The organism is Rossellomorea yichunensis (genome assembly GCF_032337515.1).
Lineage (GTDB): Bacteria > Bacillota > Bacilli > Bacillales > Bacillaceae_B > Rossellomorea > Rossellomorea yichunensis.
In genome coordinates this window covers 450,083-507,753 of sequence record NZ_JAVYAD010000001.1, presented here as the reverse complement: position 1 = coordinate 507,753, position 57,671 = coordinate 450,083, and the positions used below count along the sequence as shown (strand labels likewise).

The window sequence follows — 57,671 nt, the reverse complement described above, 5'->3', positions numbered from 1 at the left end:
TATTTTAAACACCAATTTCCACATAATGAAGGTATGTCATTGAATTGTAAAAGATTTGGTTAACAAAAGTAATAAACTCTCCTATATTTTGAAAAGGTCTGATCATAATGCATTACGTATATGTAATTAATTGTAACATCTCACCAATGAATATCCTATTGTTATTTCAATAAAAACAAGGAATTTCAGCGTTTTTTTCTTTAACTCAAAAAGAGACTGACCATAAAAACAGAGGAGGACATGAATGATGAGTTCCTGACTATCAGGCTTTTATCATTCACTTCTTCCGAGCTGTTTCACAGTCAATCTCTTTGTTAAGTCATTACCGTCTCGTATAGCGGCTAATATTCAACAGCACTCCTACAGCCATTAGCATGAGGGTCAATGATGATCCCCCGTAGCTGAGAAAGGGGAGTGTGATGCCCGTGACCGGCATGAGGCCGGTTACGACCCCAACGTTGATCATCACTTGGATCGCAATCATTGAAACGATCCCTAATGCCAGAAAGCTTCCGAATAGGTCAGGAGCCCCCAGAGCAATTCTGATTCCTCTCCATAATATCAAAGAAAACAGAAGCAGGACTAGAGTTCCCCCGATAAAACCGAGCTCTTCTGCTAAAATCGCAAAAATAAAATCATTTTGAGGTTCGGGCAAATAGAAGAATTTCTGCCTGCTTTGTCCCAGTCCCAATCCAAACAAGCCTCCCGGACCGATTGCATATAGGGACTGAATGATTTGGAAGCCACTATTCAATGGATCCTGCCATGGGTCTAAAAAGGACGTTATCCGTGCAATGCGATAAGGTGCAGATATAACAAGTCCAATGAATCCAACTAATCCAATCATCCCAAGACCGACAAAATGCATGACCCTCGCCCCTGCAATAAAGATCATCACTACTGAAGTACCGACCATCACAGTACCGGTACCCAGATCCGGTTGTAGCATTATCATCCCAAAAGCAGAGAACACTAAGAGAAGCGCCGGCAGGACTCCTTTTCTAAAGGAAGTAATATACTTTTGGTTTTCCGATAAATACTTTGAGAGAAACGCAATCATGGCAAGTTTCATAAATTCTGAAGGCTGAATGGAAAAAGCCCCTACTCCTATCCAGCTCCTGGAACCATTTCTTAGGACACCGATACCCGGGATTAACACCAGTACAAGAAGGACGAAGCAAATGATGATGATGATTTTCGCCCAATTTTTCCAGGTCCAATACTCAACATTCATGATGAAAAACATAGCGAATAACCCTACGCCCGCAAAGAGCACTTGCCTTTTGGCAAAGAAAAAGGAGTCATCGAATTTGTAGTCAGCCCATACAGCGCTTGCGCTGTATACCATAATCAGTCCAATCGCAAGTAAAGTGAGTGTAACCATAATGAGGATAAAATCGGGAGTCGATTTTTTTAAAGGCAATCTTAAACACCTCGAATAGACAAATTTTGAGCCGTTCGAGCAAAAAAACTACTTATCTTGGATTGGTATACTGGTTGTAAAAGTACGGATGCTCTTCATGGACAAGCCCTTATTAAAGCTTATGCACCGCTTCAATAAAAATGTCACCACGTTCTTCAAAAGTTCGATATTGATCCCAACTTGCACATGCCGGGGATAGTAAAACAACATCTCCTTCTTCGGCATGTTCAAAAGCAACAGGAACTGCCTTTTCAACATTATCGACAGGAATGATGGATTGTATCCCTGCCTTTTCCCCTGTTTTCATAAACTTCTCAGACGTTTCCCCAAAGGTGATCAACGTTTTTACATTCTTCAAGTATGGAATCAGGTCGTCGAAATCATTTCCACGGTCCAAGCCTCCAGCAAGCAGGATCGTAGGACCCTCAAACGCATGAAGAGCACTTTTCGTTGCCAGGCTATTCGTTGCTTTCGAATCATTATAAAACTTTACACCCTTCACTTCGCGGACAAATTGCGTTCTATGCTTTACTCCTGTAAAGGTGCCAAGGACTTTCTTAATACTTTCATTTGGCACCCCATAGAGTTTACACGCTGCAATCGCACAAAGGATATTTTCCAGGTTATGTGCACCCGGTAATACAATTGAATCAACTTCGACGATCAACTCATCTTTGAAATAGACCGCCCCGTTTTTAATATAGGCCCCTTCCGCTACTTCTTTCTTCGTTGAAAATGGAATCAATTGCGCTTTTGTAAAGGAGACTGAATCTATAACATGCTCTTGATCAGCATTTAAGATGAGATAATCATGTTTTGTTTGATTTTTAGTAATATTGGATTTCGCCTTCCAATATTCATCCAGGTTTCCATGGTAATCCAGATGTGCATCATATAAATTCGTAATGATGGCAATATGAGGAGCGAATTCTTCAATACCCATCAGCTGGAAAGAGGAGAGCTCAACTACCATTTTTTCATTTTCTTTCGCTTCCTGGGCTACTTCAGAAGCGACCGTTCCGATATTTCCTGCAATAAGAGGCTTTTGGCCGGCCTCTTCAAGCATTTCAAACAGAAGTGTCGTCGTCGTGGTTTTTCCATTTGTTCCTGTAATCCCAATCAATTCTGCCTCAGAAATTAAATATGCAAGCTCAACTTCTGTCAAAACGGGTATGTTCTTTTCAATTGCTTTCTTAATTAATGGGTTGTGATAGGGTATTCCAGGATTCTTTATCACATACTGAAAACCTTCATCAAGTAGTTCGATGGGATGACTTCCGCATATCACTTTTATACCTTCCTGAAGAAGCCCCTGAGCTTCCGGGTTTTCAGCCAATGGCTTTTGATCGTTCACTGTTACAAATGCTTCTAACTTATGTAGAAGAGAGGCAGCACTTACCCCACTTTTTGCTAAACCTAATACTAGAACTTTTTTATGTTTGAACTTCGTTATCTTCTTCAATTATAACCACACCTCAATATAGATTCCTAAAACGGCAAATAGCAAACCGACGGTCCAAAAGGTTACAACAACACGCCACTCAGACCAACCGACTAACTCATAATGGTGGTGCAATGGGCTCATTTTAAATATTCGCTTCCCTGTCGTCTTAAATGATGCGACCTGCAGAATGACGGATAGTGTCTCGATGACAAATACCCCACCAATAAGAATTAAGATGATTTCCAATTTGGTTAAAATGGCAATCGTCGCGATCGCTCCACCTAATGCTAATGACCCTGTATCTCCCATAAATACTTTAGCCGGATGGGCATTGAATACTAAGAATCCGAGTACCGCCCCGACTACTGCCACTCCGAAGATCGCGACATCATACTGGGATTGATTCCAGGCTAATACAGCTAGTGCACCAAAAGCAATGGCGCTCGTTCCTGATACCAATCCATCCAAACCATCCGTTAAATTGACAGCATTTGAAAATCCTACAAGCCAAAAAATAATGAATAAACAATAAAACCAACCTAATTCAAATGAAAAATCCGTTAACGGGATCGATACTGTAGTCGGAAAGTCATTTTGCTTAAAGATGAGATAAAAAATGACTGAAATGACAATCTGACCTAATAGCTTTTGCTTGGATGTGAGTCCCAAGTTCCTCTTCATTACGACTTTGATAAAGTCATCAAGGAAGCCTAGCAACCCAAAACCGACCGTCACAAGGATCATTAAATAGGTTTCAGGACCAGGCTCTGAATATTTACCAGTCATTACAAATGTAGTAATCACGATGGAGAGTAGGAACACAATCCCACCCATTGTAGGTGTGCCTGTCTTTTTTTGGTGAGACTGAGGGCCTTCATCACGAATACTCTGCCCAAACTTCAATCTTCTCAGGAAAGGGATAAAAACAGGGGCAAGCAATACTGTTATGAGAAATGCCATAATGATTGTAAAAAAGATCACCTGTTCCATCATCATTATTCCCCTCCCTTTCCGTTATTGGGATCGTTCAATGTTACGTCTGTTGTTTGATTTCGTTCAGATTCGCTGTTAAAAATAAACTTCGTCATAATTTCCCACTTTTCTTGATTGTAATTTTGTGTGTAATCCTCTAGTAAGTCAATGTAAGCTTTATAAACATCTTCAACCATAAATAATGGAAAGTGGTTTGGAACAAATGAAGGTACTTCTTTATTCTTAGGCCAAAGTGATGCAATCGCCCCTAAATCAATACTTTCTAAAAGGTTTATTTCACCACCAAAAGGGACATATAGTCCCTTCTCCATTCCCATACTAGTTGAATTTGAAACTACTAGAAACGCCAAGCCTGGTAGATGTATTCCAGATGTTTCAGGAAATAATTTCTTTACATCATCATAAAAGAGCATTCTTACATCCCCTTTATGATTTGTCTGGCCACTTGGCGGTCATCGAAATCGTATACGTTGTTTCCTATAATTTGATAGGTTTCATGACCTTTCCCCGCGATCAGGACAAAATCGTCAGGTTTGGCAAGGCTCAAAGCCTTTTTAATTGCTTCTTTCCTATCAACTATCAGATGATATTGTTTGCCGACCACCCCAGATTCCATATCCTTGAGAATACTATCAGGATCCTCCGTTCTTGGGTTATCAGAGGTGAAGATAGCAAAGTCCCCATATTCACAGGCAATCTCTGCCATTATTGGCCGTTTAATCTTATCACGGTCTCCTCCACACCCGACCACCACAATAACTTTCCCCTTGGTAATCGACTGTATGGTTTCTAATACATTTTTCAGACCATCTGGAGTGTGTGCATAATCAACGATGACCGAGAAGGGCTGGCCTTCAGAGATTGTTTCAAACCGTCCCCTTACTCCATGTGCCCTCTCCAGGCTTCTTGCACTGTCCTCGATGGGTATACCTGCTGCACTAGCTGTTGCAATCGCAGCCAAAGCGTTATATACATTAAATTGCCCAGCAAATTTTAATACCACCTCTCGTTCTCCAAATGGTGAAACGAGAGTAAAAGCGGACTCTGTTGCTTTCAGGACAATATCTCTGGCATAGAAGTCAGCAGAAGGAGACAGACCATATGTAAATACATGTGCGGCCGTTGCTCTGATAAAAAAATCAGCTGCTTCATCGTCTTTATTAATGATGGCGTATTTAGGAGATTTCTTAAAATAAGTATTCCCTAATTGGGAAAACAATAAGCCTTTTGCATTTCGGTAATTGTCCATGGACTTATGATAATCCAGATGATCCTGAGTCAGGTTTGTGAACACGGCAATATCATAGTCACAGCCGTGAACCCGGCCCTGATGTAACGCATGTGAAGAGACTTCCATGATCGCACTTCGTACCCCTTTATCACAAAACTGTTTAAACGTTTGTTGGAGCGTTAAGCTGTCAGGAGTCGTATTATGACTTACTTGTAACTCATCCCCCACTTTTATGTGCATTGTACCGATTAAACCGGTTTTCATTCCACATTGTGTAAGCACCTGGTCAATCAGATGGGTGGTCGTGGTTTTCCCATTAGTGCCTGTCACACCTATCAACAAAAGCTGATGGGATGGCTGCTTATAAAAGTAATCGGCAAGAATGGCCATTGCTTTCTTCGTATCCGGAACGATAATAACCGGCACGTTTGCTTCTATGCTCCTCTCAGCGAGGATCGCAGCTGCACCGTTCTTCTCTGCCAGTGGGGCGAGTGAATGGCTATCAACCTCTAATCCGTTAATACAGATGAATAGATCACCATTTTTAACTTTCTTATGGTGATTAGCGATGTTTGAAATAGCTGGATTCCCTTCACCCTCTACTGAGAAAAACGGCAGTACTTCCAGCAAAGTGTGCAATCTCATCTTTTCAACTCCTCACAGGTAGAAAGCAACCTTTTTATATTTTACAAAAAAATGCGTATGAAAGCTATAAACCTTTTAACTTAGTTCGTTATGATTATGAAAAAATGGCAGACTGCCACACTATTTAAAGAAAAACGGGGCTTCTCCTTACGGATATAAAGCCCCCGGCATAAATAAAAAGTATATCACAAATACACAATCATGTTGACTTCTTCCCTTAAATCATTCCGAAAGATAGACCCTCACCTTTGAACCTTGCTTGATCTTCACGCCCGGATCGGGAGATTGACTAACCACTTTGTCTCCACTTCCGCTTACATCCAGATCAAGATTTACTAACTGTTCTTGTAACTCTTTTTTCGATAATCCAACCAAGTCAGGGGTTTCAATCAATGGGATATCGGTCCACGTCATCTCTTTCTCAATTTGACCTTTACGTTTTGGCACTCCCATTGCTTCTAAACTATCGCCTATGATACTACCTCCAATAGGGGCTGCTACGACTCCACCGAATTGAATGGTGCCTTTCGGGTTATCAACAGCCACGTACACGACAATTTCAGGGTCATCCGCAGGTGCAATTCCCATAAAGGATACGATGTGATTGTTTTCTAAGTATTTACCATCCTTTGCTTTTTGAGCGGTTCCCGTTTTCCCGCCTACCCGATAACCATCTACAAAAGCTTTCTTACCGCTCCCTTTCGCTACAACACTTTCCAATGCTTCACGAATCTGTTTTGATGTTTCTTCTGAAATGACCCTCTTCTTCATTTGAGGTGTCTTTCTCATCACTACTTCTCCAGTTGAAGGGTCAATCAACTCCTTAGCTATATACGGTTGATACAGTATTCCTCCATTTACCGCTGCTGATACAGCCGCTACCTGTTGAATCGGCGTGACCGCAACTCCCTGGCCAAAGGCTGTCGTAGCTTGTTCTACAGGACCGACCCGGTCAATATTAAAGAGAATCCCCTTCCCCTCTCCTTGAAGATCAATACCGGTCTTTTGTCCAAAACCAAAATCATTAATATAGCTGAATAGTTTTTCTTTCCCTAATCTCTCACCTAACTCGACAAACCCCGGATTACATGAATTTTGGACCACTTCCAAAAATGTTTGGGTTCCATGTCCTCCCCTCTTCCAACAATGAAGGGTGGATCCGGCAACTTCAACATGACCGGGATCATGGAATTTTTCTTTATAAAGATCCACCTTATTTTCCTCCAACGCTGCAGCAAGAGTAATGATCTTAAACGTGGAACCGGGTTCATAGGTGCTCCAAATCGGTAAATTCCGGTTATAGATTTCCTGTGGTACATTCCGGAAATTCGCCGGGTCAAAAGTCGGCCTGCTTGACATCGCCAATATCTCCCCATTCTTAGGATTCATGGCAATGGCGATGATTCCATCAGGGTTGTATGTCGCTTGAGCAATATCCAATTCACGCTCCACGATGGTCTGGACTTTCGTATCAATCGTAAGCTTTAAATCAAGGCCGTTTTCCGGTTTTTCAAAATCATCTGCCATATCAGGCATTCGCTTCCCTTTTGCGTCGGAGAAAAATTTCACATATCCTTTATCCCCACTAAGCTCCTCATCATATGAAAGTTCAAGTCCCATAAGGCCCTGATTATCAATTCCCGCGAAGCCAAGAACATGGGATAAATAACTGCCGTATGGATAATAACGTTTAGAATCTTCGCCTAAGTAAACCCCTTTTAGATTCAGGTCCCTGACCTCTTTCGCTTTTTCATACGAAAGCTTTCTCGCTTCTTTAATCAACACCATACTGTCTCTCTGTGTAACATATTTATATGCAGATTCTACTGAAATATTAAGAACAGCTGCCAGTTTATCCGCCGTCCCTTTAGGATCAGTGATTTGTCTCGGAACAACAAATATCGTCGGGGCACTTTGATTTCCAGCTAGTTCCACCCCATTACGGTCTACTATTTTCCCTCTCTCCGGTTGAAATGGGATATTTCGACTCCAGGAGTCCTTTGCTAAACCTGTAAGCCAGTCCCCTTTAAAAAACTGAACATACCCCAGCCTTATATCAATAATGGAGAAAATCAGGACTCCTACTACAAGCGCTACTGCTAACCTTTTCCTTACCGTTACATTGGATACTCTTTTCACTAATGGAACCTCCCCTTCTATGGCTCGTTCCATTATATGCTTGGACTTATTTGGGTATGTTCGAAATCCATGAAAGGATGAGGAAGGTGTTATCATTTACGTCAATTTAATCGGTTGGTTCCATAAGAAAAGGGCGACTTCGATGTGAATGGCACTCATACCTAAATCGGTTCAAAGAAATCGATCCAGGTGCTCTCGAGTGAGTCACATACATAAGTCAGCCCTGTTTATTTAATTCAATGGTGGTTCTTCCGTATTCTCATCTTCACCTTGCTGTACTTGTTCTTCCGGAGTACTAAAGTTAACCACTAGAGGCTCTCCTTTTACCACAGGAACCCCCGGTTGAATATTTTGACTGACAGCATAGCCATTTCCAACCATATTGATCTTCAGACCTGCAAGATTTGCAACCTTAAAGACATCCCTTACAGACCATCCCTTCATATCCGGAATCGTGATGTCTCCATCGGTTTTGATTACAACTCTTTCCCCTTCAAGAATCCTACTTCCAGCTTGGGGCAGTTGCTTGATAACGCTCGAGCCATTTCCAACAACAACGGGTGAAGCCCCTGCTTTTTCGAGCTCTTTTTTAGCTTCTTCCACACTCATTTCTTTCGTATCAGGAAGAGAATGTTTTTTCAAACTCACTTTTTCCTGAGGTTTAATATTTAAGTATTTCAAGCTATTTTGCATGACAGGATTGAAAACAGCTGCTACAGGATCCGAACCTATTTCAGTCGGTTCTAATTCGGGTTGTTGAATACCCACATAGACGATTAACTGAGGGTCATCAGCCGGAGCCATACCCATGAAGGAAAATAGATAATTTTCTTTACCGTACATATACCTTCCTGTTTCAGGATCAGGGATTTGCGCAGTGCCTGATTTACCTGCAACGCTATAACCCTCAATGGCAAAACGGGTCCCTGTGCCTTCCTCGGAAGTTACAGTTGATTCTAAGTATTCCCGTACCTTTTCGGCCGACTCTTTCGTAATCGGATTTCCAGCAACTTTTGGTTTTGTTTCCTCAACCACTTTCTTTGTAATTGGATCTACAATCTTTGAGATAACATAGGGCTGCATCATTTTTCCGTCGTTCGCAATTGCCGACTCGGCTTGAATCATTTGAAGCGGGGTAACGGTTGTACCTTGCCCAAAAATCGTGGTGTATTTTTCAATTGGGTAATGATAAAGAATAGATCCAGAAGCTTCATGTGGTAATCCCACACCTGTTGGTTCACCAAATCCAAAACTATTTAAATATCCTTCGAACTTTTTAAAACCTATTTTGTCCAATAAATTCGCAAATGCCACATTGGAAGATCTTTGGACGCCTTCTAAATAAGAAATCGTTCCCCAGCCTTCTCCACCATTATGGTCCCTGATAGGATTAGGAACATTATCAACATAATATTTACCAGATTCATAGGCTTCATTCGGGTTAAACTTCCCTTCATTTACAGCGGCAGCCAATGAAAAAGCTTTCATAGTCGAACCAGGCTCAATCGTTTCCTCCACTATGAAGTTTGTCCAATTGTCAAGTAAACCTTCTCTCGTATCAGGGTGAAAAGTTGGTCTTTGTGACATCGCTAGTATCTTTCCAGTTTTCGGGTCTGATACGATCGCAAACATTTTCTTTGGTTTATATTTCTTTTGCACTTCATTCATGGCTTCTTCTAAGAATGTTTGAACTTTCTTGTCGATTGTTAGGTAAATATCATTTCCATCTTGTGGTGATGTTACATGCTCATCTGCATTTGGCAATAAATATCCCCAAACATCACTCTTATATTCCACCGAGCCGTCCTTGCCGCTTAACACATCATCAAAGCTTGCTTCCACACCCATTTTCCCTACTGTTTTGGAATCACCATTATCCCCAGTGGTTTTTTGTGCAAAACCAATAAGGTGAGGTGCGAATGAGCCATTAGGATAAAATCGCTTTGCTTCCTTCCTGAATGTGATTCCAGGTATGTTCTCTTCTTTAATCTCGAGCATCATTTGATGAGACAGGTCTCTACCAGCAGATCCAAATTCCACCTGATACGCCCCATCCTGATTGAGACGGTCATATATTTCGCTTTCTTTCAACTCAAGATATGGAGCCAGGGCCTTTGCCGTTTTCTCAGGATCTGTCACATGCTTGGGCTTCTTCGGATCACTCGTGATGCTCGGATCTAAAATGGCCACGAGTGTATAAGCCGAAGTATCCTCGGCAATGACTTCACCTTTCCCGTCAAAAATTGTACCCCTGTGAGCTTCTAAAATGTGACTTTTTATATATTTTTTTGCCGCTTGTGATGACAGGACCTTACCTTCAGCTTCCCCAGTGACCTGAATCGTGACAAAGCGAACCATTAATACAAAAAAGAGCAAGCCGAAAATCCCGAAAAGGATGGCTGCCCCTATGTTCATGCTTGGTCTTTTTTTCATTATTGTTCAACAACCTTAACGTTCTTTTCTTTCAAGTTAAGTCCAAGCTCTTTTGCTTTTTCAAGAATACGCTCATACGTACTAAGCTCACTAACTTGAAGTTTAAGATCATTATTTGACTTTTCCTGTTTTTCAATGGTTGATTCAACGTGCTGGACTTCTTTATTCACATCATAGATGGCAGCTTGTGTTGTCACAATCTGAACCGCCAAGAAGCAAAATACAGCTGCGAAAATGGCAACAAGGATTTTTTCCCCCGGTGTGATGACGGATCTTCTCTCATCACTAAGGCGCTTGGGCTTGGCATGAACGGATTGATTGGTTTTCTCAACTTTTTGCTGCTCGTACTTTCTGGCTAAGTTACTCAATATTCTCCCTCCTGTTTCCTTCTATTTATATATTTTTTTCTGCGATTCTTAATTTAGCTGACCTAGCGCGATTATTTTCTTCTAATTCGTCATCACTAGGCAGGATCGGTTTTCTTGTTACAAGCTTCAGTTCTGCTTCATACCCTTCAGGAATAATCGGTAATCCTGGAGGCAGGTCAGGTCCTGATGCCTTCTCCTTGAACATCGTTTTGCAAATGCGGTCTTCCAGGGAATGGAAAGTAATCACGCTCACCCTTCCCCCCTTATGAAGAAGCCCTATCGCTTGTTCAAGTGAATCTTCAAAGGCTCCCAATTCATCATTCACGGCAATCCGTATGGCTTGGAAGACTCTCTTAGCAGGATGACCGCCTTTTCGTCTTGCAGGTGCAGGGATACCATCCTTGATGAGCTCGACAAGTTCACCCGTTGTTTCAATCGCCTTCAATTCACGTGCCGCTTCAATTTTTCTCGCTATTTGCTTAGAGAACTTTTCTTCTCCATATCGATAAAAAATCCGAACTAAATCTTCAAACGACCAATGATTAACCACATCATGAGCAGTAACTTCACCTTGCAAGTCCATTCTCATGTCGAGTGGGGCATCATGGTGATAACTGAACCCTCTTTCCGGAGTATCCAGTTGAGGCGATGACACACCCAGGTCGTATAAAATCCCATCCACACTATGTACTCCAAGTTGTTCAAGTTCTTCCTTTAGATTTCGGAAATTAGATTGAACGAATGTAACTCTATCCTGATAGGATGAAAGCTTTTCTTTTGCGTGGTTGATGGCTGTTTCATCCTGGTCGAAGCAATACAGATGACCCTCCGGTGATAACTTTCTCACAAGATACTCGCTGTGCCCTGCTCCACCGAGAGTACAATCTACATAGACTCCATCTTCTTTAATATTCAGGCCATCCACCGTTTCTTTTAATAATACGGTTGTATGTTTAAACATGTTGAATTCACCTTTCCAATCGAACGTATTGTGGAGGGTTAAATATCAAACCCTACCATATTCTCTGCAAGCTCAGCAAATGAATCTTCAGACTGTGTGAAATAGTCTTCCCATAATGATTTACTCCAAATCTCAATTCGATTGGAAACTCCTAAAATAATGCATTCTTTATCTAATTGTGCATAATTCACAAGTGTAGCAGGAATATTCACCCTGCCTGTCTTATCTAATTCGCTCTCAGTTGCTCCAGAGAAGAAGAATCGAGTGAAGGCACGGGCATCTTTCTTTGTCAGTGGTAGGGCTTTGAGCTTGTCTTCAAGAGCTCGCCACTCATCCATGGGATAACCAAATAAACATTGATCCAACCCTCGGGTAATGACAAATGAATCTCCGAGGTGATCACGGAACTTGGCAGGTACGATTAAACGGCCTTTATTATCAATGTTATGTTGATATTCGCCCATGAACATATGCACTGCCCCCACTTTCTAACACAAATGTACCACATCCCCCCACTTTTCTCCACTCTTTTCTAAATTCTTTACTTGCAAAATATTTCCTCTATTTTTCATTAGTGTTTTTCTCTCTTTTCCAGACAATTTTTCACAGGTGAAATTTGTCTTTATACAACGTAAAAAGGACCTAATTCGCAATATAAAGCGAATTAAGTCCTTTTATTTTTTTACTTGTCGAGACCATTAATGCTATACGAGCCTTCAATTAGATATATATCACTTTGTGAGTCCCATCGAATGTGAATTCAAGAAGTGTCAGGTCTTTTACAAAATCAGGTCCGTATTTGTTTAAGAAATAAAGGACATTCCACGTTCTTTCCTGCGGCCCTTCATTTGGTCTGATGCTGTTTTCCACCTTCATGAATTGATTAAAGGTTAATGAATTCTTATCCTTCAAGGCTTTGTCCACTTTGTTGCGCAGATAATCGAATTGACTCAGATGGAATTCAAGATTCTTATCAATGATCGGATGTAATCCTTGATCAATACTGACTGCCTTTTCGCGAATCTTTTCATATTTACGCTGCAGTTCTTCCTGGATTTCCTTCATTTCAAACTCTAAATCCGGGCGCTCGAGGGATTTCCAAAATGCATTACGAGACGTAGAAACTCCTTCTGTAATCACTCCATGCAGAGTCAATTGAAGATCTTGGATTCTCTTCTCTATTTCTCGTTCCACTATTGTTATATTTAACCTCGGGACAACCGGAGGCATCTTCAAGTCCACATATTCAAAGGCTTTTTTCAATTCACCCCAATAGGCAATTTCGCCAGGGCCGGCCACAAATGCGAGTGTTGGAAATAACCATTCTTGCATCATGGGTCTGGTGACAACATTATTACTGAATGATTCCGGACTTTCATCCAGTATGGATAGCAATTCAAGACTGGAATATGCTTTACCGCTATTCTTCTCAAAGAACTTATTCCCTTCTCTTTCTAACAAAGCACGTTCATCCTGAAGTTGGATAAAGAGATTGGCGGCTATAGGGGAAATATCCAATTGAGTTCCATACCCATTGTTCCGGATTTCTTCTTGTTGCTCAAGCACCTTATCTGTGATGGACTGACTGTTTTCTATCAAATGGTGAAAATGTCTTGATTCTAGTTTCCTCAATAGTGGATATGCAGAATCGATGACCAATAATCCGAAATCTTTGAATAAGCTCATTACAATATGGGCAAAGAAGCGAACAATATCCTCTTCTTCTTCAATCATTTTAGTAAGATCAGATGACAACTGATTTGTATGTTCTGTTTCTCCCAGCATCACTAATATGTCATGGAGCCATTTCTTCATTACTGTTTTATTATACGTAATATGAGAGGTCATTTTCTTTTCTACTACTCTCTCCGGATATCCGACCTTTTCAAGCTTTGATCCTTTTTCTACGTATATATGATTCACTTCTTGATAATCGTGATCTTCACCCGCAATCCAAAAAACAGGTACAACAGGATGCTTTAGTTCGGCTTCCTGTTGCCTGGCTAGTTGAATGACCGAAATGATTTTATGTATCGTGTAGAGTGGACCAGTCATTAGACCGGCCTGTTGCCCAGCGATGACAGTTACGGCATCGTTTCTCAATTTCCCCAACGATTCTTCTACCTTTTCAGATGACGGCAGTGACTCCATATATGAAGATATACATTCTGCAAGATCCTCTCTCTCAAACTGACGAGAAGCTAAATCTTTCATCCGATCAGAATAGACGGAAGAACTGTTTACGTTATAGTGAAAAAAAGAAGTGACTGGCTCTTCTTGTTTTAAATATTGAGAGGCGAACTTATTTATTGCTGGAATGTTTAAGCTTTCCACTTCCATTTGAATGACTCCTTTTCTAGCTCTTTATATCCTAACGATGAGTATATCATTCTACATTAAGAAAAGGAAAAAACTTGCCTGTTGTTTTTACTAATACAAATCAAGAATGCGGAGGATCAGTCCAGTGATCATTAATGTTATGTAAGCCGTAAAGAATAAGAGAAAGTTCAGTCGCCAGAAACCTCTCAGCACCTTAGGGTAGTGAATTTCCCCCTTTGCTTTCCAATACATGATGGCAAATAGGACTCCAATGGAGCAAATGATAAGGAAGATCAGCCATAGGTAAGAGGTTTGCCAAATGGCGATGACAATGAAGTGAACCGAGACGATTAATAGAAAGGTTGTTACATCTATGGCCAGATGGACGGCTTTCCTATGGTTCTTCATGATCTCTTTCGCTAGAATGAAACTGATGAAATACCCCAAAAATGGGATTAATACAAATATGGCAATGATGGTCGAAAAAATCGAAGCCATTTTATCCCCCCAGACCTTCTCTTTCAATTCCTTTAACTAATCTGTATACTACATTCATGGTGGGTACAAAATGGTGTTCTTTTTGTGCTTTTTCCAGAAGAACGCCTAATATAGACTCTATTTCTGTTTTCCTTACAGCTTCTATGTCTTTTAGCATGGAAGACCTATTTTGGTATGTATTTTTGCAAACTTCCTCCACCCCTTCAAAGGAAACAATCCTTTCCATATGAGGAAATAGGAGAAGCAGTTCTTGGAATAAGTCCCTCTGTAATTGATGCAGATGCGGGTTTTCAACCAGCTTTCCGTTCCTTACCCGTGCCAAAGCCGTCAGGGGGTTAATGAGTACATTGACGAATAACTTAGTTAGGAGCATTTCCTCAAATTCTTGTTTTAATAAAAATGGAAAAGAAGGAATACTCTGTGATACTAATTCTTCTACAACTCCCCATTCTCCTTTAATTAATGCAAGATTTGTCTTTGCTTCTCCCAAATGATGGAGTTCGTGGTCGTTTTCTTTCAGAGCGCCATGCTCTACGGAACCCGCCAGTATATTGTGGTGGGGCAAGGATTTCACCCAATCCAAATGCCCAATCCCATTCTGAAGAAATAATAGGGGTTGGTTCATATCCATCAGTACCAACACATTTTCAAGAGGTTTCAAATCATATTCCTTCACTGCCACAATGACGAAGTCAAACTTGATGGGAACTTCTGTAAGAAGATCTGAGTGGACTCGCGTTGTGAATGAAGAACCTCCTTTATGTACAGTTATTCCGTTCATTAACAGGCTCTGAACCTGCGCCTCTCTCCTTACAATAAGTGTGACATCAAACTTTTGGCCCAAATAACCCGCAAATAATAGCCCAACTGCTCCTCCTCCAACGATTCCTATTTTCATATTGACTCCTTACCCGTACATGTTTTTAAGAATAGTTTACCAAATTTTCGGCAACTAGAAAACCATAGGCTAAAAGAAGCATCCTTTACTCGAAAGAAAAGACCCGTCCCAAAGGAACGAGCCATACCTAACATTTATTTAAACAGGGTATACGGGATGTTTTCTTTCACTAAATTGAACTTCTTTGGTTTCATAAAGTTTATAACGTTGAATTAATACAGAACGCAACTCATTTGGTGCTGTAATTTCATCTACAATTAATTCCGATGCCAATTTATAAATATCGATATGTTCTTTATATTCCTTCTGTTTTTCTTGAACATATTGAATTCTCTCTTTTGGATCTTCGATAGCTTGTATCTTATTTGAATAAACCGCATTTACGGCTGCTTCAGGTCCCATTACAGCAATTTGGGCTGTAGGAAGGGCAATACAAACATCCGGATCAAAAGCTGGACCTGCCATTGCATATAGACCGGCACCGTATGCTTTTCTTACAATGACAGATATCTTCGTAACCGTTGCAGAACTCATGGCAGCTATCAACTTTGCTCCATGTCGAATGATCCCGGCTCTCTCCACTTTTGTCCCTATCATAAACCCGGGCACATCAGCCAGGAATAACAACGGAATATGGAAGGCATCACATAACTGTATGAATTTCGCTCCCTTGTCCGCAGAATCATGGAAAAGGACTCCTCCCTTTACCTTAGGCTGATTGGCAATGATCCCGACCACTTTACCATCCATGCGCCCGAAGCCAGTGATTAATTCAGGAGCGAAAAGTTTTTTCAATTCAAAGAAACTTCCTTCATCAATTAATGTATCGATGCAATCGTACATATTAAAAGGTGCATTTTGATGTTCCGGGATAATGTCTTCTAACAGCTTCTCATGCTTAGGAGCGAGACCTTCCTTAACGGCAGGCTTGTGCTGATAATTCGCCGGGAAATAGCTTAAATATCTCTTCGCTTCTTCAATCGCTTCCTCTTCAGATGCCGCAAGAAGATCTCCACATCCACTGACAGTGCAGTGCATTCTTGCACCACCCATTTCTTCAAGCGTTACTTTTTCACCGATCACTTTCTCTGCCATTCGAGGAGAACCAAGATACATAGATGCATTTCCATCAACCATGATCACTATGTCACAGAAAGCAGGGATATACGCTCCACCAGCTGCTGAAGGACCAAAAAGAACACAAATTTGCGGAACCATTCCTGACATTTTCACTTGATTGTGAAAGATCTTACCTGCCCCACGTCGATTAGGGAACATATCCAACTGATCGGTAATACGAGCTCCGGCTGAATCTACTAAATAATAGATTGGCACTTTTAAATTCAGCGCGGTTTCTTGTATCCGAATGATTTTCTCTACCGTTCTCGCTCCCCATGATCCTGCTTTAACTGTGGAATCATTGGCCATAACACAAACAGTCTGGCCTCCAACCTTTCCAATTGCCGTTACGACTCCGTCCGCAGGCAGATCTTCAGCCTTATTGTTTGCAAACATACCATCTTCTTGATAATCCCCATTATCAAATAATTGTTGAAGTCGATCACGAACAAACATCTTTTTCTGTTCTTTCAATTTCTCATGATATTTAGGCTGTCCACCCGAAGTAATCCTTTCTCTCGTTTGTTCGAGAGTGTTGATGATCGTTTTAGATGTCGACATAATATCCCCTCCGTCGTTTTATGTAAATGCGTAAACAAGTCAGAGATGAACACACCATCTCTGACTTAATGTCTGCATACTCGAGTTAACCTTCAATAACGAGTAATACATCCCCTTCATTGACAAAATCTCCTACATTCACTTTAATTTCAGAAACCTTACCTCCCGTTTCAGCTTCAACAGGAATTTCCATTTTCATCGATTCAAGCATTAAGACAGTATCTCCAACAGACACTTCCCCACCTTGTTCTACCAGTACATTTAAAACCGTTCCTGCCATTGATGATGTAATTTCCTTCATGATTGATTCCTCCAGTTTGTTCTCTTTTAGTTGAATTCTATATAGATACTAGCATGATGTCCTGCATTTATTGTTCTTACGTTTGGTTGGCCTTTAAAAAGTCCTGAAGCCATTTCGTTGTATAAGTTCCTTCAATAAAGCCTCTAACTTCAATGATATCCTTGAAGAGAGTGACATTTGTTTTAACTCCTTCAATGGTTACCCCTTCAAAGAAGACCTTGGCTTTATGTATCGCGTCCTCACGGTCATCTCCTTTGATGATGCATTTAGAAATCATCGGATCATAGAAAGGAGTGACTTTATTCCCTTCTTCATAACCGCTATCTATTCGAACATCATCCCCTTTACCCCATCGTAAGGTCGTTAGCTGACCTGGAGAAGGATAAAAAGTCTTTGGATCCTCAGCATATACCCTGAACTCAATTGCGTGACCGCTTACATGGATTTCCTCCTGTTTGCATAGAGGAAGAGGCTCACCAGAAGCTACCAAAAGCTGCCACTTCACTAAATCCAATCCTGTGATGGTTTCAGTGACCGGATGTTCCACTTGAAGTCTTGTATTCATTTCCAGAAAATAAAAATTCTCCTCATCATCAACGATGAACTCCACCGTTCCAGCATTCGTATAGTTAACTGCTTTACCAGCTTGGATGGCAGATGCGAACATTTTCTCTTTCGTTTCTTGAGAAAGGCCTGGGGAAGGTGATTCTTCTATCACTTTTTGGTTTCTTCTTTGCACTGAGCAATTACGTTCAAAAAGATGCACCAAATTTCCATGATGATCTCCAAAGATTTGTACTTCAACGTGTCTCGCATTTTCAATACATTTCTCGAGAAAGACTTCCTCTTTCCCAAAATAGGCTTTAGCCCGGTTTTTAGTAGAATCGAAGCTTTGAACGAGCGCTTGCTCATTTTCACAGCGAATCATACCGATCCCTCCGCCGCCACCGCTGGCTTTCAACATAACAGGATAACCGATTTCATTTGCTACACTCTTGGCAGCATCAAGGGATTCCACTCCTCCATCACTTCCAGGCACGACTGGTACGGACGCATCTTGCATAACCCTTCTAGCCTCTACCTTGTCACCCATCTTTTCGATGATATCATGAGCAGGTCCAATAAAGGTGATACCTTCTTCTGCAACTCTTCTGGCAAAGTCCGCATTTTCTGATAGGAGACCGTATCCGGGATGGATCCCATCCACTTTTTCCTTTTTCGCAACTTCGAGTATATTGTCCACTACCAGGTATGAGCGGTTCACTTGTGATTCACCTATGCGGTGAGCAATATCCGCTTCTTTAACAAAGGGCATATCCTGATCTGCATCGGAATAAACCGCGACTGTTTGAATGTTTAATTGTTTACAGGTTTTAATTATTCTTGAAGCAATTTCTCCCCTATTTGCAATTAGAATCTTCTGCACAATCTCTCCCCTTTCTTTATAGAACACATCTGTTCATATTACGAATTCTACAAAAATCGTCGAATTCCTTCTTCTTTATTGTAAACGTTTTCTTAATTAAGTGCAGAATTTTTTGTTTATTTGTTATATAATGATAATAAATACTTGCTTGATCACACGATCAACTGCAAACGGATACATGATTATCATGTTTTCCAGATTTATTTTTCAGCATTTTAGGAGGTCATACGATGGCAGTGAAAGTGGAGAAATTAAAAGTAAACTATAAAACTCTCGAAGAGTTTAAGAAATTTAAAGAATATGGTGTACAGGAATTATCCATGCTAGAAGACTTACAAGCAAACATCATTGAAAACGATAGTGAATCACCATTTTATGGAATTTACTTTGGCGATACGCTGGTTGCCAGAATGAGTTTGTACCAGCGCAATGCCCGATTTGATCAGTACTTCGATCCTCCCCAAAATTACTTGGAGCTATGGAAGCTTGAAGTATTACCAAAATATCAATACAAAAGCTATGGAAAAATGCTGGTAGAATTCGCAAAAAGCTTTGGTTTACCTATTAAAACAAATTCCCGTATCAAATCACAGGGATTCTGGGAGAAAATGGGCTTCGAAGCCGTAACATACGAAGTGGAAAGAGATTTAGGCGAAAATCCATACGTATGGTTCCCTGAAGGGGTTAAAGAACAGAAAATTAGTTAATGACTAAAGCGGAGGCGGCTCGACCAGAGGCGACAAGCATAAGACGAACCAGCCGGAAAGGCGTTCTTTGCCTTTTTGGCTGGTTTGACTTATGACCTCGAGCCTCTAGCCGCCGTAGCTGGATGAAAACTAAAGCGGAGGCGGCTCGACCAGAGGCGACAAGCATAAGGCGAACCAGCCGGAAAGGCGTTCTTTGCCTTTTTGGATGGTTCGACTTATGACCTCGAGCCTCTAGCCGCCGGAGCTGGATGAAAACTAAAGCGGAGGCGGCTCGTCCAGAGGCGACAAGCATACTAACCACCCTAATCACAAGTAATTAAAATAGGCTGGCTAAAGATATTCTTTAGTCAGCCCTTTTTCTCTTCATTTATTTAACCGCTGAAGGTTTCCGTTTTTATCCATTTGAAACTTAACCTTGTCTTCATTTCCTTGCAATAGAGCCATTTTCCTTGCTTTTTCAAAAATAGCTAATAATGATTTATGATCTTCTTCGAGGAGATTAAATTTTGCTTCGTATTCTTTCAACTCCTCTTCAACCTCTTGAAGCTTCTCTTTCAATAGAGAGATTTGTCCATGCAGCTGAGTATTTTCATTCCTTACTTTTTCTCCATTCCGAACAGCTTCCTCTGCTTTTTGAAGATAATTTATCATGCTTCCCATTGAAAACGCTTCCGGGGATTCAAGCTCCGAGGAACTCTCAACCTGCAGTTTCGGCACTTCCTGCTTTTCCTCGTTTACCTTAACGATAGGAGAATATTTCTTAGACTGCTTTCTTTGTTTTTTAGCCAGTTCGATTCCAGATTTATATTGTTTACGAACAAATGAGTTCCAGCGAAAGCCACAAGCTGCTGATGTTCTTGATAGTTTTCTTCCTACCTCTTCAAATGCCTGAAGCTGGGTACCGCCCTCTCGTATATGACGTAATACCACTTCCGCTAACAACACATCTTCATCTTGACTCCATGCATCCTGTCTATTCGAAGACATTTCCATCCCCCCTGTAAGATCCAGTTTATCCATACATATGCTCTTACTAGAGAAGATAGAATCTGCACCACTGTTTTTTTAAGCACACAAAAAGAAACAGGGAGTTCCCTGTTCCTTTTTGTTATGTTCCGCCTATTTCTTTAGAAATTCGTCCACAGCTTCGTGGTGTTCATCACTCGCCCAGAGCTTAGCACATTGTCTTATTTCCTTCATGATATTCTCTTCTACTCTTTTTTTATCCCATCTCTCAAGCAGCTGCTGCTTATATGCCTTCAATACCCCTTCTGATTTTAATGAGATCATTTTAATGAGGGGTATTTCATGGGTCGGCATAATGTCATCAACTAACTCATCTACGAACCCTATATCATGAAGGAATTCTGCTTCTTCTACCCTGGCTGTCATCAGGAGTGAAAGCGCATTTGACACTGAAATCCTCTCAAGAAGCAAGGTTCCCCCTCCCCAGCCAGTGGTGATGGCAAGATTCCCTTGAACGAACCCCATTTTCGCAGTTCTTTTAGCAATTCTAAAGTCACATGCCGTTGCGATTTCACATCCGCCGCCAATTGCCGTCCCATTGATGAAGGCGATCGTGGGCTTTGGGAGAAAGGCAAGCCTCGTGAGGAGTCCCCCCATTTTACTGAGCATTTCATAACTTTCACTCTCTGTCTTAAGATTATGAAATTGAGTTAAATCCCCTCCGGCACAAAATGCACGATCACCACTTCCCGTTATTAGGAGCGCTTTCACGTGATCATTATACATACACTCGTTCAAAGCTTTTTCAAGCCCCTCCATAATTTCATAACTAACTGCATTCCGTTTCTCGGGGCGGTTGATGATAAATTGCAGTATTCCTTCTTTGTTCATATGTATGATGTAGTCTCCCACTTTCAGACCCCTCCTGTCTTACTTATAGTGTATGGTTTTATGTATGGGATGAACAGATATTTTTTAAAAATGACAATAAAAAAAGCGTGAAGAGCCATGGCCTCTTTCACGCTTTTTTCGGGTGTAAACAATATTATTTGTTTACAACTTCTTTACCTTTATACGTTCCGCACTCTTTACAAACACGGTGTGCTAGTTTCATTTCACCACAGTTTGGGCATGCTACCATACCAGGTACACGTAGTTTGAAGTGTGTACGACGTTGTCTTTTTGCTGTTTTAGATGTTCTTCTAAAAGGTACTGCCATTCTTCCCACCTCCTTAAAAGAGATTAATACTCATTATGAAGCCAGTCGAACTGGTACTTCGCTTTTAAGATTTCTTGTTTTGATCAAGAAGTTTTGCTAAGTCAGCGAGACGAGGATCAACTTTCTTCTCTTCCTCTTGCTCGACTTGATAAGCTTGTTCTTCCGTTAGTACTTCCCAGTTCTTACCTGAAGGCATCTCATCTTGTTCTCTCGCTTCATCACTGATTACTTGCATCGGAATCTCAAGTAATAGTAATTCTCTAATAGCAGGTTTTAAATCAATAACATCACCTTGAATACGATGTACTTCCTCTTCCTCATACTGATCATAATCAGCTTCATTTAGAAGATACGTTTCAATCGTTTGAATGTCAACTGGTAAATCAACATCCACAAGGGTTCTTGAGCAAGGTAAAACTAACTTCCCTTCTATATGGAGATGGAAAGTGACGCGGTTTGAACCGATATCTGCCTTTCCGGACACTCGAATAGGTGAGACTTCTATAATTTGGGGATCGATTTCTTTCAATTCATCCAAATTAATCGTTTCGTCAATGGAAAGTCCCTTGTCTCTAAATTTTTGTAATTGTATTATTGACCATTTCAATGTAATCACCTCAAGGCAACAAAGGTAATTATAGCTTTCATAATACCGTTTGTCAATATTTTTTCTTTACACTCTTAACAACCATAGTGTTGTAATTATAACGTTTAAATATAAGGACTTTCAAATATTTTATAATATTAGTTATGATTATGTTATAAAAGGAGAGAATCTAAATCATTTCCTTATATAATGATCTATATAGGAGATAATTCTGACTTAGAAAGGATGTGGTGAATTTCATGAAAGCAACAGGAGTAGTAGTAGAGTACAATCCCTTTCATAATGGTCATTTACATCATTTAAGGGAAACGAGAATAGCATCTGGTGCTGATGTAGTGGTTGCGGTTATGAGTGGGCATTTTCTGCAGCGTGGAGAGCCTGCACTGGTATCTAAATGGGCCCGAACCAGAATGGCTCTAGAAGCAGGGGTTGACGTCGTGATTGAACTTCCCTATTGTTTTGCCACTCAGCATGCTGAAATTTTTTCGAGGGGAGCCATTTCACTCCTTGATTCCATAGGCTGTGAGAGTTTTTGTTTTGGCAGTGAGGATGGGGATATTGATACTTTCGAGAAAACGGTTCTGTTCATTGAAGCAAACCGGGAGCGATACAATACATATATAAGCAGGTTTATCCAGGATGGCATGAGTTATCCTTCCGCTCTTGCTAAAGCATTCCAAACATTAGGGAACGGAGACTCCGTTATCGATTTAAGTAAGCCGAATAATATACTGGGGTTTCATTATATGGAAGCGAGAAACCAGATTCACTCGACACTAAAAGCGTACACCATTACAAGGGAAGCTGCCGGGTACCATGATCAACACTTCTCTTCTCCTTCAATTGCAAGTGCGACAAGCATAAGGAAAAGTATATTCAGCAGCGAAGGTGATCATAAGATTGATTCTTATCTCCCGTCGACATCCGTTTCTCAGTTAACTCAGTATCAACTAGAGTATGGGGGATTCCATCGTTGGGAAAATTATTGGACGATTCTACAGTATAAGCTTCTTTCATCGTCCAGAGAGGAACTGAAGGATATATATGAAATAGAAGAAGGGATAGAAAATCGGATGATGGAGTGTGTTAAAACCTCGACTTCATTTGAAGAATTCATGACGAAGCTTAAAACAAAGCGCTATACATGGACACGCCTTCAACGAATGCTCCTTCACATTCTAACGAATACCCGCAAGGAAGAAATGCGTTCCAGACACATCTCTCCCAGCTATATCCGCCTGCTTGGAATGAATAAAACGGGAAGGGAATTTATCCATTCTAAGAAAAAAGAAATGCCCTTGCCTTTAATCAGTAAACTTTCAAGTGCTAATCAAAGCGAGATAGAATTAGATGTCAGAGCAGCTGAAATATTTTCATTAGGATTAAAAAATGCCGCAGCCCGAAAAAAATTGCTTCATCAGGAGTGGTCCCAACCGCCTGTGATCATATAAAATAGAACGCTCTTTTCTCACTGCAAGGCTCTGTCAATTAGCGTGTGCTAGATGGTGAGGGAACTGCTCCGCTTGCAGCTAGCGTTCGGCCGAGCCTCCTCAGCTTAGCCGAACGGGGTCTCGGCACGCCCAAAATCCGCCGGAGTCTGCGCAGTTCCCCTCACCATCTTTAACAGTATTTTCATGACAGAGCTTCAAAGTGTGTAAGAAAACAGTGTAACTAGAAAAAAATAATTCTTCTTCCTTAAAAGGAAATTCAATCTCTACTTACCTTAAATGAAATTGTTTGCTAAAATTCTTGTTTTAATTGTTTTCCATTAAGGATTCATGCTCAGAAAGTTGATCCTCGCTGCAGGATGCTCGACTCCTGCGGGAATAGCTGGACAGGTGAGACCCCGGAGGCGCAGCCGAGGAGGCTCACCGCCAGCCCAGCGGAAAGCGAGCATCCTGGAGCGGAAATCAACTATTACTTTCTCCTCTACAATAGCAACAAACTTTACGAAAAGAGCCAAATAGAAAGAGGCTGACCTAAGACAGCCTCTTTGACTATTTGGCTAATGTTTGTAAAAATGCTAATGCTTCATCAAAGCTTTTCACTGGTATTACTTTCATATCAGTACCAATGTCTTCAGCTGTTCTTTTGGCAGCAGTATAGTTCGATTCAAGTTCAGGATACTTTTCTTTCATTTCTTTTGTAACGTTTTCATCTGGAGCAAGGAAATATTCTGCACCTGTTTTGTCAGCAGCAATGACCTTCTGCTCTATACCGCCAATGCGTCCAACTTCCCCGCTTTCGGAAATCGTCCCGGTCCCCGCAATAGAATGACCCTTCGTAATGTCATCCTTCGTTAGTTGATTATAAATCTCCAAGCTAAACATCAATCCTGCGGAAGGGCCACCAATCTCTTCAGTATCCAGTTTCACCGGCGGGTCGGTTTTGATTTCTTTATCGTCACTTAGCGTAATTCCAAGACCTACTTTATCGGGCATATCAGGGAAAGCCTCCAAGGAAATCGTTTCCACCATTTCTTCCTTATCCCGAACGTAGGTAATCTTCACACTATCCCCACTTTTTTTCTTGCTCACATATTCAATGAATTCCTCTGATGATTGAATTGTATTCCCATCAACGGCTGTAATGCGATCACCAGGCATTAACACTTCTTCTGCCGGCATAGATGGGTAAATATTTAATACATATATACCTTTATAGGTGTATTTATAGAATTTACCCGCTTTTTTAAAGGCCACTTCAATGGCATGGTTTTGAGAGTCAGCCATTAGGTGCAGTTGACGAAGATTATACTCCTCGTCACTTTCATGTGGGCTTCTAATTTCCTCAACCGGAAAGATATATTCGTATTTTTTTAAGCTTGCCATAAGATAGGCATAGATATTTGCCCTTCCCATCCTGACGGTTGTAAGCATTAATTCACCTTCGTCCTCATAGCCATTCTTCACTTCTACGATCGGATCCAGTTCATGGGCTCCTCCCGGCTTCGTTACATAGAAGGGAAGATAATAAAAGGATGTAGCAACCATGATAATGGTCATGATGACTAAGGTTCTGATTAATGTTTTCGTTTTCATGCTCATTACTCCTTCCAATCATCTAAAGCTTTCTGTATAGAAGGAATAACCTTCTTCGCCTCTTCCTCCCCCATATCGATAATTTCATCAATATTCTTAAAGGCTCTGGTGCTATACATTTGTACATGGGGTCTGATCATAAAGTCAGATGCAAATTCACGATGTGCGACGATTTCTAATTGAAGGATATCGATGCTTTGCATAATCACATCATAAATCGTTGTGATTTCAGCATTCCTTTTCACATGAGATACATCGACTCCAATGACAATGTCAGCACCCATCTCTTTTACAACCGAAACAGGTACCCGGTCAATGACTCCTCCGTCCACGAGTAAGCGGCCGTTTATTCTTTCAGGCACAAATATACCCGGGATCGCAATACTTGCCCGGACCGCACTTGAGATAGGGCCGGTCGTAAACACCACTTTTTCACCATTTGTAATATCTGTGGCAACGACACTTATGGGAATTTTTAAATCTTCAATATTTTTATTATGTGTAAAAAGCTGAATGAATTCTTTTATCCTTTTACCCGAAATAAAGCCCATCTTCGGAACGGTAAAGTCTAAATAGTATTTTCTTCTGAAGGTTGTGGAAAGCTTGTAGAGGTCTTCCATCTTATGCCCTACCCCATAAAAACAGCCCACAAGAGCACCCATACTGCTGCCTGCAATCATATCTATAGGTATCTTTGCATCATCAAATGCCTTTAACACCCCTAAATGCGCAAATCCTCTTGCCCCACCCGAGCCGAGGGCTAATCCAATCTTGGGTCTGTCCATGCCCTTCCCCCTTTTGCCGAGTTATCGGTACATTTCATCATATGGTCTATTTCAATTATGTATGAGTATATTGAATAATATGAGGACAAGTTGAATTAATCCCATTTTATCATTCTTTTCCCAATTCACAAGGAATTGATATAGAAGGAACTAATTTCATAAGAGGGGGAAGTCCGGTTGTTCAAATCGAAAATCAAAACCTTGGCTTTATCGATGAGCGTGACTATATTTGCGGCATCTCTCATCATAATGCCGGGAGAATCTCTTGAGGCCTCCATTCGGGGATTAGATATGTGGTGGGAGATCGTTTTCCCCTCGTTATTGCCATTTTTCATCGTGTCTGAAATGTTGATTGGTTTTGGTGTAGTCAGATTTATCGGGGTCATGCTGGAACCCTTGATGCGGCCATTATTCCGGGTCCCTGGAGTCGGAGGATTTGTGTGGGCAATGGGAATGGCATCAGGATTTCCATCTGGAGCCAAACTGACGGCCCGTCTGAGGCAGGAAGAACAAATCACGAAATTGGAAGCGGAACGTCTTGTTTCCTTCACGAACTCTTCCAATCCTTTATTCATATTTGGAGCTGTGTCGGTTGGGTTCTTTCAGAATGCTACCCTCGGAATTGTTTTAGCTGCCGCTCATTATATTGGAAACATCTGTGTAGGTGTCGTCATGAGATTCTATGGTGGAAAAGATAAGGAAGAATTGAGAAATCAGTCATCCGGAAAAAAAGGCTTTATCATTCGTGAAGCCTTTTCTGCTCTTCATCACACAAGACTGCAAGATAAGCGCCCTATAGGGAAACTCTTAGGAGATGCTGTCACCTCTTCCATTCAAACCTTACTGATGATCGGTGGTTTCATTATCCTATTTTCGGTCATTAATAAAATGCTTTATCATCTGCATATTACGACCTTTGTTGCAGAAGGGTTGTCAACTCTATTTATTCTGCTCCAATTACCAGAGCAATTAAGCATTCCATTTATTTCAGGCTTGTTTGAAATCACGTTAGGCGGCAAGCTGACAAGTGGAGTAAATGAAGCTACTCTGCTTCAGCAAGCCATTATTACAAGTTTTATATTGGGGTTCAGCGGGTTCAGTGTCCAAGCACAAGTTGCGAGCATATTGGCAGAAACCGACATTCGGTTCAAGCCCTTCTTCTATGCCCGATTTATTCACGGAATAGCCGCTTCCGTCACGACCATCATCATTTGGAAACCGATATACGAGAGATTTTCCGATGAGCAGCTCTCCAATGCCATACCTGTATTCGCAATGAAAAATAATGCATTCTGGACGGAAATACTGTATTGGTTTAAGACAGCAGGTCCAGTGATCACGATATTCAGTTTGATTCTCTATATCGTATTATATGTAAGAAGACAAGCATAAAAATAAAGAATGGGTTGATCCCATTGCCTACGACAATATACTTCTCACAAAATGAGAAATGTAAAGTCTGCACACTTGGATCAACCCTGTATTCATTATTGGGGCTTATTTAATTCATTATATTTTTCCTTTAACGATTCTTCCACTCGTTTCGGCACTAATTCAGATATGTTGCCTCCATACTTAGCCACTTCTTTTACTATACTCGAGCTCAAGAAAGAATATTGATTATTCGTCATAATGAAGAACGTCTCGATATCATCTTCTAAAACCCTGTTCATTGACGTAATCTGCATTTCATATTCAAAGTCTGATACCGCACGCAACCCTCTAATGATTGCTTTCGCATTCACTTTTTTTGCGTAATCAACTAAGAGTCCTTGAAAAGAATCGACAACCACATTAGGAATGTCCCCGGTAACTTCACGAATCAATTCAATTCTTTCCTCTACAGAGAATAGTGGTTTTTTAGAAGAGTTATTTAAGACCACCACATAAATTTGATCAAAAACTTTCGCACCCCGTGTAATAATATCTAAATGTCCATATGTAATGGGATCAAAACTACCCGGACAAACTGCAATGCTCGTCATTATAATACCCCCTGGCTATTTATCGTTTCTACCTTCAGTCACCTTGAAAAAATGGAAATCCTTATGATTCCATACGTTTCTTCCCTTACTTTCTCCATGCCCCCGACTCTATCTCCCAATGTAATTTCCGAACCATGTTCACACATGACGTAACCGCTTTCATTTAGAAGGTTGTGCTCGTCGATGAATTCCAGGAGTTGTTGAAGCTTCTGCTGTTTATAAGGAGGGTCCAGGAAGATATAATCAAAGGTTATCTCTCTTTTTAAAATTGCCTTTAACGCCCTCGTTGCTTCGTTCCTGTACACTTCGCTTTTCTCCGCCAGGTCACAATCCTGGAGGTTTGCCTTAATGGTTTGAAATGCTTTTGCATCACGGTCCACGAAAATCACAGAATGGAGTCCACGACTCAGGGCTTCTATTCCGAGTCCGCCGCTTCCTGCAAATAAATCCAATCCTGTACCCCCTTCAAAATAGGGGCCTAACATATTAAATATAGACTCTTTCACCTTATCTGTTGTCGGCCGTGTCCCACTGCCTGGAACAGCTTTCAACGGTCTACCTTTTAACGTACCTGATATTACTCTCATAATCATCCACCATATATGTATTTTTTCTTCACTATCCTATCATATCTCGACAGATATCGCTACATACTGAAATTGTTCCAAAACATGTATAAAATCATTTTGATAGGTGATAATGGAAGTAACAGCATCCTAACTGATGTTGTTGCCAACCGCGGAGAAGACTTACGATTCCCCATAAGTTCTTCCTCCGGTTTCTCCTCTCCCTTTGCCTTCTTTCCAGAAATGGATATAGAAGGACCCTGCAGAAAGTTCTGCAGGGCTTTTTACGTTCTTTCATCATCTCTAGTGGAAACTTCCTTATTCATCACTTCTACCCTGAACAATTTCTCGAACCAGTGAACATCCATATAAATGGAACCCCCAACCGTTTGGATTGGATTCGTTAATAAGCCGTAATTTTCTTCATTATAAATAAAATAATCTTCATTCACATAAAACCTGAATGTATTTCCATTTAACGATGTAAAGAATACGTTTGGCTTTATCTCTTTAATGTCCAGTCCCAAAGCCTTTACTGCTTGTGGAAATTCAATAAGTTCTTTTTGTCTATAAGAAATATAAGAAAGGTTATGTGTTTTTTTGTTGATGAGTACAGGATCATCGCTATTAAGAATCATAGGGATATTCCTTTTTCCTTTTACACTTTCAGTAAAAAATGTAGAGTCAAAGCCTGTAACTTTTCCTAAAATCACATCTAATTTTGTTGCATCAACCGATTTGGTCTTGTCCTCTTCCATTTTCCGTTTAAAAGTATCCAATTGGGAAGAGGTCAGCCCTTCCATTACTTCTTTATAAGCCCATGCAGATTTTGATGTGTGCGGTTGTTTTTTTAATAGGATGCTAACGATGAATTCCTTAAGCCAAGCCTCTTCATCAGTGGAAAAATACTGTTGATACAGTAAGCTCCCTTTCAGTTCATTGAGCATTTCATTTTCAGCTGTGTTCCTTACAATCAAATATGGAGATACATAGGGCTCTATTTTGTCCGTGATGATGACGGTTACAAACCCTTCAAAGGAACCTGGTTGGACTGCCCTATCCTCTTTTATATCGGTCCTGTCGTACAACATCCTCACTGTAGATGAAGCTTTCTCCACTAACGGATCTTCAGTGAAATATAATGCGGAAGGCTCACCCCGACCGTTGAAAGAATAATAATCGATATAATTCTTTTTTTTATGGCTGGAAGATTTATATCCTGCTACCCATTTTCCAGTCCTCAAACTTTTTTCTGTTATGTGAATATCTGTATTTAATGTTTCGATAGAAGATAGAACAGGGTGCCAATCTTTCACTAACATACTTTCTTTTTTAGTCGGCTGCTCGAATGTATAGGTAATCGTGATCTCCTTAAGGTCTTTATAGAGATTACTTAATTGGAATTCTCCATTTTCTTTCGTTAAACACTCATCCCCTCTGTCATTTACACATGAAAAATCGCTGGCATCACTTGGCCATTGAATGGTTATTTGTTTAGGGATTGTTGATAAGAAATGAATGGTTTGTGTCACAAAAAATGAGTTTCCTTCATGTGTGATGGAATAAGATTGATCTACCTTTACAGCCCCAGGCTCTTCTGCACTTTCTGTTGTGAATCCCATCCATTGAAAGAAAAGAATGCTGGAACTAATCAAAATCATTACTAGACCAAATGTAAATAGGATGCGTTTCATACTTTACTCCTTAACTCCGTCTGTTACTTAAAGAATAGCAGATTCCGGCAGCTATTGGTGGAATATTTTTCGATTATTTCCAATCATTTAACCAAAATCCAGGTCTTTACTGTCGGCGGGAAAGGAAGCTTGGTTTAAATGATCTGCAAGCATTTCATCCCATTCACTTTTATCCAGCAATCCATTGCTTATAAGAGTTTCTTGTAAATCTTGAAGAGTAAAGTTTTGCCATTCAACCTCCTCTGCCAGAGATAGAATTCCGTGAACCGCCAGTGTAGACAATATTGCTGTCACGATAAAAGAATCACAATTCATTAATTCAATTTCTTTCGTATCGTGTCTCCCGCCAATAACATACAAACATGATAATCCCAGGACGATAAATAGAAATAACCATACCACCACGATCACCCCTATAAGTAATTTTGAATCTTTACTTATCACTATATGTTTGAAATAATAAGGAATTGATAAACTCGGTAAGAAAAGGAGATTGAATGAATGATTCAACGTTTTATTGAATTAGGAGAAGGATATTCAGATATTTATGAACTAATGGAGCTTGCTAAAGCAAATAAAGAACGATTACAGCATATGATGGCATTTCATACTATTGTTAATAACCGGGCTGTATCATCCATGGCTCTTGTGATGAAACCTACAGAACAAGGGAAATTCCAAGCCATTTATGTTTGCCGGGAAGGAATCCCAAATCCGAATATCACACCAAACCAGCGCTACTCCCTTTTTGAAGAGACAGCTAAGGAATTAGACAGGGTCATCATCCAAATGGATGTGAAACCCTCCACTCTGTATCCGGAGAAAGCATTGTACTATCAGCATCTGATCGCGATACTGCGATTAAATCATTATATACTGCCTTTGCAATAAAGGATGTTAATCGTGCAGCTTTTTGTAACGGAGGTGTATCACCCTTAAGAAAAAAGCTGCCAAAACAACACTCTTTGGCAGCAAACATTAAAATCCCATTTTGTAATCATATTCCTTTGCCTTATCCGGACGGGAATTTTCAAAAACAGACTTTATAAATGGCTTATGAGAAGGATCTACCTTTTTCACGTAGGAATAGGCAGCAATTCTTTCCATTACCGTGTCGATTTCATCCTGATTACAATAAAGTACAACATATTTCATTTTCTTCGAAACATAGTGAACATTCCCAAATCGCCTCAGGGACTTGGCATGCTTCAAACTATGTAACCAAACAACTAAACCTTGTCTCTCTGTTAACATATAGTTTCCCCTCTAGGAATCACTTTTTTATAAGTCTAGCATAATAATGTGGCGGTAAGCAATACGTAATGGTGCGAACTTTCATTAAACAGAGCGTACAGTGAATACTACATAATGAAGTAGAGAACGGAGGGTCACAATGGATTTGAATATGATTTGGGACTTTTTTATCGATCAACTTCGAAAAGAGGAAGGAATTGAAGATGCGCATGTGAAATGGAGTGCAGGCATACCATTTATTTATATAAGATCCGATAAAGAGAAAACTGACATTGAGTATTCCATTAAAAAATGGTCAGCTAGGGCGATGCGGGGCAAGAGACTGCATTCTGATACAATTTATTTCAGGGAAGAAAAACCATTGTATGTATATCGTCACAGGTTCTATGTCCCCCAGGAAAAAATGTTTTGCTGTGGAAACCTCTGTGTGGATTGTGTTCGGTTAAGACAGTAACGGATAAGGATGAACCTCCACAAAATGAAAAGAAGAGCAGACACATCGTCCGCTCTTCTTTTCATTTGATTAGGCTGAACAACCGCAGCTTCCGCCAGAACCGCAGCCTCCCCCGCATGATCCTCCGCTTGAGAAAAAAGGATTCCCTGAAGGAACCTTTACATTTTTAGACACGGAATGTCCGATTAGCAGGCTCACTTGATCAAGCAGATCTTGCAGCTCGTTTTCCACCCTTCTGAACTCCGCTACATTCTCATCAAGGTCCATTTCTCTTTTCACTTCACGGATTTCTTTCATGATGGTTTTGTAGTCCGGGTGGTAACGTCCGAAACGTTGAACTTCTTCGTAACTTTCTTTCATTCGCGAAAAGGTTTGTACTTTTCGTTGAGTTTCAGAATTGTTACGAAGTTTATATAAAGACTTACGATAATTTTCTGCCACATCAGATTCTAAAATCCACTGAGATAATTCGTCAGCTGAATCCAATATTTCCATTCTTTCTATAGTAGCAAGCATAACGCTCACCTCCGTAACGATATTTTAACACGTTTCACGTAAGGAAGCGAATATGCAAAATGAATTTTTTGGAGTTGCCCCACTTTTTCGAATGCTGTAGCCAAGGAAAATACCGCCGAAAAAAATATTTTTACGACGGACTTTAAAAATCAATGATTATTGAATCGTCACATAAAACTGCTTTTTCATCCCTAACGATTTGTTATTCGTCCCTACTATTTCAACGTTGAGAAGATGCACACCTTTTGGTAATCCTTTTACAACAAAGGCAGCTGTATGATACTCCTTATACAAATTGCCGGTATTTGAACGAACGACGATCTTTCCTTTTTTCGCTCCGTTTTTTTCTGATGTGAATGTTACATTTGGAACGATACATTCAATATACACTTGACTTCCTTGTACCATATGTTTGATGGAAAGAGGTTTTTCCTCAGACTTCGCAGCTTCAACTTTTTTAGTAAACGCAAAGCTTTCCGGTTCAGGCATTTTTTCCTTACAGCCGCTTAAAAACATAAGTAACGCAATGGATAGAAAAATGATTTTCTTCATCGTGTACACCACTCCTTACTAATAGCCTTGCCCAACCGTTTCACTTTTTACTCAAAATTATTATGGCTTTCACACAAAAAAATAGTGCCTTAACTATCGGCACTATTCATTGATTGGAACATACTGATCATCATGGAGGCCATTTGGACTCCGTTTGAGAATTTTTGTACTCGATGAGGAATCGTTTTTTGAAAATGGTTAATCGACGCAATTTCGAATTTCTCTAATTCATTGGGATTTCGAGAAAGTGTACGATACCACTGTGGCTGATCTCTTAAAAATAATTTCAAATCATCCTTGGCATAAATATACTCAATAATGTCTGCTCGCACCTTTAGTCAGCCTCCTAATCTTTCCGGAATGAAAATGGATGGGAGGGTTTGGGTGGTGTTTCAGTTTTGGTTGTTGTCCCTGATCCCCTATTATTATTTGACTGAAATTGACTAAGTACTCCTTGTACTGCTCCCAAGGCTTCACTTAAGCTGTTAATATGCTGTTGCAATTGATTAGCGTCCATTTTTTTCACCATATCTCCAACCTGATCCATCCACCCGCTTTTACTTCCTTGGTTAGTTGGGCTTGATTCTTTCGCAGCTTCGTCTTTATACTTATCCCACCTTGTATCATCTTCCCCCAGTAAGTACCAGTCTTCAAAGAGATCCTGCCAATTGGCATCCCCATTCCGGACATCTTTCACAATTTTCGGATGCTTTCTCACAAATCCTTTAAACTCTTTTACCTTAGGGTGTAGTGATTTACCCATTTTATGAACACCTCCATTACAGGCATCTACCTACTACACTTTATGAAGGATTCAAAAGAATGGTGATACATTCCTTTTTGTAGTAATATTTACATGTATATTAACGTTGATTTTACAGTTTCCAATGAATGTTTTGGCTGTGAATAAAGAAAAGGATGTATGAAGATGAAAGAGCATGTACAAGAGTTGTTAGATGAATGTCTTTCAGGAGCATCGGATGAGGATCTTCTAATCTTGAAACAGCTTCTCGAAGGAGTTAAACGTAAGAAAGACAATGAAAATGGATCAATCATAGGCGGAATATTTGCTATGGAGCGCGAAGTGAAAGACGGGAATTTCGAAATAAGCATTCCTATTACGCCCGTTACGCATAACTCACTGCAGATCGTTCATGGCGGAGTAACCGCTACATTAGTGGACTCCGCTATGGGCACATTAGCCAATATGGTGCTGCCTGAAGGATATGGAGCTGTAACGACAAATTTAAACGTACATTACTTGGCACCAGGTATAGGGGATCGTTTAACTGCTCATGCTACTGTCGTTCATCAGGGAAGCAAGACCATTGTAGTGGACGGGAAAGTTATCAGTTCAGACGGGAAGATTGTTGCTCATTCTACCGGCTCGTTTTTTATTTTCAAAAAGAAACGATAGACTTTTTTTCAAAAAGAAAAGGTTGATTCCCCATACGTCTCAGGGAATCAACCTTTTTATTCTTTTTCTTCAAATTTCTCTATAAAGTTTTGTGTGTAGTACCTTTTATAAACACCTACGCCAAGATGGGTGAATTGTTGTTCCAGTAGGATCTTTCGATGGCCTTCCGAATTCAGCCAGCCATGTACGGCTTCTGGAGCGTCCGTGTACTGGGAAGCGATGTTTTCCCCTGCAGTCTTGAACTTAACATTTTCACTTTCCAGACGCTCGGATAAGTTGCCGAAAGTTGGTGAATCATGTGAGAAATAATCTTCTTCATACATTTCTTGACTATGCCCTCTTGCTACCATTGCCGTTTCTTCATCCCATTTTAGTTTATCTGCTTCGAATTGATGTCTGATCACATTTGTAATATCAAAGATCTGCTGTTCGCTCGCACTATTCACTTTATCCCATTCGTCCTCGCTTGGCTCTTGTTCCTCAGCCAATTCCCCTCGATACATCATTTCATATGGATGCATCTCGATCAATGTTTGACTATCAAGAAAGCGGATGCTCGTAAGCCTTCCAGTGAATTTGTCCAGATAAAGCTGGGCATAAATATCTCCAAGGGTTACAAGAAGCCTGGTATTCAGGTCTTCTTCATTTAATTCAAACTGATAAGCACCTGATTCGTCATTTACAACGATTTCGGAATCCACAATTGTAAAACGGTAAATGTCTTCTAAACGTTGTCCCAATTTATAAGGGGCCACATCCACCTGATTCCCAATGGCAAACAACGTAACAACTTTATGATTAGTGACGCCCATTTGTATGTACTGTTTATCCGATATCGGGTAGATCCACCATTCATACCCGTAAGAGCTTGGTTCAACCCTCTCTGGTTCTCCAAAAGCTTCAGTTACCTTTTTTGTATCTTTGCCAATCCAAGTGGATAAACCTGATGCAGGTCGTTCCCCTGGAGCTTCGATTGATTGATTTAATTGGTTTTCGTTGTCTTCTTTAAGAGTTTGGGTTTCTGGTCCTTTAAGAGGCTCATTTTCTTGTTTTTGACCTTGATAAATACCAATAAATAAAATAATGACAAGAATGATCAAAATACGCAAAACGGTTCTCAGAAATTTCCCTCCTCTCTACTTTCTCTATCAGCATATGCCACAAATACTAGAATTATTATACCATTGTTTATGATTCTAAAACTTCAGTCTAGTATAAAGGATAGCATATTTTCATCCCTTCTAAAACAAATGAATCTCAGGTGGGTAAAGGTTTCTAAAACCAAATAGAATAGAGATGATCCTATATGGATCATCTCCCCAAGTTTAAAACGGTTTATTTCTAAAGTTTGATTCTGATATATTTTCTAACGCAACGTAGGCCTGTCTGCCCAGAGACTCCCTTATAGCAAAATCACCTAAAGATATCATACCGATCAATCGATCTCCCTCGACCACCGGGAGCCTTCGTACCTGATGCTCAGCCATGATATGGGCCGCTTCTTGTGCTTCGGTGTCAGGTCCTACCGTTATTAAGTGTTTACTCATGATATCTTCTACTTTTGAAGAAGCAGGATGTTTTTCAGCAATACAGCGGAGGACGATATCCCTGTCTGTCATCATTCCCACAATCTTATCACCATCCACGATGGGAATGGATCCTACATTGTGTTCTTTCATTTTTAAGGCAACCTCATACACATTGTCCAGTAACGAACAAGTTTCAATATCATTTGTCATCATATCCCTGATTTTCGTCATTTGGATCCTCCTCATACGTTCCGAATTACTTCCTATATTTTTCTCATTCTCCTCCAGGATATTCATTTTTTTAAAAATGACAAATTCAAATGATTGAAGACATTGCAAGATAAAGGTTTTTCCACTATTATTAAGAATGAGAAATACCGCATTTAGTATCATTGTACATACACCGATATAAATGCTTCTACCATACGAAAAGCATCAGGGCTCGAAAGTCCTCATGCCGGACAATATAGGAGGGAATTTTTATGCGTTTTGAAGGAACTGAATTTGAAAGCTTAAAAGTGGACTTGAACCGATTAGACGAGATCATGGAATCTCATGGACTTGTTCGTGCAGGTCAATGGGATTATGAAAGAGTGACGTACGATCGTAAATTTGAAATCAGAGAAGGTATTTTCTATTTACGAATCCAAGGTCTTGCTGTTGAGGGAGATATCGGAAAGCATGACGCCGTTATTCAACTAATGACTCCATTATTAGGAAAGCATTATTATCCACACGGTATAGAATACGGTGAAGGTGAAGAATTCCCTAAACATCTGGTCACTTCTTGTGAAAAACTTATTGCAGACGTCAAAAAAGAAGCAACGAACTTTGCCTGGTAATATCAGTTTTGAAAAGACTGTCTTTCTTTAGACAGTCTTTTCTGTATTATCCAATCAGGATCAATCCAAACTCCACTAAGGGCCCTTTTAGATGTAAAACCTTCTGAATTTCACTTTCTTCCTACTGTTCATTCTTCTCATTCTCTCATATAATGATAGTAATAGGTTTCTGTTAGAAAGGGGTACACCATTGTCCAAGTTTTTCACGAAAAAAGTTTTAATCATCACACTTATCATCTTAATACTTGCTATAGTTGCTTTTTTTATATTACCTGTTTCAGTCCCCTTGATTACTGCGATTATAACAGCACTTTTCCTGGAGCCTGCCGTTAGCTTTATACAAAATCGTTTCTCTGCAAAACGTCGGATGGCGGTACTTTCTGTTTTTATACTGTTCCTGCTTCTTATAAGCGTATCCTCGTTTTTCGTTACTACAAAAGTCGTTGGTGAAGGTATCAAGCTGATAGAAGATGCCCCGAAATATGTAAACCAATTAAGCGACATTTGGCTTGATTACGAGGATCGCCTGTTGAATGCGACTGAGGATCTTCCTGATGAACTAGTGAGAAGCTTCAGTGAAGACGTACAAAATTTCTTAAATAGTGGAAAGACGAAGATTCTTAACTCTGTCAATATTGAAAAGATTAGTGTGTTTTTATCTTATATTCCCAATTATTTAGTGAGTTTTCTCGTTTACTTAATTGCTCTCTTTCTTTTCATGTTGGACTTACCTCGAATTAAGAAATCCATTTATGGACACCTGACTGAAAGAACAGCAGAGAAAGTGGCGTTTATGACTTCCCGACTCACCTATGTTATTTTTGGATTCTTTAAAGCGCAATTCCTGGTGAGTATCATCATCTTTGTCGTTTCCTTAATTGGACTTCTATTCATTTCTCCAGAAGTTGCGATCGTGATGTCGATTATCATATGGGTGATTGATTTTATTCCTTTGATAGGATCAATCGTTGTTTTGGCACCCTGGTCTATTTTCCATCTGCTGACGGGAAATATCGCATTAGGAACTCAACTAGCAGTGTTGGCAGCCATTCTTCTTATCATAAGGAGAACGGTTGAGCCTAAAGTAATGGGAACCCATATTGGTTTATCCCCGCTCGCTACATTAATCGCCATGTATCTAGGGCTAAAACTCTTTGGTGTATTGGGCTTTATTATCGGGCCGCTCATCCTTATCGTGTTTAATTCGGCTAAAGAGGCTGGTATAATAAAAACGAATTTCAAGTTATGAAAATAGACCAATTCCCGAACGCCAGGGAATTGGTCTTTTATACTTTATTTTCTCTTAAAAGAAATCGTAAAAGAAGGGATGATTTCCCTGGGACAAGGCTTGAAGCTTATGAAAATCCTCCTCCCCAGCCTGAAGTTTTCCCATTTGGAGCAGTTCCTCAGGGGTATGCACTCCAAAGATTAATGCTGTGAAATCTTTGATGTCCAGCGAAATCGGTGCCTCAATCTTTTCACCAACAACCACTTCATTTTTATTAAGAATAAAAGTGCTGTTATTCCAAGCGACTGTCGAATCCGACAAGGAGAATTTAAGTTGATACTGAAAGTCGATCTCTTTTACATATCTCTTCAGGAAGTTTTCAACATCGACGATTCTTGCCATGAAATATGGGTGCTTCTCTACTTTAATTCTTGGGTTCTTCAGCATATAGGGTAACACTTCAAAGGGGTTCAATATAAGTTCAGCTTCATTAACCATTGAGTCATGCTGACAAATGAAGTTCCATAAACCAATTCTTGCATCACTTGTAAGAGGAACAAACTCTTCAACCTTCATTTTTTCCTTTTTCACTTCATAAGTAAGGTACCCGGTTGCTTCCCCTGTATCGTTATAATATATCGCTATCCACAGATCGGTGATGCTCCTATCCCTCCACCATTTTTTTGAACGTATCAACATCCCATTATGCTGCTCCGCATAGCGATCATAAATCGATTCCAATTCAATAGGATATGTATCCTTCTTAAATCTCCTGATTAGTCCATTGTAAGGCTTTAATGGTACAAGGTTTTTCTTCTCAAGCTGTACCTTGTGGAAAGATGCAAATACTTCCCATCCAAATTTCCGATAGAAATCAATAGAAAAAGGATGAAGCATGGATAGGACTGTGCCATCCTCCTTCATCTTCTGTAATGAATGATCCATTAATTGACGCACATACCCCCTTCTTCTGAACTCCGGATAGGTGGCGACTCCGGCAATACCTCCCATCGGATACACATGTTTACCCAGGTGTACTTGGAGCGGGATCAAATGAAGCTTTGCAGCTAAGTTCCCTTCTTCATATATTCCATACACAGTATGATCTTTAGTTTGTTGAAGGCGTCTCTCTCTGTCTTCACTTGGTACTTCATATTGAAAAGCATATTCTGATAACTGTAAGGATTCTTCAAACTGACCGTGGTTTAATTTTGTAATCATGCTCTATCTGCTCCCTTCTACTATTTCTACATTCGACGGTGCTTCTACCATTCCCTTTAGTTCTCTCAAAGATTGTTGTTTTTAACAATAGGACTGCTTAAGCTCTGTCTATTAATATGTGCTTGATGGTGAGGGGAACTGCTTCGCTTCCGGGGTCTCGGCACGACCGTACTTCCGCAGGAGTCTACGCAGTTCCCCTCACCATCTTTAAAAGTTTTTCGTGACAGAGCTAAAGGTATTAAAAAACAAACTAATTAGAAGAAAGAATTCTTCTTCAATAGGACATTAATTCTACTCACCCCCAAAAAAAATTGTTTGCTAAATGCTTTTGATTTTATTTATTTCTATTAAAAATACATGCTTAGAAAGTTGATGCTCGCTGCAGGATGATCGACTCCTGCGGGAATAGCTGGACAGGTGAGACCCCGGAGGCACAGCCGAGGAGGCTCACCGCCAGCCCCGCGGAAAGCGAGCATCCTGTAGCGGAAATCAATTACTACTTTCTTCTCTGAGATAGCCACGAGCCTTTAGAAAAGAGCCTAATCAAAAGAAAAAACCTATTATGTGATTCTTCACATAATAGGTTTTCTTTAATATCCGAGTATTGCCCGAATGACAGAAGTTGTTTCTCCGCCTTTATAGAATACATAAAGGAGCAGATACACAGCGACTCCTGTAATAGCTGTAAAGAACCAGATAAAACTCGTAATCGGTCCCAGCTTACGGTGCCTCGCTAAACGATCTTTATAGCCCGTCCACAAGCTCATAAGACCAAATACTGCCCCGGTTGTGGCCAAAGTTATATGGAATACTAGAAAAATCGTATAATAAATCTTGATGCTATCGGGACCTCCAAAGGACGTGTTCCCAACAAAGATCGTTCTGCTCATATAAATGATGAAAAAGATAAGCGCAAAAATACCTGCAAGAGTCATGGTTTTCTGATGTTGCTCAATCCTTCTCTGTTTAATCTGCCACCAGCCAATCGCAACTGTGACTGCACTTAATACGATAAAGGTGGTACTAATGGTAGGTAAAATAGGTAAACCCATCTCTGTTCCTCTCTTTTCTAAAGATAATATGCTATGTAATCAGAGGAATGACGTTCATCATCCCTTCAAACGTTACTGTTCTGTCAATTTAGGATCAACAGGATCATAGGATAGCTTTTCTTGTTTCTCCTGATCATTGCGATACCATTGAAAAAACAAGTTGAACAGCATAACTCCAAATACAATCTCCTGAACAATCTTCATGATCACTCCGCCAAGCTGTTGATCATTTTGTGTAGACATATCGGTAAATAACTCCGGCCCAGTCAGCGTCAATCCTTCCAGAGTGTTCACAGGTACACATAGTGCCAACGCTTTAAGGAATTCCTGTGGATCATAATAAGGGGCATATAAAGGATTCTCGGCAAAAATGATCAAACCGCATGCAGGAGTCAATAACACTGCACTCCCAAGAATATATCCAATACGCTTGAGCCCGCTTAAGTCAATATCGTCATCCACTGGATTTAGTAATGGCCACCACATAAATAAAGATAATAAGAATAGAATAACGGTTGCCAAACCGTGAAGAGTGGCATCAGTTCTGACATTATCAAACACTAAAGGGATATGATAAATCGAAAAGATGATATTGAAAGATAGTAAAGAGATCAATGGTTTTGTCATAAATTTAAATACTTGCTTAACCACCGGTAATTCAACTGCAGCTTTCCAGACCCATTTAGGAATTCCCAATATGAGCAGTGGAGTGACCACTAAATATAGTAACGCCATTTGTGCCATGTGAGCAGAAAATAATATTGTGCTCATGATTTCTACCGGCGAACCCTTAATTCCATATAGTAGAACCATTGCCAGAATAAAATAAGTGGCTTCTTTGATGGTCAATTTTTCATTTTCTTTAAAACTGTCTCTCCATTTGACAGTGATCAAGAAATATACGACCGTAATAAATACTAAAGCCAATAAAAAAAACGGGCTCCATAAAGCCATAAAACCAAAAATACCCAAAGGCATTTGCTCACCTCATTTCACATTTAACACCTATCCCCATTATACTGACAACCCTCCCCCACTTCAACGGAAGGTAATGACAAGTTCTTGACAATTAGAAAAGCGCAAGCGGCTTGAACAGGCCCGACAAGCATAAGACGAACATACCGGAAAGGCGCCCCTTTGCCTTTTTGGTATGTTTGACTTATGACCTCGAGGGCCTAGCCGCTGGAGCTGGACAATGAAAAGCGGAGGGGCTTTGCACAGAGGCGACAAGCATAAGACGAGCATCCCTGAAAGGCGCTCTTTGCCTTTTTGGTATGTTTGACTTATGACCTCGAGCCTCTAAGCCCCGTAGCTGGACAATGAAAAGCGGAAGCGGCTTGACCAGGCCCGACAAGCACATAAGAACTCCAGCCCAACAAAAAAAGCCAGCCATCCGGCTGACTTTTTTAATTTAGATCCATACAATCGTTACAAATGCTAACACTGTGATAAATGCAACAAGTGCACCAGAATACAGGAATAATGCAGGAGCTTCATGACCTTTATGACTCATATGCATGAAGTAATAAAGTTGAAAAATTAGTTGAACCACTGCAAGTAAGAGGATAAAAGGTACAATAAAGTACTTATCAAAATCTCCAGCCACTGCAATGAACGCCACTAATGTTAAGAAAATCATTAACATGAAGGAAGTAACCTGCATTCTCATGTCTTCTGCATTTTTCTTACGACGATATTCGTAATCTACACTTGGGTTACCTGAATTTGATTGTTGATTCGCCATCAGTTTATCCCACCATTCCCATTAAGTATACTACTGTAAAGATAAATACCCATACAACGTCGATAAAGTGCCAGTATAGAGAAGCTAAATAGAACTTTGGAGCATTGTAAAGGTTCAAACCACGTTTAGCGTTTCGAAGCATTAAACTTACAATCCATAAAAGACCGAAAGCTACGTGTCCTCCGTGGAATCCAACTAGTGTGTAGAAGGCTGAACCAAATGCACTACTAGTAAAAGTATGCCCGTATTCGTGTACGTAATGATTAAACTCATAAATCTCTAATCCAAGGAAAGCTGCACCTAGAAGAACCGTGACTAATAACCAAGCCTGCATGCGTTGGAAGTTATAGTTCTTCATATGGTACATTGCATAAACACTTGTAAGAGAACTTGTTAGAAGTAACATAGTTGCAATAAATGCAAGTGGTAAATCAAAGATGTCAGCAGCAAGTGCATGACTGTCACTAGGAACTTTGTCTTTAAGCGCTAAATATGTTGCGAAAAGAGATCCGAAAAGAACCGTTTCTCCACCAAGGAAAAACCAAAAGCCCATAAACTTGTTTTTCCCCTCAAGGGTTGCCTTTTCAGGGGAGGCCGGCCAGGTCTTTGGCGTGAATTTTTCTTCAGCATGCATTATGCCTTACCCCCTTTATCATCATCCATTAAATCTTCTTTATGAACATGATATCCATGATCATCAATTACAGAACGGAAGAACATTGCACCTAGTGTGATAAGCATTCCAATTACGAGAACTGGGATTGCCCAAGCTTTATCTCCATCCGGATGATACATAGCACCAAATGCTGCTATGAATAGCCCAAGTGAAATGATTACCGGTAGTATCGAGTTATTCGGCATATGGATATCTCCGATTGGTTCTGCCGGTGTTAGATCTTTTTTACCTTCCATTTTTTCTAACCAATAAGCATCTAAGCCACGGATAAGCGGAGTTTGCTTAAAGTTATAGAATGGTGGTGGTGATGGAATCGCCCATTCAATGGTACGTCCGTCTCCCCATGGGTCATTAGAAACCTTAACCCCTTTAACTTGAGTCATGATGACGTTAACAAGAAGTACGATAACTGCGACTCCCATGAAGCCTGCTCCAATAGAGGAGATTAAGTTTCCTGTTTCTAATCCTTGACCAGGCAAGAACTTCCAAATACGACGAGGCATACCCATTAAACCAAGGAAATGCTGAATAAAGAATGTTAAGTGGAATCCGATAAAGAATAACCAGAAAGCGATTTTCCCTAAGAAATCGTTTAACATTGTACCGAACATTTTTGGCCAGTAATAGTGAGTACCTGCCAACAGGGCAAATACTACCCCACCAACGATAACGTAGTGGAAATGGGCAACAACGAAATACGTATCATGGAACTGATAGTCAGCTGTTGCAGCTGCGTTCATAATTCCGGTTACTCCACCTGCTACGAAAGTAGGGATAAACGCTACTGCGTAGAGCATTGGAGTAGTGAAGCTGATGCTTCCTCCCCACATCGTAAGGAGCCAGTTAAAGATTTTGATACCCGTTGGAACGGCAATGGCCATTGTCGCAACGGCGAAGATTGCATTTGCGATTGGTCCAAGACCTACTGTAAACATATGGTGAGCCCAAACCATGAATCCTAAGAAACCGATAAGTACGGTCGCAAATACCATGGATGAGTAACCGAATAAACGTTTTCTAGAGAAGTGTGGAATGATCTCAGAGAAAATTCCGAAAGCAGGCAATACAAGGATGTATACCTCAGGGTGACCAAAAATCCAGAAGAAATGCTCCCAAATAATGGTGTTACCGCCATTCGCTACATCAAAGAAATTCGATCCGAACATACGATCAAATAACATTAAGAATAATCCTACCGTTAAAGCAGGGAACGCGAATAATATAAGTGCCGAGGTAACAAATACTGTCCATGTAAATAGAGGCATACGCATGTATGTCATACCTGGAGCACGCATATTAATGATGGTTACAAGGAAGTTGATCCCACCTATTAATGTACCTGCACCTGAAATCTGTAGCCCCAGTACATAGAAATCAATCCCATGTCCTTTAGATGCCATTGAGAGTGAAGCATATGAAGTCCACCCCGCATCCGGTGCTCCGCCTAAGAACCATGAAAGGTTAAGGAATACTCCACCTGCGAAGAATAACCAAAAACCTAATGAATTCAGAAAAGGAAATGCAACGTCACGAGCACCGATTTGTAAAGGTACAACCGCATTCATGAATGCGAATATTAACGGCATGGCCGCTAAGAAAATCATCGTTGTACCGTGCATTGTTAAAACTTCGTTGTATAAGCCAGCACTAACAAAGTCATTGTTAGGAACAGCAAGCTGTATACGAATGATAAGAGCTTCTAATCCACCGACTAAGAAGAAGAATCCTCCAGCCATAAGGTAAAGGATGGCGATCTTTTTATGGTCTACTGTTGTTAAATAGTCCCAAACAGTCGCGCCGAAGCCTTTTTTCTGTGCATAGCTACTCACGATTAAACCTCCCTTTAACTAATCCCCAATTAATCTTGAACTTTTAATCCCATCAGATATTCTGCAAGGGCATCGAGTTCGTCTTCCTGCAGGTTACCATATGTACCTGTCATTTTGTTACCTGGTTTGTACTGCTCAGGGTCAACCAGCCAATTTTTCAGTTCTTCTTCATTGTGATCCAGAATACCTGCGATTCGAGTACGCTCACCAAAGTTTGCTAAGTTCGGAGCAAGACGAGCTGATTCCGGACGTCCATCCTGAGGTGATACTGCGTGACAGCTTAAGCATTTTTGGTTGAAGATTTCTTGTCCTTGTTGAGCTAAATCAGAAGATGGTTTAGGTTCTCCTGCATTTTTCATATCTTCTACCCATGCCGTAAACTCGTCCTTAGGAAGCGCTTTTACTTTAAAGTCCATTAAAGCATGAGAAGGTCCACATAGCTCAGCACATTTTCCGTAGAATAATCCGCCTGCTTCTTTAGACTTTTCTCCATCAAATTCAAGGAAGAATGTGTTTACGTTGTCGACGTTTGTATCAATCTTTCCTCCAGCTGCTGGAATCCAGAAAGAGTGTTTAACATCAGAAGCCGTAACATTGAAGTAAACCCTTTGATCGGTTGGTACAACTAAATCCTGTGAAGTGATGATTTTTTCATCCTCATACTCAAATTCCCACCAGTAAAGATTAGCGCGAACATTTATAACTAAAGCTTCGCGATTACCATCTGCGTCCTTTTTGTCCATAGCCTTTGTATCAGCTAATTCGAAAGTAGACGTTACGGTTGGAACAGCCAGGATAAGAAGAAGGATTATTGGTATTACTGTCCACACGATTTCAAGTGTGTGACTACCTTCAACTTGTTTCGGGATAGTAGTATCTCCCTTTTTTCTACGGAAACGAATGATTGCCACCATATAGACGATGACTACTACAATGATTACCAATACCATTATTAATGTAGACAGTATCATTAAATCATATTGTGACTGTGCTACTTCACCAGCTGGCTGTAATGTGGAGAGAAATGGCTCTCCACAACCAGAAAGAACTAGCGCTAACATTGCTACAATTGAGAATAAGCGCCACTTAGATAGCCTTGCTTTCATAGCTTAATCAAACCCCTCTTTCATGTAATATACTTTTGAATAAAACAAGGACTCATAAAAAATATCTATTTGGATTTCTTATCAGAAAGAATTCCCACTAATCTTATAGTACAGTAACGATAACCATCGCCACGAACAAGATAGTTAAATAATTTAGTGAATAGACAAACATAAGTTTTGACCACTTAATATCATCTTTCATTTTGTAACCTGCGAGTCCCAGTGCCAGCCAGCCAATATTAAAGGCTGTTGCAAGGATAAAGAAAAACATTCCTAAATCCATCAAGAAGAATGGCAGAGGCAGTAATGCTGCAACCCAAGCAACGATATGGTGCTTTGTTGTAGCAAATCCCTTTACTACGGGAAGCATCGGTATATTCGCTGCTCTGTATTCTTCCACTCTCTTCATCGCTAAAGCGTAGAAATGAGGGGGTTGCCAGATAAACATCATTAGGAACAGAACCCATGCGATGATATCCAGATTTGCGTCTACAGCTGACCAACCGATTAACGGCGGGACTGCACCTGAGATACTCCCTACAATTGTGTTGCTTACGTATTTCCTCTTAGACCACATTGTATATAATACAACGTAACTAAATACCCCAATGATTCCTATCACACCTGCAGTGACGGTAGTCATAAATAACATTATGATTCCCACTGCAATCATAATTAATCCCAAAGACAAAGCTTTAGGTGCATTGATCTTACCTGTTACGGTAGGGCGTCCCTTCGTACGTTCCATCAGAGGATCGATGTCTCGATCATACACATTATTTATGGAGCAGGAACCCGCGATAATTAGGGAAGAACCTATCAACGTCAGGAACATCGTATCAAGAGAATTTAGAAAGTGTGTATTAGTAAAGTAAAAAGCTAACCACATACCTGTAAAGGTTGTAATTAAGTTTGAATTAACGATACCAATTTTGATTAGTGCTAAAAAGTCCTTCCAAGCAGTTGAGGTTGTCAAATCTGCTTCTTGAGCGTTAGTCATCATTCGACTAGACATTCTCTTCCTCCTCTCTATAAAAAGCCAGAGGCCAGTTGCCACCTCTATACTATATAGGAAATGATTCACTATTTCTATATCCGTCTGATAATTCATGCACAGATAAGAAATAGTATATATGCTATCAATATTATATTAAACCATATATTTTTTCCTTTTTGGGGGAGAATTAGACAATATTGTGAAGAAATTGTGAAGAAAGAAAAACGCAGACGTTTCTTCATATTTCTACAAACATTTTAAACCCATCATACCATAAAACAAAGCTAAGCGCTTACAGATTTTGTTTTTCTGCAAATTAGTCATTATCTACTAATAGTTATTCTCTTCATATAAATAATTATCATGCTCATAATTCTGTAACATTTTATCGGTTGAGTTTTACTGACCTTTTATGTATTATCGTAGGGGCATATATATTTTTCTACTATATTTATAAATTAGAAAGTGTGTAGAGTCTATTAATTAAGAAGGTGAATAGATTGCATAATAAAGGTGTCCACAAAGGATTAAAGTGGCTTGCCGTTCTCACCACCCTTGGTATGTTATTTGTTCTATTGGGAGGAGCCCTCGTTACAAAGACCGAATCTGGTATGGGCTGCGGACGATCTTGGCCATTATGTAACGGACAATTGATTCCAAGCGATATAACATTCGAGCTTGTCATAGAATTGGCACACCGGGTTGTCTCCGGTGGTGTAGGATTATTAGTATTGGCATTATCGATATGGTCATGGAGAGCGATTGGTTATAAGCGTGAAACAAAATTCCTTGCTGCACTCTCTTTCTTTTTCTTAGTGTTACAAGGTCTAATCGGAGCTGCCGCTGTACTCTGGGGTCAATCAGACTTCGTACTTGCACTGCATTTCGGGATTTCCCTTATATCATTTGCTTCAATTCTATTGTTAACACTTCTGATTTTTGAAGTCGATCAGAAATTTGATGCCAACTCATTGGTCATTAATAAACGAATGAGATTCCATACAATAGGAGTCACTTTATATAGCTATATTGTTGTTTATACCGGTGCTTTAGTCAGACACACGGATTCGAGCTTGGTGTGTAAAGATTGGCCTTTATGTGTTAACTCTTCTCCGGGTCTCCCATCCAATCTGTATGAGTGGATTCAAATGGGTCATCGGACAGCAGCAGGACTCATTTTCTTATGGATTGCTTATATCACATATATTGCGATCAAAGAGCATAAGCACCAAAAGGTTATTTATTGGGGATGGATCATCGCATTTACGCTGGTATCCCTTCAAGTCATGTCCGGAGCACTCGTTGTGTTCACAAGATTAAACTTAGGTATAGCTTTATTGCACGCTTTGATCATCTCTTGTCTATTTGGACTACTCTGTTACTTTATCCTGCTCATCTCAAGAAGTAAGCTGAAGGCATAACAAAAAAAGGATTCCGGTCATAACCGGAATCCTTTTTTGTTTATGCTTTTTGAACTTCTATTAATAGGTCACCAGGGCTAATGGCATCACCATTTTGCACATAGATATCTTTCACTACCCCTGCAAACGGAGCTTGAACGGTCGTTTCCATTTTCATGGCTTCGGTGATCATTAAGTGATCCCCTTTTTCTACCGCCTCTCCTTTTTCAGCAATTACCTTAATCACGGTTCCAGGCATGGAAGCACCAATATGAGTCTCATTTTTTGCGTCAGCCTTCATCTTGGCTGCCACTGTCGATTTAATGCTTTCATCTTTTATCACAATTTCACGCGGCTGACCATTCAGTTCAAAGTAGACGATCCGTGTACCATCTGCCTGAGCCTGGCCAATGGAAACCAGCTTGACAATAAGTGTTTTCCCGGTTTCAATTTCAACCTCAATCTCTTCACCAAGTCTCATTCCGAATAAGAAAGTAGGCGTATCGAGAGTGGAAATATCACCAAATTGATCCATTGTATGTGCGTATTCCATAAACACTTTAGGATATAGAGCATATCCAAGAGCATCGAAACTAGTGACAGGGCGTTGCAGTTCTTCGAAGAGTTTTTCTTTGAGTGCTGTGAAGTCCACATCATCAAGGAGCTCCCCAGGTCGAACGGTTAATGGAGTGCGCCCTTTCAGAATCACGCTTTGTAAGTCTTTCGGGAATCCTCCATGAGGCTGACCCAAATACCCTTCGAATAATTCCACCACTGAATCAGGGAAGTCAATCTTTTCCCCTTTTTCGATTACATCTTTCTCCGACAAATCATTCTGCACCATGAACAACGCCATATCCCCGACAACTTTTGATGAAGGAGTAACCTTTACGATATCCCCAAAGAGGTGGTTGACCCTTGCATACATTTCTTTGACTTCTTCCCATCGATGCCCGAGTCCTACAGCTTTTGCCTGCTGCTGAAGATTACTATATTGTCCCCCGGGCATTTCGTGCTTGTAAACCTCTGAATGAGGAGACATCATCCCACTTTCAAAGTCTGTATAATATTTTCGAACGTCTTCCCAATAGTGGGAAAGAGTCTCCAATGAGTTAATATCTACATTAGGTTCCCTTTCAGTTCCTTTCAATGCGTAGTAAAGTGTATTGGCACTTGGTTGAGATGTTAATCCAGACATCGTGCTAAGGGCTGTGTCGACAATATCCACACCTGCTTCAACGGCTCTTGCGTATGTGTAAATACCGTTTCCACTTGTATCATGGGTGTGTAGGTGGATAGGCAGACTTACCGTATCTTTCAGTTCTGAAATAAGTCGGTAGGCTGCCTGTGGTTTTAAGAGCCCCGCCATGTCTTTAATCGCTAATATATGCGCCCCGCTTGCTTCTAACTCTTTTGCCAGATTCTTATAGTAATCAATACTATATTTGGTCCGGGTAGAATCTTCAATGTCACCTGTATAACAAATGGCTGCCTCGGCGATTTTCCCGCTTTGTCTTACCGCATCAATGGCTACTTCCATACCCTTGACCCAGTTTAAACTGTCAAATATCCGGAAGACGTCAATACCTGCGAATGCTGATTTCTCAACAAATTCTTTTATGACATTATCAGGATAGTTCTTATATCCAACGGCATTTGATGCCCTCAGCAGCATTTGGAATAGAACATTGGGAATGTCCTCTCTCATAGTTAATAATCGATTCCAGGGATCTTCCTTTAGAAAACGATAGGCTACATCAAACGTTGCCCCTCCCCACATTTCATAGGAGAACATATCAGGAAGCAGGTGAGATGTCGGATGTGCAATTTGCTTCAGGTCGTTTGTTCTGACACGCGTAGCCAATAATGATTGGTGCGCATCCCGGAAAGTTGTATCAGTCAGGAGCACTGAATTTTGTTCCTTGACCCAATTAACCAAACCTTCAGCACCATGTTGATCTAAAATTTGCTTTGTCCCAGGCTTAAAGTCTTGTTTCAAGTCAATAGCAGGAATCCTAGGCTTAGAGAATACAGGCTTTTTCTTCTTCTCGATTCCAGGAAAACCATTCACGGTTACATTTCCGATATAAGAAAGCATCTTCGTACCACGGTCTTTTCGTTTCGGAAAAATAAACAGTTCAGGGGTTGTATCAATAAAGGATGTATCATACTTACCCGTTATAAAGTTTTCATGCTTAACGACATTTTCAAGGAAAGGAATATTCGTCTTGATTCCACGTATTCTAAATTCTTGAAGATTTCTGACCATTTTGGATGCAGCTTGTTCAAATGTCAAAGCCCAGGTGGACAGTTTTACAAGAAGGGAATCATAGTATGGTGTAATGACGGCCCCCTGGAACCCGTTACCTGCATCCAATCGAACCCCGAATCCCCCGCCTGAACGGTAAGCCATGATCTTCCCTGTGTCAGGCATAAAGTTGTTCAATGGATCTTCTGTTGTCACACGGGACTGAATGGCAAACCCATTTGTCCGGATTTCTTCTTGAACAGGTATGCCAAGCTTACTGCTATGTAGTGCATGACCTTCGGCAATCATTAATTGCGATTGGACAATATCCACTCCGGTAACCATTTCCGTAATCGTATGCTCTACCTGAACACGAGGATTTACCTCGATGAAATAGAACTGCTCATTTGCAACCAGGAACTCAACCGTACCTGCATTCACATACTTTACATTATCCATCAACCGGACGGCTGCATCACAAATATCCTCTCTCAACTGATCACTCAAGGATACGGATGGTGCTATTTCAACTACTTTCTGGTGACGTCTCTGGATGGAACAATCGCGTTCATATAAGTGAATAATGTTGCCGTCTTCGTCCCCAAGAATTTGAACTTCTATATGTTTAGGATTCTCAACAAATTTCTCAACATATATTTCATCATTACCAAATGCTGCCTTCGCTTCAGATTTAGCGCGCTCGTATGCTTCCTTTAAGCTTTCCAGGTTACGGACGATACGCATTCCACGTCCTCCGCCACCTAATGAAGCTTTGATGATGATCGGGAATCCATGGTCCTTCCCGAAGCTAATGACTTCTTCTAGCGTTTCTACAGGTCCATCTGTTCCCGGAATAACCGGAATATTGGCTAATTGTGCCTGATGACGCGCCTTTACTTTGTCACCGAACATATTTAAGTGCTCTGAATGAGGACCTATGAAGGTAATCCCCTCTTCTTCACAACGTCTGGCAAAATGAATATTTTCGGACAAAAAACCGTAACCGGGATGGATGGCATCGACATCGGCGTTCTTTGCGATCCGAATGATCCCCTCTATATCTAAATAAGCATCAATTGGTTTCTTTCCTTCTCCTGTCAGGTAGGCCTCATCTGCTTTATATCGATGATATGCTCCCGAATCTTCCTTACTGTAAATGGCGACGGTTCTAATATTAAGCTCCGTACATGCACGAAACACACGGATGGCAATTTCACCGCGATTTGCTACTAATACTTTTTTGATTTTCTTCAATACACTCTCTCCTTTAGGCTATTCATGATTGAAAATCTCTGTAAAGCAGTCTATGAAAAAAGGGCTGACCCGAAAGATAATCAAGAAGTATCTTAGGGGGCAGACCCTAGACTTAGAGTTTTAGATACTCTATCAAAGTGACCTACATTTTTACGCCATATATTTTTTTGCTATTATCCATATTCTCCGAAGGGTAGCCATTTTCCTTCTTTATTTTATATTTTTCTTCATATTTTACAAACATCGACACATTCACAAGGACACCCATCGACAAAGACAGCACTAATAGTGATGATCCTCCATAGCTGATAAATGGAAGTGGCACACCTGTAATCGGGATTAATCCGGATACCCCTCCTAAATTAATGAAGGCTTGAATACCAATCATACTGGATATTCCGATGGCCAGCATCGTTCCAAACGGGTCCTGGCATTTAACTCCCGTATATATGCCCCGAAGCACGATATAAGAGAGTCCGAGTATGACAAAGCTTACACCGAATACACCTAATTCTTCAGCAATGATAGCCATAATGAAATCCGTTTGTGGTTCAGGGAGATAACCCAGTTTTTGAACACTTTGACCTAATCCAAGCCCTTTTACCCCTCCAGAGCCAATGGCAAGGTATGAGTTCACCAAGTGGTACCCTTCCCCTTGGGCATATTTAAACGGTGATAAATACGCTTCAATCCTGCTAAGTCTTTCTCTCGTAAAAATAAAGCCCCTTGCCAGGTATATGACCGGTGAGAGTACGATCAACAGACCTGCTCCCAAACCTGTCAGCTTGAAGAAGGTTTTAAAACTGATCCCTGAGCAGGAAATGACGATTGCTCCGATGGCGAAAATGATAGCCGCCGTACCAAAGTCAGGCTCTAAAAAGACTAAAAAACATATAAAACCTAAAAATAGTAATGGCGGGGCAAGGCCCTTATTAAAATCATCTATGTATGCCTGTTTCTTGGAGTATACAGAGCCAAGATAAATAATGACTGCAAGCTTGGCGAACTCCGATGGCTGAATGGGCATGAAACCTAAATTAATCCAGCTTTTTGCGTTGTTTACTTCATAACCGAAAATATGTACCCCGATTAATAATCCGATAACGATAAACATGAGTCCCTTGATTATTTTCCCCACTTGGAATGCTTTGTAAGGAAACCATGCTGCTATCGTAAAGGCAAAGAAACCGATGAGAATATTGATCATCTGTCTTTTATAGAAATGGTCACTTTCCCAACCAAATCGTTCTACAGCCATGACCATACTCGCACTATAAATCATTACCAGACCAAAAAGACAAAGGAATACATATACAGCGATTAATGAATAATCATAGGACTTTGCTATTTTTTTAATCATGACATTTCAATCCTTTTTCTCTTATATCATTTAAATTAATCCCAACCAGTCAGATTCTTTAACAAAAAAACTCAAACAACAGATCCATGTATTGTTTGAGTTGTCATGACTATTTTACTTTTTTGTAGATGCTTCATGAAGGGCAGAAAGTTGTCTTTCCAAAGAATCAATCAGCTCTTTTCCATCTTGATCATCTACTAATCCTAAACGGACCGCAAATTCTATTTCACGAGATAATCCGAACATTTGGGTATCCAATACTTCCTCATAAAGAGGACATTGGGGCATCGTTAAATTATCCATTTGTACTTTAATAAGTTGTAAAATCTTTTCTGCGTCGGCCTTTAGCAGTTCATAGGCTTTTTCTCGATGATTAATTGTCATTTCTGACGCCACAGTGATCCCCCCATTCCGAACAAATAGCTTTCCTGTCTTAAAATTTTATCGTTAAATCAGAGAAATTGCAAGAAAAATAAGTGTATTCCCCGGGATTCTATGACAGAAATTCGAATTATTATATCGGAGTGTTCCTCATGAAAATTCTTATACAAAATGCCTATCCGGAACTCGCTAATAAAACATACCCTTATGGGCGTGATCCTTCGTTAAAATATACTCCAGGAATATTCATCACTGAGCATTTCAAGTAGCTTTAGTCCTGCACTGCTATTCCCGACGTTATCAAGTGCAGGACCAAAGATCCCGATTCCACACTTCCCGGGAACAGCACCCATGATACCACCTGACACCCCACTTTTCGCCGGAATACCAACCTTAATGGCAAATTCTCCAGAAGTATTATACATCCCGCAAGTCACCATGAACGTTTTACAAATTCTCGCAACATCTCTCGTAATAATTTCGCGCCCGCTTTCAGGGTCAACGCCATCATTGGCAAAAACTGCCCCCATCTTAGCAAGGTCGACACAGCTCATCTCCACCGCGCATTGTTTTGTATAGAGAACGAGTAAATCTTCGACATTTCCGGTAATCACACCGTGCTGCTTCATAAAATAACAAAGCGACCTGTTTAAATTAGCTGTTTGAAGCTCTGAATAAGCCACATCTTCATTATATGATACGGTTTCCCCGGTCATATGATTGATGAACTCTATTAATCGTCCCCACTTTTCCATTCCTGTGTTTCCTTTGATCATATTCGTGACTGCGAGTGCACCTGCGTTGATCATCGGATTTAGGGGTTTGGAGGGCTTATGTGTTTCGAGTTTCGCTATGGAATTAAAAGGATCACCAGTAGGCTCCATGCCAACCTTCGAGAAGACATGTTCCTCCCCGTAGTCCATTAAGACAAGAGCAAGAGTGATGACTTTCGATATACTTTGCAATGTGAACTTCTTTAAATGATCTCCTGCATAACAAGAATGGTTTTCCAAAGTATATATACTTATTGCCAAATCACTTGGGTTTTGGTCCTTCAGTGCAGGTATATAATCTGCAACTTTTCCTTCAGCTGCAAAAGGTCTTGCTTTTCCCACTAATTCTTCCAACAACTCCTGAGTTCTAATCACTATCGTATCAGCTCCTTTAGTCCTACCTTTAGTTTCCCTACTTTCACCAATTGAAAACGTTGAAAATGCTTTCAGCTTTGTGTGACAAACGTTTAAATAACAGATATACTGAATCTATCAGCGAGAGGAGGAGTCTCAATTGGAAAGCATAGTACCGATAAAAGGTAAAGTGAAATTCACGATAACTCTGGATTCCGGCGTTTGGATATTCGATGATCGAAAAGTGGATTTGACTACATATTTTGATGAAAAGAATGAGACGATTGACGAATTGGAAGAATATACAAAAGCCGTATCCAAGCATTGGTCACGGGAAATTCAGGAAGGTGCAACCTATCCCCCTACACTTAAGACAGAGAAAAAATATGAAAAGGAAAAGATTTTAAACGGGTCTTTCGCTATTCCGTTTGCCCCTTTCCTTACAAATGCAGAACCTCTTGAGAATGCTGCATCTCTTGTGGTTGAAACAGAAACGGATGAATATCGCATGGATCTTGCACAAGCAGATCAATTGCTTATCGGGTTCTCAAAAGCCGGAAAGCCACTAAAGGAAAATGGCCCCGTTCATATCTACTACAAAGACGGATCAAATAGAGATACCCCCATTACCGATGTTAGAGCCTTTCGAGTAGAATAAGTACATCAACAAGCGCAATTTCGAAAAAAAAACCGGTTCAGGAACCTCTGAACCGGTTTTTTCATACGTTACTATTGTGTTTCGGCAGTATCAAAGAAGATCAGCAGCAAGTTGAGCAAGACCCGATCTTTCACCTTTCATGAGTTTAACATGTCCGGCCAGTTTTTGATCTTTAAATTTTTCTACCACATACGTTAAGCCGTTATTGTATTCATCCAGGTATGGATGATCAATCTGAGCTGGATCTCCCATCAAAACGATTTTACTTCGCTCTCCCACCCTGGTTAAGATCGTTTTCACTTCATGTTTCGTTAAGTTCTGGGCTTCATCAATGATGATATATTGATCTGGAATACTTCTACCCCTTATATATGTTAAAGCTTCCACTTCAATTGAGCCCATACCCGCGAGGATATCATCCAGCTCACCAGGTTTTTTCGTATTGAATAGGTATTCGAGGTTATCGAAAATGGGCTGCATCCAAGGTCTGAGCTTTTCTTGTTTTTCCCCTGGGAGATAACCTATATCCTTCCCTACCGGGACAATTGGACGAGCAACGAGCAATTTATTGAATTTATTGAAGTCCTCTGTCTGAAGAAGACCTGCCGCCAGTGCGAGCAGGGTTTTTCCTGTCCCGGCTTTTCCTATCATGGTTACCAACGAAATATCATCTCTTAGTAACAGTTCAGTTGCCATTGTTTGCTGAACATTGCGGGCCTTGATTCCCCACATATGCTCTTGATCATATACCAGCTTCTTCACTTTCAGTCCGGATGCATCCACCATTCCAAGTGCAGAAGCAGAGCTTCCAAGAGCATCCTTCATTATGAGGAATTGATGAGAATAAAATCGTTGTTTCGTTATATCAGTAAGGGTCAGTTCCCCTTTATCATAAAATTTGTCGAGTAACTCTCTCTCGGTGTAAAGTTCAATAAAACCTGTGTAAATATCGTTTACCTCTATGACCCGGTCACTCAGGAAATCCTCTGCCTGTAATCCCAACGCATCAGCCTTTACCCGTACGAGGGTGTCTTTACTAACTAGTATGACCGATTTTCCATCCTTTTTCTCTTCTTCTTCGAGAGATAAGTTTTTAGCCACGGCAATAATCCTGTTATCATTTGTTTTTTCTAAAAAAATTTCCTGAAGTTGCTGAAATGAGCGGTGATTTAGTTCAATTCTTAGTGATCCTCCCGTATATAGAGGGATTTTTTCATGAAGTTTTCCTTGTTGCCGTAAATTATCTATCAGTTTCGATACATGTCTAGCGTTTCTTCCGATTTCATCCATATAACGCTTTTTGGAGTCCACTTCTTCTAAAACGACTGCAGGTATAACCACCTCATTATCTTGAAACGAAAAGATGGCTTGTGGATCTTGTAATAAGACATTGGTATCTAATACATAAATTTTATTCAAATCGATGCCTCCTGCTCCTGATTTCTTATTACTATTGTATGTAGCCAATGTTGATCCGGTTATTCCCAGCTACTCAAATAGGACGGCCCGTTTCTTAAAATATATGAATAAACGTATAAAGATAGAAGAAAATTACACAATAAGAAAAGATATTGATTCTAAATCGGGAGGTATTCACATGTTTAAGCTCATCTCTCTACTTATGGTAACCATCATTCTTGGTGCATGCGCCAACAAGGATGAGGTCGGGTATGATAATGATTCAAACAGTAACAACAATAAACCGATCACTGTTCAGGATAGCAACATCCAGCATGTTGAACGAAAATCAGGACAGCAAATTTCTCGGCATTTAGTTGACCTGACGACGAGTGTACCAGATGTAAAAGACGCAACAGCCGTAGTCTTTGGAAAATATGCATTTGTTGGAATCGATATCGATTCCGACATTGAGCGTTCACAAGTCGGTTCAATCAAATATTCTGTAGCAGAAGCGCTTCAAAAAGACCCTTACGGTGCAGAAGCCATTGTCATCGCTGACCCGGACCTTTATGCACGTTTGAACGAAATCAGCAAAGACATTCAACGGGGCGAGCCGGTCCAGGGAATCATGAATGAATTGGCTGATATATCAGGCAGACTTATGCCTGAAATCCCTCGATCGTTAAAGCAAGCAGACCCTGAAAATGCTCCGAATGAACCAAAAAAGAAAATGAACAACACGAAAGAGAAACAACTAAAGGAAAAACAAGAAAATCAAACGTATGATAAGATTGAATAATGCTGTGATCAATTAAAAGATGAGAAAAAGCCATGAAAAAGCTTAGGGTACTAAGCTTTTTTCATGGCTTCAATTACTTGACGGTCCAAACGGTCTGCGGCCGTCTTATCATATGTCTTCTCATAGGCAGGTTCTGAAGATATTTTCGATCCATAGAACATGACATCTCTTACTTCATCAATAGCAAGTTTAACAAGCGTCAGCTTTAAAGGCACTCCTACGAGTTTTTCCTCTCGCACCCCTGCTTTTCCGCTTATGGAATAGGTTGATTCATTTGCAATTAAATTCACAACGGCA

At 40.4% G+C, this 57,671-nt stretch carries 58 protein-coding genes (1 of these 58 cut by a window edge); 11 read left to right on the top strand and 47 right to left on the bottom strand.

Annotated features, from left to right (window positions below; translation table 11 throughout):
* Window positions 1-322: 322 nt before the first annotated feature.
* From spoVE to RSX31_RS02490, 16 genes are all read right to left on the bottom strand, one after another.
* On the bottom strand, window positions 323-1,423 hold the full coding sequence (spoVE, locus tag RSX31_RS02565; protein ID WP_315633136.1) for a stage V sporulation protein E: 1,101 nt from the start codon (window positions 1,421-1,423) through the stop codon (window positions 323-325).
* 112 nt (window positions 1,424-1,535) lie between these two features.
* Window positions 1,536-2,885: a UDP-N-acetylmuramoyl-L-alanine--D-glutamate ligase gene (murD, locus tag RSX31_RS02560; RefSeq protein WP_315633134.1), complete on the bottom strand. Its 1,350-nt coding sequence runs from the start codon at window positions 2,883-2,885 to the stop codon at window positions 1,536-1,538.
* Window positions 2,886-3,860, bottom strand: coding sequence for a phospho-N-acetylmuramoyl-pentapeptide-transferase (mraY, locus tag RSX31_RS02555; protein ID WP_148968822.1), 975 nt, complete (start codon window positions 3,858-3,860; stop codon window positions 2,886-2,888).
* Between the two features lie 2 nt (window positions 3,861-3,862).
* The gene (locus RSX31_RS02550) at window positions 3,863-4,273 is read right to left on the bottom strand and encodes a hypothetical protein (RefSeq protein ID WP_148968662.1); all 411 of its coding nucleotides are present in this window, start codon (window positions 4,271-4,273) and stop codon (window positions 3,863-3,865) included.
* A 2-nt stretch (window positions 4,274-4,275) separates the two neighbouring features.
* Window positions 4,276-5,736, bottom strand: coding sequence for a UDP-N-acetylmuramoyl-L-alanyl-D-glutamate--2,6-diaminopimelate ligase (locus RSX31_RS02545; RefSeq protein ID WP_148993547.1), 1,461 nt, complete (start codon window positions 5,734-5,736; stop codon window positions 4,276-4,278).
* 222 nt (window positions 5,737-5,958) lie between these two features.
* Window positions 5,959-7,875, bottom strand: coding sequence for a stage V sporulation protein D (locus tag RSX31_RS02540; protein ID WP_262371627.1), 1,917 nt, complete (start codon window positions 7,873-7,875; stop codon window positions 5,959-5,961).
* Window positions 7,876-8,106: 231 nt separating this feature from the next.
* Window positions 8,107-10,308 (bottom strand): penicillin-binding protein, encoded by a 2,202-nt coding sequence (locus RSX31_RS02535; protein ID WP_315633131.1) that lies wholly within the window; start codon window positions 10,306-10,308, stop codon window positions 8,107-8,109.
* On the bottom strand, window positions 10,308-10,676 hold the full coding sequence (gene ftsL, locus RSX31_RS02530; protein ID WP_148993544.1) for a cell division protein FtsL: 369 nt from the start codon (window positions 10,674-10,676) through the stop codon (window positions 10,308-10,310). Before ftsL ends, RSX31_RS02535 begins: the two co-directional genes overlap by 1 nt.
* Window positions 10,677-10,701: 25 nt before the next feature.
* Window positions 10,702-11,637: a 16S rRNA (cytosine(1402)-N(4))-methyltransferase RsmH gene (gene rsmH / locus RSX31_RS02525; protein ID WP_148968657.1), complete on the bottom strand. Its 936-nt coding sequence runs from the start codon at window positions 11,635-11,637 to the stop codon at window positions 10,702-10,704.
* Window positions 11,638-11,675: 38 nt separating this feature from the next.
* The gene (mraZ, locus tag RSX31_RS02520) at window positions 11,676-12,107 is read right to left on the bottom strand and encodes a division/cell wall cluster transcriptional repressor MraZ (protein WP_148968656.1); all 432 of its coding nucleotides are present in this window, start codon (window positions 12,105-12,107) and stop codon (window positions 11,676-11,678) included.
* Window positions 12,108-12,357: 250 nt separating this feature from the next.
* Complete coding sequence (gene bshC, locus RSX31_RS02515) at window positions 12,358-13,977, bottom strand: bacillithiol biosynthesis cysteine-adding enzyme BshC (protein WP_315633128.1); 1,620 nt, start codon at window positions 13,975-13,977, stop codon at window positions 12,358-12,360.
* Window positions 13,978-14,067: 90 nt separating this feature from the next.
* Complete coding sequence (locus RSX31_RS02510; protein WP_148968654.1) at window positions 14,068-14,454, bottom strand: DUF3397 domain-containing protein; 387 nt, start codon at window positions 14,452-14,454, stop codon at window positions 14,068-14,070.
* Window position 14,455: 1 nt separating this feature from the next.
* Window positions 14,456-15,352: a 2-dehydropantoate 2-reductase gene (locus RSX31_RS02505; protein ID WP_148993542.1), complete on the bottom strand. Its 897-nt coding sequence runs from the start codon at window positions 15,350-15,352 to the stop codon at window positions 14,456-14,458.
* Between the two features lie 138 nt (window positions 15,353-15,490).
* Window positions 15,491-17,032, bottom strand: a complete 1,542-nt coding sequence (locus RSX31_RS02500; protein WP_315633126.1) for an acyl-CoA carboxylase subunit beta — start codon at window positions 17,030-17,032, stop codon at window positions 15,491-15,493.
* Between the two features lie 85 nt (window positions 17,033-17,117).
* A complete protein-coding gene (locus RSX31_RS02495) occupies window positions 17,118-17,333 on the bottom strand; it encodes a biotin/lipoyl-binding carrier protein (RefSeq protein ID WP_148968651.1) in 216 nt (71 codons plus the stop codon).
* 76 nt (window positions 17,334-17,409) lie between these two features.
* The gene (locus RSX31_RS02490; protein WP_315633123.1) at window positions 17,410-18,759 is read right to left on the bottom strand and encodes an acetyl-CoA carboxylase biotin carboxylase subunit; all 1,350 of its coding nucleotides are present in this window, start codon (window positions 18,757-18,759) and stop codon (window positions 17,410-17,412) included.
* A gap of 230 nt (window positions 18,760-18,989) precedes the next feature.
* Between RSX31_RS02490 and RSX31_RS02485 the strand changes: the two genes are divergently transcribed.
* Window positions 18,990-19,466 carry an N-acetyltransferase gene (locus RSX31_RS02485; protein WP_148968649.1) on the top strand — a complete coding sequence of 159 codons (477 nt, stop codon included), beginning with the start codon at window positions 18,990-18,992 and terminating at the stop codon, window positions 19,464-19,466.
* 363 nt (window positions 19,467-19,829) lie between these two features.
* Here RSX31_RS02485 and RSX31_RS02480 read toward each other — a convergent pair whose 3' ends face one another.
* The 4 genes from RSX31_RS02480 to RSX31_RS02465 all read right to left on the bottom strand — a co-directional run bounded on the left by RSX31_RS02480 (window position 19,830) and on the right by RSX31_RS02465 (window position 22,258).
* Window positions 19,830-20,453 (bottom strand): RsfA family transcriptional regulator, encoded by a 624-nt coding sequence (locus RSX31_RS02480; RefSeq protein WP_148993539.1) that lies wholly within the window; start codon window positions 20,451-20,453, stop codon window positions 19,830-19,832.
* A 132-nt stretch (window positions 20,454-20,585) separates the two neighbouring features.
* Window positions 20,586-21,344, bottom strand: coding sequence for an enoyl-CoA hydratase/isomerase family protein (locus RSX31_RS02475; protein ID WP_315633120.1), 759 nt, complete (start codon window positions 21,342-21,344; stop codon window positions 20,586-20,588).
* 133 nt (window positions 21,345-21,477) lie between these two features.
* Complete coding sequence (gene rpmF / locus RSX31_RS02470; protein WP_044337494.1) at window positions 21,478-21,651, bottom strand: 50S ribosomal protein L32; 174 nt, start codon at window positions 21,649-21,651, stop codon at window positions 21,478-21,480.
* Window positions 21,652-21,715: 64 nt separating this feature from the next.
* Window positions 21,716-22,258: a YceD family protein gene (locus RSX31_RS02465; protein WP_148968646.1), complete on the bottom strand. Its 543-nt coding sequence runs from the start codon at window positions 22,256-22,258 to the stop codon at window positions 21,716-21,718.
* 239 nt (window positions 22,259-22,497) lie between these two features.
* Between RSX31_RS02465 and RSX31_RS02460 the strand changes: the two genes are divergently transcribed.
* Window positions 22,498-23,709, top strand: a complete 1,212-nt coding sequence (locus tag RSX31_RS02460) for a nucleotidyltransferase (protein WP_315633115.1) — start codon at window positions 22,498-22,500, stop codon at window positions 23,707-23,709.
* 546 nt (window positions 23,710-24,255) lie between these two features.
* Here RSX31_RS02460 and RSX31_RS02455 read toward each other — a convergent pair.
* Window positions 24,256-25,299 (bottom strand): SepM family pheromone-processing serine protease, encoded by a 1,044-nt coding sequence (locus RSX31_RS02455; RefSeq protein WP_315633113.1) that lies wholly within the window; start codon window positions 25,297-25,299, stop codon window positions 24,256-24,258.
* A gap of 5 nt (window positions 25,300-25,304) precedes the next feature.
* Window positions 25,305-26,084, bottom strand: a complete 780-nt coding sequence (locus RSX31_RS02450) for a patatin-like phospholipase family protein (protein ID WP_148993535.1) — start codon at window positions 26,082-26,084, stop codon at window positions 25,305-25,307.
* A gap of 177 nt (window positions 26,085-26,261) precedes the next feature.
* On the opposite strand from RSX31_RS02450, the gene ylbJ reads away from it, so the two are divergent.
* Window positions 26,262-27,476, top strand: coding sequence for a sporulation integral membrane protein YlbJ (gene ylbJ / locus RSX31_RS02445; RefSeq protein ID WP_148993534.1), 1,215 nt, complete (start codon window positions 26,262-26,264; stop codon window positions 27,474-27,476).
* A gap of 95 nt (window positions 27,477-27,571) precedes the next feature.
* Here ylbJ and coaD read toward each other — a convergent pair whose 3' ends face one another.
* The 4 genes from coaD to RSX31_RS02425 form a co-directional block, all read right to left on the bottom strand.
* The gene (gene coaD, locus RSX31_RS02440; protein WP_148968641.1) at window positions 27,572-28,069 is read right to left on the bottom strand and encodes a pantetheine-phosphate adenylyltransferase; all 498 of its coding nucleotides are present in this window, start codon (window positions 28,067-28,069) and stop codon (window positions 27,572-27,574) included.
* Between the two features lie 38 nt (window positions 28,070-28,107).
* Window positions 28,108-28,656 carry a 16S rRNA (guanine(966)-N(2))-methyltransferase RsmD gene (gene rsmD, locus RSX31_RS02435; protein WP_148993533.1) on the bottom strand — a complete coding sequence of 183 codons (549 nt, stop codon included), beginning with the start codon at window positions 28,654-28,656 and terminating at the stop codon, window positions 28,108-28,110.
* Between the two features lie 263 nt (window positions 28,657-28,919).
* Window positions 28,920-30,329, bottom strand: coding sequence for a hypothetical protein (locus RSX31_RS02430; protein WP_315633108.1), 1,410 nt, complete (start codon window positions 30,327-30,329; stop codon window positions 28,920-28,922).
* Between the two features lie 87 nt (window positions 30,330-30,416).
* Window positions 30,417-30,731, bottom strand: coding sequence for a hypothetical protein (locus RSX31_RS02425; protein ID WP_148993531.1), 315 nt, complete (start codon window positions 30,729-30,731; stop codon window positions 30,417-30,419).
* Between the two features lie 99 nt (window positions 30,732-30,830).
* Here RSX31_RS02425 and RSX31_RS02420 point away from each other — a divergent pair, with 99 nt between their 5' ends.
* A complete protein-coding gene (locus RSX31_RS02420) occupies window positions 30,831-31,220 on the top strand; it encodes a DUF7147 family protein (RefSeq protein WP_148968637.1) in 390 nt (129 codons plus the stop codon).
* A gap of 87 nt (window positions 31,221-31,307) precedes the next feature.
* On the opposite strand, the gene RSX31_RS02415 is transcribed toward RSX31_RS02420, so the two are convergent.
* Window positions 31,308-31,583: a YlbG family protein gene (locus tag RSX31_RS02415; protein WP_113968329.1), complete on the bottom strand. Its 276-nt coding sequence runs from the start codon at window positions 31,581-31,583 to the stop codon at window positions 31,308-31,310.
* A gap of 139 nt (window positions 31,584-31,722) precedes the next feature.
* Between RSX31_RS02415 and RSX31_RS02410 the strand changes: the two genes are divergently transcribed.
* A complete protein-coding gene (locus RSX31_RS02410) occupies window positions 31,723-32,037 on the top strand; it encodes a hypothetical protein (protein WP_148968635.1) in 315 nt (104 codons plus the stop codon).
* A 69-nt stretch (window positions 32,038-32,106) separates the two neighbouring features.
* On the opposite strand, the gene RSX31_RS02405 is transcribed toward RSX31_RS02410, so the two are convergent.
* The 4 genes from RSX31_RS02405 to RSX31_RS02390 all read right to left on the bottom strand — a co-directional run bounded on the left by RSX31_RS02405 (window position 32,107) and on the right by RSX31_RS02390 (window position 33,868).
* Window positions 32,107-32,553, bottom strand: a complete 447-nt coding sequence (locus RSX31_RS02405) for a YlbF family regulator (protein WP_113968331.1) — start codon at window positions 32,551-32,553, stop codon at window positions 32,107-32,109.
* A 156-nt stretch (window positions 32,554-32,709) separates the two neighbouring features.
* The gene (locus RSX31_RS02400; RefSeq protein WP_148968633.1) at window positions 32,710-33,105 is read right to left on the bottom strand and encodes a hypothetical protein; all 396 of its coding nucleotides are present in this window, start codon (window positions 33,103-33,105) and stop codon (window positions 32,710-32,712) included.
* An 89-nt stretch (window positions 33,106-33,194) separates the two neighbouring features.
* A complete protein-coding gene (locus tag RSX31_RS02395; protein ID WP_148993528.1) occupies window positions 33,195-33,437 on the bottom strand; it encodes a YlbE-like family protein in 243 nt (80 codons plus the stop codon).
* 14 nt (window positions 33,438-33,451) lie between these two features.
* Window positions 33,452-33,868, bottom strand: coding sequence for a YlbD family protein (locus RSX31_RS02390; protein ID WP_148993527.1), 417 nt, complete (start codon window positions 33,866-33,868; stop codon window positions 33,452-33,454).
* Between the two features lie 165 nt (window positions 33,869-34,033).
* Here RSX31_RS02390 and RSX31_RS02385 point away from each other — a divergent pair, with 165 nt between their 5' ends.
* The gene (locus tag RSX31_RS02385; RefSeq protein ID WP_148993526.1) at window positions 34,034-34,522 is read left to right on the top strand and encodes a PaaI family thioesterase; all 489 of its coding nucleotides are present in this window, start codon (window positions 34,034-34,036) and stop codon (window positions 34,520-34,522) included.
* A 56-nt stretch (window positions 34,523-34,578) separates the two neighbouring features.
* On the opposite strand, the gene RSX31_RS02380 is transcribed toward RSX31_RS02385, so the two are convergent.
* Entirely contained in the window at window positions 34,579-35,631 is a 1,053-nt protein-coding gene (locus tag RSX31_RS02380; protein WP_262371622.1) for a CAP domain-containing protein, read from the bottom strand.
* A gap of 216 nt (window positions 35,632-35,847) precedes the next feature.
* Entirely contained in the window at window positions 35,848-36,282 is a 435-nt protein-coding gene (locus RSX31_RS02375; RefSeq protein ID WP_148993524.1) for a CBS domain-containing protein, read from the bottom strand.
* Window positions 36,283-36,533: 251 nt separating this feature from the next.
* Between RSX31_RS02375 and RSX31_RS02370 the strand changes: the two genes are divergently transcribed.
* On the top strand, window positions 36,534-36,893 hold the full coding sequence (locus RSX31_RS02370; protein ID WP_148968627.1) for a YugN family protein: 360 nt from the start codon (window positions 36,534-36,536) through the stop codon (window positions 36,891-36,893).
* Between the two features lie 190 nt (window positions 36,894-37,083).
* Complete coding sequence (ytvI, locus tag RSX31_RS02365) at window positions 37,084-38,142, top strand: sporulation integral membrane protein YtvI (protein WP_148993523.1); 1,059 nt, start codon at window positions 37,084-37,086, stop codon at window positions 38,140-38,142.
* Between the two features lie 54 nt (window positions 38,143-38,196).
* On the opposite strand, the gene RSX31_RS02360 is transcribed toward ytvI, so the two are convergent.
* The 8 genes from RSX31_RS02360 to cyoE all read right to left on the bottom strand — a co-directional run bounded on the left by RSX31_RS02360 (window position 38,197) and on the right by cyoE (window position 46,764).
* Window positions 38,197-39,342: a GNAT family N-acetyltransferase gene (locus tag RSX31_RS02360; protein WP_148993522.1), complete on the bottom strand. Its 1,146-nt coding sequence runs from the start codon at window positions 39,340-39,342 to the stop codon at window positions 38,197-38,199.
* Between the two features lie 590 nt (window positions 39,343-39,932).
* Window positions 39,933-40,394, bottom strand: coding sequence for a DUF420 domain-containing protein (locus RSX31_RS02355; protein WP_148968624.1), 462 nt, complete (start codon window positions 40,392-40,394; stop codon window positions 39,933-39,935).
* A 72-nt stretch (window positions 40,395-40,466) separates the two neighbouring features.
* Window positions 40,467-41,372: a cytochrome c oxidase assembly factor CtaG gene (ctaG, locus tag RSX31_RS02350; protein WP_148993521.1), complete on the bottom strand. Its 906-nt coding sequence runs from the start codon at window positions 41,370-41,372 to the stop codon at window positions 40,467-40,469.
* Between the two features lie 433 nt (window positions 41,373-41,805).
* On the bottom strand, window positions 41,806-42,138 hold the full coding sequence (ctaF, locus tag RSX31_RS02345) for a cytochrome c oxidase subunit IVB (RefSeq protein WP_044337517.1): 333 nt from the start codon (window positions 42,136-42,138) through the stop codon (window positions 41,806-41,808).
* Between the two features lie 4 nt (window positions 42,139-42,142).
* Complete coding sequence (locus tag RSX31_RS02340; RefSeq protein WP_044337518.1) at window positions 42,143-42,772, bottom strand: cytochrome (ubi)quinol oxidase subunit III; 630 nt, start codon at window positions 42,770-42,772, stop codon at window positions 42,143-42,145.
* Window positions 42,772-44,643 carry a cytochrome c oxidase subunit I gene (gene ctaD, locus RSX31_RS02335; RefSeq protein ID WP_148968622.1) on the bottom strand — a complete coding sequence of 624 codons (1,872 nt, stop codon included), beginning with the start codon at window positions 44,641-44,643 and terminating at the stop codon, window positions 42,772-42,774. The genes RSX31_RS02340 and ctaD overlap by 1 nt, the downstream gene beginning before the upstream one ends.
* A 29-nt stretch (window positions 44,644-44,672) precedes the next feature.
* Window positions 44,673-45,749 (bottom strand): cytochrome c oxidase subunit II, encoded by a 1,077-nt coding sequence (gene coxB, locus RSX31_RS02330; protein ID WP_148968621.1) that lies wholly within the window; start codon window positions 45,747-45,749, stop codon window positions 44,673-44,675.
* 103 nt (window positions 45,750-45,852) lie between these two features.
* Window positions 45,853-46,764, bottom strand: coding sequence for a heme o synthase (gene cyoE / locus RSX31_RS02325; protein ID WP_148993518.1), 912 nt, complete (start codon window positions 46,762-46,764; stop codon window positions 45,853-45,855).
* Between the two features lie 482 nt (window positions 46,765-47,246).
* Here cyoE and RSX31_RS02320 point away from each other — a divergent pair, with 482 nt between their 5' ends.
* Window positions 47,247-48,167 carry a COX15/CtaA family protein gene (locus RSX31_RS02320; RefSeq protein WP_262371621.1) on the top strand — a complete coding sequence of 307 codons (921 nt, stop codon included), beginning with the start codon at window positions 47,247-47,249 and terminating at the stop codon, window positions 48,165-48,167.
* Window positions 48,168-48,207: 40 nt separating this feature from the next.
* Here RSX31_RS02320 and pyc read toward each other — a convergent pair whose 3' ends face one another.
* The 4 genes from pyc to glsA form a co-directional block, all read right to left on the bottom strand.
* Complete coding sequence (pyc, locus tag RSX31_RS02315) at window positions 48,208-51,648, bottom strand: pyruvate carboxylase (protein WP_148993517.1); 3,441 nt, start codon at window positions 51,646-51,648, stop codon at window positions 48,208-48,210.
* A gap of 142 nt (window positions 51,649-51,790) precedes the next feature.
* Window positions 51,791-53,008: an FtsW/RodA/SpoVE family cell cycle protein gene (locus tag RSX31_RS02310; protein ID WP_148993516.1), complete on the bottom strand. Its 1,218-nt coding sequence runs from the start codon at window positions 53,006-53,008 to the stop codon at window positions 51,791-51,793.
* A gap of 114 nt (window positions 53,009-53,122) precedes the next feature.
* Window positions 53,123-53,404, bottom strand: a complete 282-nt coding sequence (locus tag RSX31_RS02305) for a YlaN family protein (RefSeq protein ID WP_113968349.1) — start codon at window positions 53,402-53,404, stop codon at window positions 53,123-53,125.
* A 209-nt stretch (window positions 53,405-53,613) separates the two neighbouring features.
* Entirely contained in the window at window positions 53,614-54,540 is a 927-nt protein-coding gene (gene glsA / locus RSX31_RS02300; RefSeq protein ID WP_397541004.1) for a glutaminase A, read from the bottom strand.
* 136 nt (window positions 54,541-54,676) lie between these two features.
* Between glsA and RSX31_RS02295 the strand changes: the two genes are divergently transcribed.
* On the top strand, window positions 54,677-55,174 hold the full coding sequence (locus tag RSX31_RS02295; protein ID WP_148993515.1) for a peptidyl-prolyl cis-trans isomerase: 498 nt from the start codon (window positions 54,677-54,679) through the stop codon (window positions 55,172-55,174).
* Window positions 55,175-55,264: 90 nt separating this feature from the next.
* Here RSX31_RS02295 and RSX31_RS02290 read toward each other — a convergent pair whose 3' ends face one another.
* A complete protein-coding gene (locus RSX31_RS02290) occupies window positions 55,265-56,593 on the bottom strand; it encodes a PhoH family protein (protein WP_148968616.1) in 1,329 nt (442 codons plus the stop codon).
* A 178-nt stretch (window positions 56,594-56,771) separates the two neighbouring features.
* On the opposite strand from RSX31_RS02290, the gene RSX31_RS02285 reads away from it, so the two are divergent.
* Window positions 56,772-57,374, top strand: a complete 603-nt coding sequence (locus RSX31_RS02285) for a YhcN/YlaJ family sporulation lipoprotein (protein ID WP_348774867.1) — start codon at window positions 56,772-56,774, stop codon at window positions 57,372-57,374.
* Between the two features lie 50 nt (window positions 57,375-57,424).
* Here RSX31_RS02285 and RSX31_RS02280 read toward each other — a convergent pair whose 3' ends face one another.
* A protein-coding gene (locus RSX31_RS02280; protein ID WP_148968614.1) for a pyridoxamine 5'-phosphate oxidase family protein crosses the window boundary here: on the bottom strand, window positions 57,425-57,671 show its 3' portion. Its footprint extends 209 nt past the window's final position; the window shows 247 of its 456 coding nt (coding positions 210-456); its start codon lies beyond the right edge, outside the window; its stop codon occupies window positions 57,425-57,427.

Coding starts and splice junctions, on each gene's coding strand:
- mraY (WP_148968822.1), bottom strand. CDS start 3,860: ATGATGGAACAGGTGATCTTTTTTACAATCATTATGGCATTTCTCATA.
- RSX31_RS02550 (WP_148968662.1), bottom strand. CDS start 4,273: ATGCTCTTTTATGATGATGTAAAGAAATTATTTCCTGAAACATCTGGA.
- RSX31_RS02545 (WP_148993547.1), bottom strand. CDS start 5,736: ATGAGATTGCACACTTTGCTGGAAGTACTGCCGTTTTTCTCAGTAGAG.
- RSX31_RS02535 (WP_315633131.1), bottom strand. CDS start 10,308: ATGAAAAAAAGACCAAGCATGAACATAGGGGCAGCCATCCTTTTCGGG.
- rsmH (WP_148968657.1), bottom strand. CDS start 11,637: ATGTTTAAACATACAACCGTATTATTAAAAGAAACGGTGGATGGCCTG.
- mraZ (WP_148968656.1), bottom strand. CDS start 12,107: ATGTTCATGGGCGAATATCAACATAACATTGATAATAAAGGCCGTTTA.
- bshC (WP_315633128.1), bottom strand. CDS start 13,977: ATGGAAGTGGAAAGCTTAAACATTCCAGCAATAAATAAGTTCGCCTCT.
- RSX31_RS02510 (WP_148968654.1), bottom strand. CDS start 14,454: ATGGCTTCGATTTTTTCGACCATCATTGCCATATTTGTATTAATCCCA.
- RSX31_RS02505 (WP_148993542.1), bottom strand. CDS start 15,352: ATGAAAATAGGAATCGTTGGAGGAGGAGCAGTTGGGCTATTATTTGCG.
- RSX31_RS02500 (WP_315633126.1), bottom strand. CDS start 17,032: ATGTCGACATCTAAAACGATCATCAACACTCTCGAACAAACGAGAGAA.
- RSX31_RS02495 (WP_148968651.1), bottom strand. CDS start 17,333: ATGAAGGAAATTACATCATCAATGGCAGGAACGGTTTTAAATGTACTG.
- RSX31_RS02485 (WP_148968649.1), top strand. CDS start 18,990: ATGGCAGTGAAAGTGGAGAAATTAAAAGTAAACTATAAAACTCTCGAA.
- RSX31_RS02480 (WP_148993539.1), bottom strand. CDS start 20,453: ATGTCTTCGAATAGACAGGATGCATGGAGTCAAGATGAAGATGTGTTG.
- rpmF (WP_044337494.1), bottom strand. CDS start 21,651: ATGGCAGTACCTTTTAGAAGAACATCTAAAACAGCAAAAAGACAACGT.
- RSX31_RS02460 (WP_315633115.1), top strand. CDS start 22,498: ATGAAAGCAACAGGAGTAGTAGTAGAGTACAATCCCTTTCATAATGGT.
- RSX31_RS02455 (WP_315633113.1), bottom strand. CDS start 25,299: ATGAAAACGAAAACATTAATCAGAACCTTAGTCATCATGACCATTATC.
- RSX31_RS02450 (WP_148993535.1), bottom strand. CDS start 26,084: ATGGACAGACCCAAGATTGGATTAGCCCTCGGCTCGGGTGGGGCAAGA.
- coaD (WP_148968641.1), bottom strand. CDS start 28,069: ATGACGAGCATTGCAGTTTGTCCGGGTAGTTTTGATCCCATTACATAT.
- rsmD (WP_148993533.1), bottom strand. CDS start 28,656: ATGAGAGTAATATCAGGTACGTTAAAAGGTAGACCGTTGAAAGCTGTT.
- RSX31_RS02430 (WP_315633108.1), bottom strand. CDS start 30,329: ATGAAACGCATCCTATTTACATTTGGTCTAGTAATGATTTTGATTAGT.
- RSX31_RS02420 (WP_148968637.1), top strand. CDS start 30,831: ATGATTCAACGTTTTATTGAATTAGGAGAAGGATATTCAGATATTTAT.
- RSX31_RS02415 (WP_113968329.1), bottom strand. CDS start 31,583: ATGTTAACAGAGAGACAAGGTTTAGTTGTTTGGTTACATAGTTTGAAG.
- RSX31_RS02410 (WP_148968635.1), top strand. CDS start 31,723: ATGGATTTGAATATGATTTGGGACTTTTTTATCGATCAACTTCGAAAA.
- RSX31_RS02405 (WP_113968331.1), bottom strand. CDS start 32,553: ATGCTTGCTACTATAGAAAGAATGGAAATATTGGATTCAGCTGACGAA.
- RSX31_RS02400 (WP_148968633.1), bottom strand. CDS start 33,105: ATGAAGAAAATCATTTTTCTATCCATTGCGTTACTTATGTTTTTAAGC.
- RSX31_RS02390 (WP_148993527.1), bottom strand. CDS start 33,868: ATGGGTAAATCACTACACCCTAAGGTAAAAGAGTTTAAAGGATTTGTG.
- RSX31_RS02385 (WP_148993526.1), top strand. CDS start 34,034: ATGAAAGAGCATGTACAAGAGTTGTTAGATGAATGTCTTTCAGGAGCA.
- RSX31_RS02375 (WP_148993524.1), bottom strand. CDS start 36,282: ATGACGAAAATCAGGGATATGATGACAAATGATATTGAAACTTGTTCG.
- RSX31_RS02370 (WP_148968627.1), top strand. CDS start 36,534: ATGCGTTTTGAAGGAACTGAATTTGAAAGCTTAAAAGTGGACTTGAAC.
- RSX31_RS02360 (WP_148993522.1), bottom strand. CDS start 39,342: ATGATTACAAAATTAAACCACGGTCAGTTTGAAGAATCCTTACAGTTA.
- RSX31_RS02355 (WP_148968624.1), bottom strand. CDS start 40,394: ATGGGTTTACCTATTTTACCTACCATTAGTACCACCTTTATCGTATTA.
- ctaG (WP_148993521.1), bottom strand. CDS start 41,372: ATGCCTTTGGGTATTTTTGGTTTTATGGCTTTATGGAGCCCGTTTTTT.
- ctaF (WP_044337517.1), bottom strand. CDS start 42,138: ATGGCGAATCAACAATCAAATTCAGGTAACCCAAGTGTAGATTACGAA.
- RSX31_RS02340 (WP_044337518.1), bottom strand. CDS start 42,772: ATGCATGCTGAAGAAAAATTCACGCCAAAGACCTGGCCGGCCTCCCCT.
- coxB (WP_148968621.1), bottom strand. CDS start 45,749: ATGAAAGCAAGGCTATCTAAGTGGCGCTTATTCTCAATTGTAGCAATG.
- cyoE (WP_148993518.1), bottom strand. CDS start 46,764: ATGTCTAGTCGAATGATGACTAACGCTCAAGAAGCAGATTTGACAACC.
- RSX31_RS02310 (WP_148993516.1), bottom strand. CDS start 53,008: ATGATTAAAAAAATAGCAAAGTCCTATGATTATTCATTAATCGCTGTA.
- RSX31_RS02285 (WP_348774867.1), top strand. CDS start 56,772: ATGTTTAAGCTCATCTCTCTACTTATGGTAACCATCATTCTTGGTGCA.